The organism is Pseudomonas sp. 3-2 (assembly GCF_019710535.1).
GTDB classification, from domain to species: domain Bacteria; phylum Pseudomonadota; class Gammaproteobacteria; order Pseudomonadales; family Pseudomonadaceae; genus Aquipseudomonas; species Aquipseudomonas pharyngis.
On the sequence record NZ_CP081200.1, the window covers coordinates 3857187 to 3911728 of the forward strand.

64 protein-coding genes (2 of these 64 cut by a window edge) are annotated in these 54542 nt (G+C 59.5%); 34 read left to right on the forward strand and 30 right to left on the reverse strand.

Annotated features, from left to right (window positions below):
- On the reverse strand, positions 1–77 hold the start of the coding sequence (locus tag K3819_RS17220) for a hypothetical protein (protein WP_041475321.1). The gene continues 259 nt to the left of window position 1, outside the view; the window shows 77 of its 336 coding nt (coding positions 1–77); the start codon lies at positions 75–77; its stop codon lies off the left edge, out of view.
- Between the two features lie 176 nt (positions 78–253).
- Between K3819_RS17220 and K3819_RS17225 the strand changes: the two genes are divergently transcribed.
- Entirely contained in the window at positions 254–493 is a 240-nt protein-coding gene (locus K3819_RS17225; RefSeq protein ID WP_007950501.1) for a hypothetical protein, read from the forward strand.
- A 59-nt stretch (positions 494–552) separates the two neighbouring features.
- Here the strand turns inward: K3819_RS17225 and K3819_RS17230 are convergent, their stop codons facing one another.
- Entirely contained in the window at positions 553–741 is a 189-nt protein-coding gene (locus K3819_RS17230) for a DUF2188 domain-containing protein (protein WP_085602946.1), read from the reverse strand.
- A gap of 197 nt (positions 742–938) precedes the next feature.
- On the opposite strand from K3819_RS17230, the gene K3819_RS17235 reads away from it, so the two are divergent.
- Positions 939–1301, forward strand: a complete 363-nt coding sequence (locus K3819_RS17235; RefSeq protein WP_085602944.1) for an NUDIX hydrolase — start codon at positions 939–941, stop codon at positions 1299–1301.
- A gap of 3 nt (positions 1302–1304) precedes the next feature.
- Here K3819_RS17235 and K3819_RS17240 read toward each other — a convergent pair whose 3' ends face one another.
- From K3819_RS17240 to K3819_RS17250, 3 genes are all read right to left on the reverse strand, one after another.
- The gene (locus tag K3819_RS17240) at positions 1305–1547 is read right to left on the reverse strand and encodes a DUF1652 domain-containing protein (protein ID WP_011334667.1); all 243 of its coding nucleotides are present in this window, start codon (positions 1545–1547) and stop codon (positions 1305–1307) included.
- A gap of 123 nt (positions 1548–1670) precedes the next feature.
- A complete protein-coding gene (locus K3819_RS17245; RefSeq protein WP_085610590.1) occupies positions 1671–2570 on the reverse strand; it encodes a polysaccharide deacetylase family protein in 900 nt (299 codons plus the stop codon).
- A 134-nt stretch (positions 2571–2704) separates the two neighbouring features.
- Positions 2705–3652, reverse strand: a complete 948-nt coding sequence (locus K3819_RS17250; protein ID WP_011334669.1) for an ABC transporter substrate-binding protein — start codon at positions 3650–3652, stop codon at positions 2705–2707.
- A 292-nt stretch (positions 3653–3944) separates the two neighbouring features.
- Between K3819_RS17250 and K3819_RS17255 the strand changes: the two genes are divergently transcribed.
- The 4 genes from K3819_RS17255 (at position 3945) to K3819_RS17270 (ending at position 7103) form a co-directional block, all read left to right on the forward strand.
- Positions 3945–4928 (forward strand): aliphatic sulfonate ABC transporter substrate-binding protein, encoded by a 984-nt coding sequence (locus tag K3819_RS17255; protein WP_221397558.1) that lies wholly within the window; start codon positions 3945–3947, stop codon positions 4926–4928.
- Positions 4929–4989: 61 nt separating this feature from the next.
- Positions 4990–5829 carry an ABC transporter permease gene (locus K3819_RS17260; protein ID WP_221397559.1) on the forward strand — a complete coding sequence of 280 codons (840 nt, stop codon included), beginning with the start codon at positions 4990–4992 and terminating at the stop codon, positions 5827–5829.
- 53 nt (positions 5830–5882) lie between these two features.
- Positions 5883–6563 (forward strand): SOS response-associated peptidase, encoded by a 681-nt coding sequence (locus K3819_RS17265; RefSeq protein ID WP_221397560.1) that lies wholly within the window; start codon positions 5883–5885, stop codon positions 6561–6563.
- A gap of 267 nt (positions 6564–6830) precedes the next feature.
- The gene (locus K3819_RS17270; RefSeq protein ID WP_039767674.1) at positions 6831–7103 is read left to right on the forward strand and encodes a hypothetical protein; all 273 of its coding nucleotides are present in this window, start codon (positions 6831–6833) and stop codon (positions 7101–7103) included.
- 43 nt (positions 7104–7146) lie between these two features.
- Here K3819_RS17270 and K3819_RS17275 read toward each other — a convergent pair whose 3' ends face one another.
- Genes K3819_RS17275 through K3819_RS17285 form a run of 3 tightly spaced genes read right to left on the reverse strand, consistent with a single transcriptional unit; the run spans position 7147 to position 8343 of the window.
- Entirely contained in the window at positions 7147–7293 is a 147-nt protein-coding gene (locus K3819_RS17275) for a hypothetical protein (protein WP_007950514.1), read from the reverse strand.
- Positions 7294–7333: 40 nt separating this feature from the next.
- A complete protein-coding gene (locus K3819_RS17280; RefSeq protein ID WP_178076444.1) occupies positions 7334–7645 on the reverse strand; it encodes an AzlD domain-containing protein in 312 nt (103 codons plus the stop codon).
- Positions 7645–8343 carry an AzlC family ABC transporter permease gene (locus K3819_RS17285; protein WP_085610595.1) on the reverse strand — a complete coding sequence of 233 codons (699 nt, stop codon included), beginning with the start codon at positions 8341–8343 and terminating at the stop codon, positions 7645–7647. The genes K3819_RS17280 and K3819_RS17285 overlap by 1 nt, the downstream gene beginning before the upstream one ends.
- A 155-nt stretch (positions 8344–8498) precedes the next feature.
- Between K3819_RS17285 and K3819_RS17290 the strand changes: the two genes are divergently transcribed.
- Positions 8499–8885, forward strand: a complete 387-nt coding sequence (locus K3819_RS17290) for a DUF2784 domain-containing protein (RefSeq protein ID WP_085610596.1) — start codon at positions 8499–8501, stop codon at positions 8883–8885.
- Here K3819_RS17290 and K3819_RS17295 read toward each other — a convergent pair.
- Positions 8882–9403 carry a DUF3087 domain-containing protein gene (locus tag K3819_RS17295; protein ID WP_085610597.1) on the reverse strand — a complete coding sequence of 174 codons (522 nt, stop codon included), beginning with the start codon at positions 9401–9403 and terminating at the stop codon, positions 8882–8884. The two genes, K3819_RS17290 and K3819_RS17295, sit on opposite strands and share 4 nt — an antisense overlap.
- A gap of 211 nt (positions 9404–9614) precedes the next feature.
- On the opposite strand from K3819_RS17295, the gene ppnN reads away from it, so the two are divergent.
- The 5 genes from ppnN to K3819_RS17320 all read left to right on the forward strand — a co-directional run bounded on the left by ppnN (position 9615) and on the right by K3819_RS17320 (position 13667).
- Positions 9615–10988 (forward strand): nucleotide 5'-monophosphate nucleosidase PpnN, encoded by a 1374-nt coding sequence (gene ppnN, locus K3819_RS17300; RefSeq protein ID WP_085610598.1) that lies wholly within the window; start codon positions 9615–9617, stop codon positions 10986–10988.
- A gap of 157 nt (positions 10989–11145) precedes the next feature.
- Positions 11146–11883: a response regulator gene (locus K3819_RS17305; protein ID WP_039766999.1), complete on the forward strand. Its 738-nt coding sequence runs from the start codon at positions 11146–11148 to the stop codon at positions 11881–11883.
- 152 nt (positions 11884–12035) lie between these two features.
- Positions 12036–12413, forward strand: coding sequence for a hypothetical protein (locus K3819_RS17310; RefSeq protein ID WP_011334679.1), 378 nt, complete (start codon positions 12036–12038; stop codon positions 12411–12413).
- A gap of 162 nt (positions 12414–12575) precedes the next feature.
- Positions 12576–13310: an ABC transporter substrate-binding protein gene (locus tag K3819_RS17315; RefSeq protein WP_085610601.1), complete on the forward strand. Its 735-nt coding sequence runs from the start codon at positions 12576–12578 to the stop codon at positions 13308–13310.
- Positions 13311–13418: 108 nt separating this feature from the next.
- Entirely contained in the window at positions 13419–13667 is a 249-nt protein-coding gene (locus K3819_RS17320) for a hypothetical protein (RefSeq protein WP_085610602.1), read from the forward strand.
- 64 nt (positions 13668–13731) lie between these two features.
- Here the strand turns inward: K3819_RS17320 and K3819_RS17325 are convergent, their stop codons facing one another.
- From K3819_RS17325 to K3819_RS17340, 4 genes are all read right to left on the reverse strand, one after another.
- Complete coding sequence (locus tag K3819_RS17325; protein WP_221397561.1) at positions 13732–15147, reverse strand: FAD/NAD(P)-binding protein; 1416 nt, start codon at positions 15145–15147, stop codon at positions 13732–13734.
- Positions 15148–15206: 59 nt separating this feature from the next.
- Positions 15207–16610, reverse strand: a complete 1404-nt coding sequence (locus tag K3819_RS17330; RefSeq protein WP_221397562.1) for an LLM class flavin-dependent oxidoreductase — start codon at positions 16608–16610, stop codon at positions 15207–15209.
- 353 nt (positions 16611–16963) lie between these two features.
- On the reverse strand, positions 16964–17287 hold the full coding sequence (locus tag K3819_RS17335) for a hypothetical protein (protein ID WP_221397563.1): 324 nt from the start codon (positions 17285–17287) through the stop codon (positions 16964–16966).
- A 151-nt stretch (positions 17288–17438) separates the two neighbouring features.
- On the reverse strand, positions 17439–18002 hold the full coding sequence (locus K3819_RS17340; RefSeq protein ID WP_085610605.1) for a helix-turn-helix domain-containing protein: 564 nt from the start codon (positions 18000–18002) through the stop codon (positions 17439–17441).
- Positions 18003–18087: 85 nt separating this feature from the next.
- Here K3819_RS17340 and K3819_RS17345 point away from each other — a divergent pair, with 85 nt between their 5' ends.
- From K3819_RS17345 to K3819_RS17375, 7 genes are all read left to right on the forward strand, one after another.
- Entirely contained in the window at positions 18088–19026 is a 939-nt protein-coding gene (locus K3819_RS17345; RefSeq protein ID WP_085648382.1) for a DMT family transporter, read from the forward strand.
- 106 nt (positions 19027–19132) lie between these two features.
- Positions 19133–22033, forward strand: coding sequence for a monovalent cation/H+ antiporter subunit A (locus K3819_RS17350; RefSeq protein ID WP_221397564.1), 2901 nt, complete (start codon positions 19133–19135; stop codon positions 22031–22033).
- Positions 22033–22377 (forward strand): Na+/H+ antiporter subunit C, encoded by a 345-nt coding sequence (locus K3819_RS17355; protein WP_003192163.1) that lies wholly within the window; start codon positions 22033–22035, stop codon positions 22375–22377. The genes K3819_RS17350 and K3819_RS17355 overlap by 1 nt, the downstream gene beginning before the upstream one ends.
- On the forward strand, positions 22374–24053 hold the full coding sequence (locus K3819_RS17360; protein WP_085610608.1) for a monovalent cation/H+ antiporter subunit D: 1680 nt from the start codon (positions 22374–22376) through the stop codon (positions 24051–24053). Before K3819_RS17355 ends, K3819_RS17360 begins: the two co-directional genes overlap by 4 nt.
- Entirely contained in the window at positions 24050–24538 is a 489-nt protein-coding gene (locus K3819_RS17365) for a Na+/H+ antiporter subunit E (protein ID WP_007950533.1), read from the forward strand. Before K3819_RS17360 ends, K3819_RS17365 begins: the two co-directional genes overlap by 4 nt.
- Positions 24535–24813: a K+/H+ antiporter subunit F gene (locus tag K3819_RS17370; protein ID WP_011334688.1), complete on the forward strand. Its 279-nt coding sequence runs from the start codon at positions 24535–24537 to the stop codon at positions 24811–24813. Before K3819_RS17365 ends, K3819_RS17370 begins: the two co-directional genes overlap by 4 nt.
- Entirely contained in the window at positions 24810–25172 is a 363-nt protein-coding gene (locus tag K3819_RS17375) for a Na+/H+ antiporter subunit G (RefSeq protein WP_064379433.1), read from the forward strand. Before K3819_RS17370 ends, K3819_RS17375 begins: the two co-directional genes overlap by 4 nt.
- On the opposite strand, the gene K3819_RS17380 is transcribed toward K3819_RS17375, so the two are convergent.
- Positions 25169–25609: a DUF3995 domain-containing protein gene (locus tag K3819_RS17380; RefSeq protein ID WP_007950535.1), complete on the reverse strand. Its 441-nt coding sequence runs from the start codon at positions 25607–25609 to the stop codon at positions 25169–25171. The genes K3819_RS17375 and K3819_RS17380 overlap by 4 nt on opposite strands.
- A 94-nt stretch (positions 25610–25703) precedes the next feature.
- Between K3819_RS17380 and K3819_RS17385 the strand changes: the two genes are divergently transcribed.
- Positions 25704–26090, forward strand: a complete 387-nt coding sequence (locus K3819_RS17385; protein WP_221397565.1) for a DUF2946 domain-containing protein — start codon at positions 25704–25706, stop codon at positions 26088–26090.
- 94 nt (positions 26091–26184) lie between these two features.
- Positions 26185–28317 carry a TonB-dependent siderophore receptor gene (locus tag K3819_RS17390; protein ID WP_221397566.1) on the forward strand — a complete coding sequence of 711 codons (2133 nt, stop codon included), beginning with the start codon at positions 26185–26187 and terminating at the stop codon, positions 28315–28317.
- A gap of 114 nt (positions 28318–28431) precedes the next feature.
- On the opposite strand, the gene K3819_RS17395 is transcribed toward K3819_RS17390, so the two are convergent.
- From K3819_RS17395 to K3819_RS17405, 3 genes are all read right to left on the reverse strand, one after another.
- On the reverse strand, positions 28432–29448 hold the full coding sequence (locus K3819_RS17395) for an ABC transporter substrate-binding protein (protein ID WP_064597408.1): 1017 nt from the start codon (positions 29446–29448) through the stop codon (positions 28432–28434).
- A gap of 128 nt (positions 29449–29576) precedes the next feature.
- Positions 29577–29774: a hypothetical protein gene (locus K3819_RS17400; RefSeq protein ID WP_039767035.1), complete on the reverse strand. Its 198-nt coding sequence runs from the start codon at positions 29772–29774 to the stop codon at positions 29577–29579.
- Positions 29771–30241, reverse strand: coding sequence for a hypothetical protein (locus K3819_RS17405; protein ID WP_007950541.1), 471 nt, complete (start codon positions 30239–30241; stop codon positions 29771–29773). Before K3819_RS17405 ends, K3819_RS17400 begins: the two co-directional genes overlap by 4 nt.
- A 407-nt stretch (positions 30242–30648) precedes the next feature.
- Between K3819_RS17405 and K3819_RS29490 the strand changes: the two genes are divergently transcribed.
- Both K3819_RS29490 and K3819_RS17410 read left to right on the forward strand, forming a co-directional pair.
- Positions 30649–30912 (forward strand): hypothetical protein, encoded by a 264-nt coding sequence (locus K3819_RS29490; RefSeq protein ID WP_260328934.1) that lies wholly within the window; start codon positions 30649–30651, stop codon positions 30910–30912.
- 39 nt (positions 30913–30951) lie between these two features.
- A complete protein-coding gene (locus K3819_RS17410; protein WP_221397567.1) occupies positions 30952–31188 on the forward strand; it encodes a DUF2789 family protein in 237 nt (78 codons plus the stop codon).
- A gap of 6 nt (positions 31189–31194) precedes the next feature.
- On the opposite strand, the gene K3819_RS17415 is transcribed toward K3819_RS17410, so the two are convergent.
- The 4 genes from K3819_RS17415 to K3819_RS17430 form a co-directional block, all read right to left on the reverse strand.
- Positions 31195–31398 (reverse strand): hypothetical protein, encoded by a 204-nt coding sequence (locus K3819_RS17415; RefSeq protein WP_221397568.1) that lies wholly within the window; start codon positions 31396–31398, stop codon positions 31195–31197.
- Positions 31399–31511: 113 nt separating this feature from the next.
- On the reverse strand, positions 31512–33116 hold the full coding sequence (locus K3819_RS17420; protein ID WP_221397569.1) for a methyl-accepting chemotaxis protein: 1605 nt from the start codon (positions 33114–33116) through the stop codon (positions 31512–31514).
- A 228-nt stretch (positions 33117–33344) separates the two neighbouring features.
- Positions 33345–33749: a TraR/DksA C4-type zinc finger protein gene (locus K3819_RS17425; RefSeq protein ID WP_085610614.1), complete on the reverse strand. Its 405-nt coding sequence runs from the start codon at positions 33747–33749 to the stop codon at positions 33345–33347.
- Positions 33750–34204: 455 nt separating this feature from the next.
- Positions 34205–35473, reverse strand: coding sequence for a hypothetical protein (locus K3819_RS17430; protein WP_221397570.1), 1269 nt, complete (start codon positions 35471–35473; stop codon positions 34205–34207).
- Positions 35474–35823: 350 nt separating this feature from the next.
- Between K3819_RS17430 and K3819_RS17435 the strand changes: the two genes are divergently transcribed.
- The 3 genes from K3819_RS17435 (at position 35824) to K3819_RS17445 (ending at position 38787) form a co-directional block, all read left to right on the forward strand.
- Positions 35824–36429 (forward strand): glutathione S-transferase, encoded by a 606-nt coding sequence (locus K3819_RS17435; protein ID WP_221397571.1) that lies wholly within the window; start codon positions 35824–35826, stop codon positions 36427–36429.
- 2 nt (positions 36430–36431) lie between these two features.
- On the forward strand, positions 36432–37538 hold the full coding sequence (locus K3819_RS17440; RefSeq protein ID WP_221397572.1) for a DNA alkylation repair protein: 1107 nt from the start codon (positions 36432–36434) through the stop codon (positions 37536–37538).
- A 169-nt stretch (positions 37539–37707) separates the two neighbouring features.
- On the forward strand, positions 37708–38787 hold the full coding sequence (locus K3819_RS17445; RefSeq protein WP_221397573.1) for an SMEK domain-containing protein: 1080 nt from the start codon (positions 37708–37710) through the stop codon (positions 38785–38787).
- Positions 38788–39087: 300 nt separating this feature from the next.
- Here K3819_RS17445 and K3819_RS17450 read toward each other — a convergent pair whose 3' ends face one another.
- The 3 genes from K3819_RS17450 to K3819_RS17460 are packed head-to-tail and all read right to left on the reverse strand — an operon-like array spanning position 39088 to position 41952.
- Complete coding sequence (locus K3819_RS17450; RefSeq protein ID WP_221397574.1) at positions 39088–39744, reverse strand: DUF2931 family protein; 657 nt, start codon at positions 39742–39744, stop codon at positions 39088–39090.
- 10 nt (positions 39745–39754) lie between these two features.
- The gene (locus tag K3819_RS17455) at positions 39755–40411 is read right to left on the reverse strand and encodes a DUF2931 family protein (protein WP_221397575.1); all 657 of its coding nucleotides are present in this window, start codon (positions 40409–40411) and stop codon (positions 39755–39757) included.
- Positions 40411–41952, reverse strand: coding sequence for a phospholipase effector Tle1 domain-containing protein (locus K3819_RS17460; RefSeq protein ID WP_221397576.1), 1542 nt, complete (start codon positions 41950–41952; stop codon positions 40411–40413). The genes K3819_RS17455 and K3819_RS17460 overlap by 1 nt, the downstream gene beginning before the upstream one ends.
- 172 nt (positions 41953–42124) lie before the next feature.
- On the opposite strand from K3819_RS17460, the gene K3819_RS17465 reads away from it, so the two are divergent.
- Positions 42125–42481: a hypothetical protein gene (locus K3819_RS17465; RefSeq protein WP_221397577.1), complete on the forward strand. Its 357-nt coding sequence runs from the start codon at positions 42125–42127 to the stop codon at positions 42479–42481.
- Between the two features lie 69 nt (positions 42482–42550).
- Here the strand turns inward: K3819_RS17465 and K3819_RS17470 are convergent, their stop codons facing one another.
- From K3819_RS17470 to K3819_RS17495, 6 genes are all read right to left on the reverse strand, one after another.
- The gene (locus K3819_RS17470) at positions 42551–42880 is read right to left on the reverse strand and encodes an antibiotic biosynthesis monooxygenase (RefSeq protein WP_221397578.1); all 330 of its coding nucleotides are present in this window, start codon (positions 42878–42880) and stop codon (positions 42551–42553) included.
- Positions 42877–43872 (reverse strand): zinc-dependent alcohol dehydrogenase family protein, encoded by a 996-nt coding sequence (locus K3819_RS17475; RefSeq protein ID WP_221397579.1) that lies wholly within the window; start codon positions 43870–43872, stop codon positions 42877–42879. The genes K3819_RS17470 and K3819_RS17475 overlap by 4 nt, the downstream gene beginning before the upstream one ends.
- Positions 43873–43934: 62 nt before the next feature.
- Positions 43935–44237, reverse strand: coding sequence for a helix-turn-helix transcriptional regulator (locus K3819_RS17480; RefSeq protein ID WP_007950555.1), 303 nt, complete (start codon positions 44235–44237; stop codon positions 43935–43937).
- A gap of 114 nt (positions 44238–44351) precedes the next feature.
- Positions 44352–45590 (reverse strand): DUF2599 domain-containing protein, encoded by a 1239-nt coding sequence (locus K3819_RS17485; RefSeq protein WP_221397580.1) that lies wholly within the window; start codon positions 45588–45590, stop codon positions 44352–44354.
- A 75-nt stretch (positions 45591–45665) separates the two neighbouring features.
- On the reverse strand, positions 45666–47357 hold the full coding sequence (locus tag K3819_RS17490) for a DUF2599 domain-containing protein (protein ID WP_409348355.1): 1692 nt from the start codon (positions 47355–47357) through the stop codon (positions 45666–45668).
- A gap of 175 nt (positions 47358–47532) precedes the next feature.
- Complete coding sequence (locus tag K3819_RS17495; protein WP_221397582.1) at positions 47533–48081, reverse strand: cytochrome b; 549 nt, start codon at positions 48079–48081, stop codon at positions 47533–47535.
- Between the two features lie 205 nt (positions 48082–48286).
- Here K3819_RS17495 and K3819_RS17500 point away from each other — a divergent pair, with 205 nt between their 5' ends.
- The 7 genes in view from K3819_RS17500 to K3819_RS17530 are tightly spaced (at most 11 nt apart) and all read left to right on the forward strand, a layout consistent with a single transcriptional unit that may run on beyond the window.
- Positions 48287–48964 carry a thermostable hemolysin gene (locus K3819_RS17500; protein ID WP_085610627.1) on the forward strand — a complete coding sequence of 226 codons (678 nt, stop codon included), beginning with the start codon at positions 48287–48289 and terminating at the stop codon, positions 48962–48964.
- The gene (locus tag K3819_RS17505; protein WP_221397583.1) at positions 48954–50435 is read left to right on the forward strand and encodes an AMP-binding protein; all 1482 of its coding nucleotides are present in this window, start codon (positions 48954–48956) and stop codon (positions 50433–50435) included. The genes K3819_RS17500 and K3819_RS17505 overlap by 11 nt, the downstream gene beginning before the upstream one ends.
- The gene (locus K3819_RS17510) at positions 50432–51106 is read left to right on the forward strand and encodes a TenA family transcriptional regulator (RefSeq protein WP_085610629.1); all 675 of its coding nucleotides are present in this window, start codon (positions 50432–50434) and stop codon (positions 51104–51106) included. The genes K3819_RS17505 and K3819_RS17510 overlap by 4 nt, the downstream gene beginning before the upstream one ends.
- Positions 51093–51902, forward strand: coding sequence for an SDR family oxidoreductase (locus K3819_RS17515; protein WP_221397584.1), 810 nt, complete (start codon positions 51093–51095; stop codon positions 51900–51902). The genes K3819_RS17510 and K3819_RS17515 overlap by 14 nt, the downstream gene beginning before the upstream one ends.
- Positions 51899–52543, forward strand: a complete 645-nt coding sequence (locus tag K3819_RS17520; protein WP_221397585.1) for a tetratricopeptide repeat protein — start codon at positions 51899–51901, stop codon at positions 52541–52543. The genes K3819_RS17515 and K3819_RS17520 overlap by 4 nt, the downstream gene beginning before the upstream one ends.
- Positions 52544–52554: 11 nt before the next feature.
- Positions 52555–53217 (forward strand): response regulator, encoded by a 663-nt coding sequence (locus tag K3819_RS17525; RefSeq protein ID WP_064597443.1) that lies wholly within the window; start codon positions 52555–52557, stop codon positions 53215–53217.
- On the forward strand, positions 53214–54542 hold the 5' portion of the coding sequence (locus K3819_RS17530; RefSeq protein ID WP_221397586.1) for an ATP-binding protein. Its footprint extends 39 nt past the window's final position; only the first 1329 of its 1368 coding nucleotides appear in the window; it begins with the start codon at positions 53214–53216; its stop codon lies off the right edge, out of view. The genes K3819_RS17525 and K3819_RS17530 overlap by 4 nt, the downstream gene beginning before the upstream one ends.

Genomic DNA, 54542 nt, shown 5'->3' on the forward strand with positions numbered 1-54542 from the left:
TCGCCCGGCACCAGTGACGCAGGCAACGAACAACCGGCCAATGCCGCCATCAGCATCCCTCCGATCAACATCCGCATAGTGATTCCTTCATCTGAAAAAACGCAAATGTACCCTGTAACTGTTCGGACATCCATCGTAGCGCTCTGCCGGTACTCCCCGAAAACCGGGCCATTCAGCTCACCGACAGAAGACCATGCCCCACACCGGAAAAATGCGGCTACTCTGTTTTACCGAGAATGTTCCGGAGGTGATCATGCGGCTCAATGAATACGAACACGAACTTCAGCGTGACCTGCAAAGCGTGGCATCGGACCTGAGATGGTCGGCGGTGGACCTCAAGCGCATCGCCGAGCAACTGCGTCAGTCGGGCAACGAGGCGGACGCCCAGGCGGTACTGCGATCCTGCGAAGTGCTGCAAAGCGATGAAGAACGCCTGCAACTGTATGCCCGCGAAGTGAAAGCCCGCGCCATCAGCCGAACCAAAGTCCACTGAACCTCACTCAGCCCACAGCAAAAAGCCCCGGACAACCGGGGCTTTTTCTTCACAGACCTTCAGTCTGTCTTGCGGCCGCGTGCGCGGCTTTTGTACCCCGGCAGCGCAGCGGCATACGCCAGCGCTTCCTCGCGACTGGCAAACGATGCGAGCCGGTCACCCTGCGTGCAGACCCGCCACGGGCCGTTGTTCACGCTGAGTACGTCGTAGCCATTCATGTGCATTTTGTTCAGCATCGCCATGCTCATAGGCACCTCCTGTCTGCTGACGAACTTTTCCACCTTACACCCGCAACGCGCTGCCGTGCCGACCGGACGTCGCACCGTGGCCGCGTCAAGTCTCCGGCACTTTTGCCGCTTCCAGGCACTCAGAAGCTCTAAACCGGTAGCGGCCCAAATATTGCTAATTCATGACAGATTTATGACAACCGGCAATCGGGTAACACATGAAAGTACGAGCAACCGTCATCTGCGAGCAGGATCGACACATTCTCCTGGTGCGCAAACCCAGGTGCCGCTGGACGCTTCCGGGGGGCACCGTCGAACCGGGAGAAACCCGCGCGCAAGCCGCCGTCCGAGAACTCAAAGAGGAAACCGGGCTGGACAGCGATGACATGCTTTATCTGATGGAATTGCAGAACGGCAGCACCCGCCACCACGTCTACGAGGCATCGGTGCTGAACATCGATCAGGTTCGCCCGCTGAATGAAATCGTCGACTGTCTCTGGCACCCGCTCGATGCGGTGCAGAATCTGAACGTCAGTGACGCCACGCTGAGCATCGTCCGCGCCTTTCAGCGACGCCTTTGACCCTCAGCCGGCAAACGCCCGGCGTCCGGCGCTCATTTCCGTGCGCAATTCACCGATGAAATTGGAGATGTCACGAATAGTGACCAGATGTTCAGGAGAAACACCATTGAGCAGCAACTCGACACGCCCGCTGTCGGGTTCGTAAACCTTGATCTGCAAGAGGCCTTGCGCCGTTTCGGTGCAGTCGCAATACAACGGCGAAAAGCCGGATTCGACGATGCGGCAAATATCGGCAATGGCAATCATGGTGGGCACGCCTCACAGGCGTTGGCTCGGGCGACCCGATGAGCATAGATGAGCTTTCACTGCCCCGCCCCTGCCGCCCAGTGTAAAAATTGCCAACCGCTTCACAACTTCAAATCGCGGCTCTCAATGGGCGTCATGGTCCCAGATCCAGTTCCATATTCCCGGCAGATTCACCGGTTTCGACGACTCGCGCACCGTGCGCGCTAGCGCAGCCTTTTCCAGCGCCGCGCGATCGTCATAGAACGGTTTGCCTGCCAGTCGCACGCCGGTGGCGGCGGCACTGTCGAGCAGTATCTGCAAGTACTCGCGGGTGTGACGGGCGGTGTAGCGGTTGAGGTCATGGAAGGTCACCACCACCGGAATCACTCCGTCCACCGTTGGCAATTCGCCGAGGGCAATCCGTTCGCGGACCTCCGACAGTTGTCGCAGCATGTTCGCCCGCCGCCGGGGGCTGGCGTTGAAGCCCCAGATCTTGCCGTCGTTGGCGCTCAGGTCGGTCAGCAACACTTGCATATGGTGCTGTTGATAGGCGGCGAAGGTACGTTTGTCGTAGTTCCAGAACGGCGGACGCAATAACGTCGGCGGCGCGCCGGTGATCGCCGCGATGTCTGCCGAGCCGTTGGTCAGCGAAGTTTCGAGCTCATCCGGGTCGAGCAATCGATGATTGGTGTGCCAATGGGTGGCGGTGTGAAAGCCCAGAATGTGCCCTTCGTCATACTCGCGGCGCATGACTCGCCGACCGATCTCGCTGTTGCCCGCTCGGGGTGCGCGGGTCTGGACGAAAAACACCGCTTTGATCCCCGGTTGCAGCGGGTTGTCCTTGAGGCTGTCGAGCACGGTGTCGGTAGGATTGAAAAGACTGGAAGCGCTGGGGCCGTCATCGAAGGTCAACAGAAAGCGCACAGGCGCCTGCTCTTTGAGCCGGGCTTCGGTCTGCGCGGACATTTCGATGGGAGCGGCGATGCATCCGGCCAACCCGACGACCATCGCCATCGCGCAGAAAAGCTTGAACCACTGTGTCATGTTTTGCCTTGAGCCCGACCGTTGCGGTCATGTTGTCGATTGGCAAAACTCCTTCGCCGCTGCTGCCTCCCTGCGACCCATTGAGATGGGCCGAGGTTGGATAAAGATACACAGGGTTTGGTTTCAGCGCTCGCTCAGCGCGCCAGCGCCTGTTGAAACGAGCTGTCGATGATACCGGCCGTGGCCAGCGGAGCCGGTAGCGCCTTGACCTTGAACAGAAAATCGGCGGTGCTTTGCAGGTCAGCGGCGGCCTGCTGATCCACCGGGCCGACCGTCATGTGCGCCTGGCGCAACCAGTGCCGCGAAACCTGTTGATCGAGGTTGGCCTTCTTCGCCCACAGGTCGGCGTACTCGTCGGTGTGACTGTCAACCCAGGCCCGGGCCTGCTTCAGGCGCCCAAGGAAATCGGCGATCGCTTCACGCTTGCTGTCGATGGACGGCGCAGACGCGGCGATGGCGCTCAAGCCCGGCATCAGGTTTTTCGCGGTGAGAATCGGCCGGGCGCCGGAGAACACGATCTGCTGGGAAATATACGGCTCCCACACCGGGAACGCGTCGATGCTGCCTTGCGGTAGCGCGGCCGCCGCATCGATCGGCATCAGTTTGACGAAGTCGACGTAATTCTCCGGCAAACCACCCTGCTCCAGTGCGCGAAGAGTCAACTGCTGACTCCAGGCGCCCGGCCAGTAGGCGACTTTCTTGCCCTTCAGATCCTCGATGGTTTTCACCGGAGAATCCTTGGGCACCAACAGGGCGATGGTATCCGGATTCTGTCGCGACACACCGATCAGCTTCACCGGCGCTTGTTTAGCGGCCAGAAACAGAAAACCCGAATCCCCCAGGAAACCCAGATCCAGCGACCCGGTCTGCAACGCTTCGGCCAACGGCGCGGCAGCCTGGAAGTGTTTCCAGTCAACCGTGTAAGGCGCGTCCTTCAACACGCCGGACGCTTCTATCGAAGCGCGGATGTTGTAGTAATTCTGGTCGCCGACGTGCAGTACCAAGGGTTCGGCAGCGTAGGTCAATGGCGTGGCAAACAGTGCGCTGGTCAACGCGGCGCGTAGGAAACGTGAGAGCTTCATGGCGAGTCCTGCAGAGGGATTTTTATAGACCATAACGCTCTTACAAATCAGATTTGAAATTCGATTAACGCATAAGCTCAGCACCTTCCCTCCGCACTGTTGGCCGAGCAACAGTGGCTCGTCAGAGTGTTTTCCCTGCAACACTTCAAACCTGCAAAACCGGCGTTAAGCCCAATAAATGCGGGACAACGCGCACATGGCACAGAGCCTGCAATATTCCATTCATGCAGGAAGCATTCGATAAAAATATCTTTTTTGACATAAGAATCTGTTGCCTTGCCGGAGCGTGCCCATGAAACCCCTCTTACCGTTTTCCCGCATCAAAACGCTGCTCGCGGCCTGCGCAGTAGCCCTGAGTCTGCATCCTCTGGCCCACGCTGCCGAAGCGCCGCCGGCTGAAGTGCATCTGGATTACGCCTATTACTCGCCGGTCAGCCTGGCGCTGAAACATCTGGGCTACCTGGAAAAAGCCTTGCCCCAGAGCAAAGTCAGCTGGGTGCTGAGCCAGGGCAGTAACCGCTCGCTGGAATACCTCAACAGCGGCGGCGTGGATTTCGCCTCGTCGGCCAGCCTCGCCGCCGTGCTCAGCCGCGCCAATGGCAGTCCGATCAAATCGGTCTACGTCTATAGCCGCGCCGAATGGACCGCGCTGGTGGTGCGCAAAGACTCGCCGATCCAGTCTGTCGCCGACCTCAAGGGCAAGAAAATCGCCGCCACCAAAGGCACCGATCCGTACCTGTTTACCCTGCGCACCCTGCAACAGGCCGGGCTGAAAAAGGACGACGTGGAACTGGTACACCTGCAGCACCCGGACGGCCGCACCGCGCTGGAGAAAGGCGATGTCGACGCCTGGGCCGGCCTCGATCCGCACATGGCCGCCAGTCAGGTGCAGGCCGGTTCGCGCCTGCTGTACCGCAATCGCGACTTCAACAGCTACGGCGTGGTCAGCGTCACCGAGCAATACGCCAAGCAACACCCGCAAACCATCGACACCGTGATCAAGGCCTATGAGCAGGCCCGCGAGTGGTCGGTGAAGAACCCCGACGAATTGGCCAAATTGCTCGCCAGCGAATCCGGCCTGCCGCTGGACGTGGCCAAACTGCAATTGTCGCGCACCGACCTGAGCAGCCCGCAGCTGACCGCCAGGGACGTGCTGGCCTCGAAAGCCGCCGCGCCGATTCTGGTCTCCGAAGAACTGGTGCGCCGTGGGGTGAATGTCGATCAGGTCATCGATCAGTTGATCGACACCGGTTTCCAGCAAGTCGCCGCCCAGTAACCCACCAGGCTCACAACAAGTCCGCGCCCGTCGCGGATTTGTCGTGAGCGGAGAACCGTCCATGAGCAACGACTTGCCCGCCCGCCTCGCCGTGCCGGCACCACGCCGCAAAGGCCCACTGCTGAATCCGCTCTGGCGTCGACGCCTTAAAGGCCTGGCCCTGCCACTGCTGATCGTGATCGCCCTCGAATTCATCGTACGCATCGGCTGGCTGCCGTCCTACCAGATGCCCGCGCCAAGCGAGATCGCCCTGACCCTCACCGATTTGGCCGAAGGCGCCTTGTGGAAGCACATCGGCGCCAGCCTGATTCGCGTACTGCTGGGGTTCGCCATCGGCGCGAGTCTGGCGCTGGTGTTTGCCGCGTGGGTCGGCCTGAGCCGTGAAGCCGAGGCTTATCTGGAACCGACGTTCGCCGCACTGCGGTCGATTCCCAGCCTGGCCTGGGTGCCGCTGTTGCTGCTATGGCTGGGGATCGACGAGACCTCGAAAATCGTTCTGATCGCCATCGGCGCGTTCTTCCCGGTGTACGTCAACGTGGTCGCGGCGATCCGCAACATCGACCGCAAACTGGTGGAAGTCGGGCACATCTACGGCTTCAGCCCGCTGCAACTGGTGCAACGGATTCTGTTGCCCGCCGCCCTGCCCGGCCTGTTCACGGGATTGCGCAGCGGTATGAGCCTGTCGTGGATGTTTCTGGTGGCGGCCGAACTGATCGCCGCGACCAAAGGTCTGGGATACCTGCTCAGTGACGGTCGCGAAACGTCGCGGCCGGACATCGTGCTGGCTGCGATCATCGTCCTGGCGCTGCTGGGCAAACTCAGCGACGGTTTGCTGGCCGTGCTGGAACGTCGCTGGCTGGTCTGGCGCGACGCGTTCACCGGCCAGGGCAGCAAAGATTGAACCGTGCAACTAAGCTGAAACCTTCAGGCAGGTGTTCGCCGGAGGGTCGGCCGATGTGCGGAAGACTGTCGCAATACCGGGGTATCCACGATTTCGTCGCGGTGCTGAGTATTCCCGATGCGCTGATCAATCACGTCGGCGACGCCCCGCTGGCGCATTACAACGCCGCGCCCACCACGTCACTGGCGATCCTTCATCAGCACCAACAACGGCTATACGCCGACAATCTGCGCTGGGGCTGGCGCCCGCACTGGGCCAGGGATCGCGCCGCACCGATCAACGCGCGGCTGGAAAAAGTCGCCCACGGGCCGTTCTTTCGAGCGATCTGGCGTCATCGACTGATCGTGCCGGTCGACAACTGGTTCGAGTGGGTCGATGCACCCGACAAGATCCGACAACCGTGGCTGATTCGTCGGACCGATCACCAGCCGGTTTTCTGCGCCGCCATCGGCCAGTTTCCGATACCCGGCGAACCTTCACGGGAAGACGACGGCTTCGTCATCATTACCGCCAACAGCGAAGGCGGCTTGCTCGATGTGCATGACCGGCGCCCGATTGTGCTGCGCCCTGACCGGGTTCAGGAATGGCTCGATCCCGCCACGCCCACAGAGCGTGCCGAGCAGATGCTGTTGTTCGAAACCGAATCCAGCGAAGCGTTCCAATGGCACAAAGTCGGCAAAGCGGTGGGCAACTCCCGCAATCAGGGCGCGGAATTGATTGATGCCGTACCGTAAATAAATGTCGACGCGGTGCGTTATCAAAAGCAGGAACTCACGAATCGAACCCTGCCTGTTACACGCGGTGTTTCAAACGCGAAACATTCAACATAAACAGTCGTTTGATTGAACTAACCGCCTGTCTGACATTTCAGCCGTCATACATACATTTACAAACACTACGGATAGCATGCGCGCCGCATTTCCTTTTGGCATACCAGTTGACCAAAGAGTCAGCAAAACCAGGAATCCCCCACAAACTTACAAGCCTTGCAGAGAATTAAGTTGCGCGACGATTTTGCAATCAAACAGGTCACAGGCCTGGAGTGTATTCATCTGTCCCCGACAGAACGCTTTCAACTCGACTGTTTTATCGGCCATTACATAAAGACTCGAAACCTGCGTGACGTACCCGATATCGACCGCATCCTGCGCGCCACCCTCGAAAGCTATCCCTGCCACCCGCCGGTGATGGTCAACGAGTTGAATGCCTGGATCGACAAGACCTTGGGTTATCGGGCCTCCCACCCCGATTTCACGCACTTGGACGATCTTTGATGAACGAAAAGCCCCGCAATCGCGGGGCTTTTCGTTGTGGCGTTCAGGGTTTCAGCGGGCGTTCCTGATCACGGTCGGACAACTCGCGGCTGTCGTCATGCTTCCAGGTCTGCTCCTTGTGTTTCTCCCGTTCGATTTCTTCTTCGCTCGGTTCGTCATCTTCTTCAGGACGCTTCTGCTCGGTTGCCATGTTCACCTCGCTCTTGAAATTGATCCATTAAGCGTAGAACTTAAAGCCACCAGCGCAATACAAAGAAAAACGCCATGCTCAATAGCATGCTGAGCAACGTGTTGCGCGTGTAGATCACCAGTGCGATTGCCACTAACGAACTCAGCAGATAAGGGTTATCCCACTGCAGATTCAGTTGTTTGTCCGGCATGAACACAATCGGCCCGCAAATCGCGGTCAACATGCCCGGCACGGCAAAACCGAGAAATTGCCGTGCGTTACTGCTTAATCGCAACGGCAAGCGTGGTTCGAGAAACACGTAACGATTGAGGAACACCAGAATCCCCATGCCGAAAATCACAGCCCAGACCATCATGTGCGCTCCCGATACAACTTGTTGCAGATAAACCCGGCCGTCATGCCGGCCAGCCCCGACAGCACCAGCGCCGAACCCCATTGCCAATAACTGAACAACACCGAGCAGAACAGCGACACTGCCACGCAGACCACCGTCGGCACATTGCGCACCACCGGTGTGATCAGAGCGATGAAAGTGGCGGCAATCGAGAAGTCCAGCCCAAGGTGTTCAAGCCCCGGAATGCTGCTGCCGAGCACGATGCCGGCCAGGGTAAAGAGGTTCCAGGCGATGTAGAACGTCAGGCCGACGCCCAGGGCGTACCAGCGGTTGAACTGCTGACGATCGTGCTGACTGGTCAGGGCGAACAACTCGTCGGTGAGCAAAAAGCCCAGGCCGATGCGCCAACGTCCCGGCAACGGCGAAATCACCTGGCGCAAGCTCATGCCGTAAAGCAAGTGCTGCGAGGTCAGCAGCAGCGTGGTCAGCAGAATCGAGAAAATCCCGGCGCCGCCCTTGAGCATGCCGATCGCCACCAATTGCGCAGCGCCGGCAAACACGATGCTCGACAGGCCCTGCCCTTGCAGCGGCGTGAGGTTGGCTTCAATCGCCATTGAGCCGGCCAGCAGCCCCCAAGGGGCGGTCGCCAGGGATAACGGCATGATCGCCGCGGCGCCGCGAAGGAAGGCACTGCGCGGCATTAATGAGTCAGACATAACACGCTTCAACCGTGAGACAAGGCCCCGGACTCTGCCAGCAAACGCCCTTTCATGGCTTGAACAATCTTGCGCAGTTGGCGCAAATCCTTCCTTCCGTCAGTCGTTTACGGGCGTAACATGGCAACCATTCACACACGCGTCAGGGAGACGACATGCTGTATCGAATAGCCGCCGACGGGCTGGTGCTGTTTCATTTGCTGTTCATTCTGTTCGTGCTGTTCGGCGGACTGCTGGTGCTCAAGTGGCCGCGGCTGATGTGGCTGCATTTGCCGGCGGCGGCCTGGGGCGTGGCGGTCGAGGTGTTGCACCTGACCTGTCCGCTGACCTATTGGGAAAACCTGATGCGCCACGCCGCCGGGCAAACAGAGTATGCCGGCGGCTTCATCGAACATTACGTCTGGCCGATCATCTACCCGGCCGGGCTGACCACGCAGATTCAGCTGGTACTGGGCAGCGTGGTGCTGGCGGTCAACCTGCTGGTCTACGGGCGCCTGATTCGCCGCTGGAAACTCAGACGCGCCGCGCGCATTCCGTTTTAGCGCGCTTTCAAGGTTTCCAGCCAGGCCGGATCGAGGCGCGTCTGATCGGTGTCCAGACCGAGCGCCTCCATCCGCGCCTTGTGCGCTTCGACTTCCCGGTGCAATTGCGCGTGATCGCTGGCGTTGCCATCCAGTTCATGCATCTGAGTCAGGCCCAGGTGATAGAAACGCAGCACCTTCATCGCCACCGGATCACCCTTCTCCACCGCCGCCGTCACCTGATGCATCACATTGGTGACGCTCATCAGGCTGCGCTTGAGCCGCCAGCCGTACACTGCCGGAGCCATCCAGGTCTGGTTCCAGAAACGCCCGCGCAACAACGCCGCCGTCAGCAGAAATGCGCCAAACACCCCGCCAACATTGAACCGCAGATTATCCCCGCCCGGCTCGCCGAACAGCGCCACCGCCGCCGTCGAAAACGCCATCGCCAGCACCAGAAACAGCAACGCGATGATCAGCGTGCTGCGCCGGGTCTGCTGGCGATAACTGATGGCATCGATCGGTTGAATCTCGAACATCGCGACAGGCTTCCATGGCTTGAAATAAAAAGAGGCCGGCGCATTATCGCCTCTGAGGCGGATTTAGCTATGCTGGAGCGCCTTTTCATCTTTTCTACGTCCAACGGGGACATGGCGATACCACGCAGATCGTGCCATCTTCATTCATGGATACACACTATTCGGATGCCATTGGCCAGGCCGGCAATGACATCGTTTTAAGGATCACTGCATGACCCAACGACACGTAATCAATGCCTCGGTCAGCCCGAAAGGCAGCCTCGAAACCCTTTCCCAACGTGAAGTTCAGCAACTGAGCCAGGCCGGAACCGGCAGCACCTACACCCTCTTTCGCCAGTGCGCCCTGGCAATCCTCAATACCGGCGCCCATGTCGACAACGCAAAGACCATCCTTGAAGCCTACAAAGACTTCGAAATCCGCATCCACCAGCAGGATCGCGGCGTGCGCCTGGAATTGCTGAACGCTCCGGCCGACGCCTTCGTCGACGGCGAAATGATCGCCAGCACCCGGGAAATGCTGTTCAGCGCCCTGCGCGACATCGTCTACACCGAAAACGAACTCGACGCCCTGAGCATCGACCTCAGCACCTCCCAGGGCATCAGCGACTACGTCTTCCACCTGCTGCGCAACGCGCGCACCCTGCGCCCGGGCGTCGAGCCGAAAATCGTCGTGTGCTGGGGCGGCCACTCGATCAACACCGAAGAATACAAATACACCAAGAAAGTCGGCCACGAACTGGGCCTGCGCAGCCTCGACATCTGCACCGGCTGCGGTCCCGGCGTGATGAAGGGCCCGATGAAAGGCGCGACCATCGCCCACGCCAAACAGCGGATTCACGGTGGCCGTTACCTCGGTCTGACCGAGCCGGGCATCATCGCTGCCGAGGCGCCGAACCCGATCGTCAACGAACTGGTGATCCTGCCGGACATCGAAAAACGCCTGGAAGCCTTCGTCCGCGTCGGCCACGGCATCATCATCTTCCCGGGCGGCGCCGGCACTGCCGAAGAGTTCTTGTACCTGCTGGGCATCCTGATGCACCCGGACAACGCCGGGCTGCCGTTCCCGGTGATTTTGACCGGGCCGAAACACGCCGCGCCGTACCTGGAACAACTGGACGCCTTTGTCACCGCCACCCTCGGCGAGGCGGCGAAAAAGCACTACGAAATCATCATCGACGACCCGGCCGAAGTGGCGCGGCAGATGACCGCGGGCCTCAAAGCGGTGAAGCAGTTCCGCCGCGAACGCAACGATGCGTTCCACTTCAACTGGCTGCTGAAAATCGACGAAGGCTTCCAGCGCCCGTTCGACCCGACCCACGAAAACATGGCCAACCTCAAGCTGCACCGCGATCAGCCGCCTCATGAACTGGCGGCCAACCTGCGCCGCGCGTTCTCCGGGATTGTCGCCGGCAACGTCAAGGACAAGGGCATTCGTCTGATCGAGGAACACGGGCCGTATCAGATCCGTGGCGACGCCGCGATCATGCAGCCGCTCGATCTGCTGCTCAAAGCCTTCGTCGCCCAGCACCGGATGAAACTGCCGGGTGGCGCGGCGTATGTGCCGTGCTATCGCGTGGTGTCCTGACACCGCCTATGAATAAGCCTGAAGACCCATTCTTCAGGGCATCCCATAACACTGTGGGAGCCGGCTTGCCCGCGAAGGGGCCATCGAATTCAGCATCTTTGTTGACTGACGGACCGCCTTCGCGAGCAAGCTCGCTCCCACAAAAAGAGTGTGAACCATGGATCACATCAACCACATCCTGATCGTCGACGATGACCGCGAGATCCGCGAACTGGTCGGCAATTACCTGACAAAAAACGGCCTGCGCAGCACCGTGGTCGCCGATGGCCGGCAGATGCGCAGCTTTCTGGAAGCCAACACGGTCGACCTGATCGTGCTCGACATCATGCTCCCCGGCGATGACGGGCTGGTGCTGTGCCGCGAGTTGCGCGCCGGCAAGCACAAGGCGATCCCGATCCTGATGCTCACCGCCCGCGACGACCAGACAGACCGCATCCTCGGCCTGGAAATGGGCGCCGACGATTACCTGACCAAACCCTTCGCCGCCCGCGAGCTGCTGGCGCGGATCAACGCCGTGCTGCGCCGCACGCGAATGCTGCCGCCCAATCTGCTGATCACCGAAACCGGGCGGCTGCTCGCGTTCGGCCGCTGGCGCCTGGACACCACCGCCCGCCACCTGCTCGATGAAGACGACACCATGGTCGCCCTCAGCGGCGCCGAGTATCGTTTGCTGCGGGTGTTTCTCGATCATCCGCAACGGGTGCTCAGCCGCGACCAGTTGCTCAATCTGACTCAGGGCCGTGACGCCGACCTGTTCGACCGCTCCATCGATTTGCTGGTCAGCCGCCTGCGTCAGCGGCTGCTGGACGACTCCCGCGAGCCGACCTACATCAAGACCGTGCGCAACGAGGGTTATGTGTTCTCCTTCGCCGTGGAGATGCTCGCCGAATCCTGACGGATTTGTATCGCTCTGTATAAATTCGCCGCGCAGATACGTAACCGGTGTTTTTGGGCCGTAACACCACATATCAGCGATACACCCTCGCGTTTGAATGAACCCACCAGAAAGCACTGGTTCACTCATCATCAAACGCAAGGAGAAGCACCATGTTCAAGTCCTCGAAATCCCTGGTACTCGCACTCAGCCTGCTCGGCGGCCTGGCCATGGCCGACCTGGCGTCCGCCAGCTCCCAACCACTGGTTGCCGAGTACGGTTCGGAAAACCTGCAGAAGGATCGCGTTGCCGAAGGTGGCGCCGACCGTTTGCAGGAACTGCGTGAACGCGTTGCTGAAGGCGGTGCCGACCGTTTGCAGGAACTGCGCGAACGCGTGGCAGAAGGCGGCGCGGATCGCTTGCAAGAACTGCGTGAACGCGTCGCCGAGGGTGGTGCAGATCGCCTTCAGGAGCTGCGCGAACGTTCGGCCCGCAGCGTACTGGTCGCCGAGAACCGTCCCGAGTTCGGTTCCAAGTACCAGCGCTACTGATCGTCTGTACCCGCCGTTGTCGATTCCTGCCGGGGGCGCTCTGCCCCCGCAGCGATCACTACCGATAAGCCTTGTTCTCTGACACAAAAGCCCCGCTGTTTCCCCACGACAGTCATCACTGCTCGTACTAAGCTGCGCGATTGTTTTGTTCAGGGACGATCCATGAAACGATTTGCCGCCTGTCTGCTGTCAATGCTGGCCCTGACGGCCACTGCGGCGGACCTGCAACTGCTCACCGACAACCACCCGCCCCTGCATTTCATGCAAGGCAATCAGCTCGCAGGATTCGGTGTGGACGTGGTGCAGGCCCTGGCGACCCAGACCGGCGATCGTATCCATCTGCAACAAGTCCCGCTGCTGCGCGCCCTGCGCATGGCCAGCGATACCCCCGACACCGGCGTATTCACCGTGCTGCGTACCGACGAACGCGACGATCGCTATCAATGGGTCGGGCCGCTGATCGAAGTCGAAACCGCGCTGTACGCCCGCGACAATCTCCAGCCTCCCGTGCACAGCCTGCGTGAAGCCGATCACCTGGGCCGGATCACCGTGCCGCGCAAATGGCTGGTCTACAGCTACCTGCAAGGGCAAGACCTGAACAACCTCTACGGCGTGGAAACCCCGGAACAGATGATGCGACTGTTCAGCCTGGGACGTACCGATTTCGTGGTCTCCGATACCTGGTCCAAGGCCGCCCTCGCCCGCGAACAAGGCATGGAGCCGGGACGCCTGCAGTACCAGATCCCGTTGATGAAACAGAACACCTACATTGCCTTTTCGCCGCAGACCGATCCGAAACAGGTTGCACGCTGGCAGCAGGCGCTGGATACGTTGCGGACCGACGGTCGTCTGGAGCAACTGCGCCAGCGCTGGCTGAGCAATACCCTACCGCGCTGATCGCGCATCAACACCTTCGATAACAACTATGCGCAAGGGTGTTTTCACATCAAAACCCTCCAGCACTACAGTGGGCCCCATCTTCTCCCCACTCTCTGGAGCAACATCATGAAAGACATCATCGCCCTCGGCTTCATCGTTTCCCTGATCGGCGCCACCTCCGCCATCGCTGCCCCACACGCCAGCACCCCGGTTGTCGCGGCTACGACCATTGGCCAGTCCGGTACCCTGAACGTCGACACCGTCAGCAACGACGCCGAACACCAAGGCCTCAAACTGCAACAGAACGCCGAACAGACCAAACTGTACGTCGCGGAAAACCGCCCGGAATTCGGTTCCAAATATCAGCGCTACTGAGTGATCGGTTTGAGCTGCCAGAAACAGGAAACCCCGCCGAAGCGGGGTTTCTTGCATTCGGGCGTCAGCGCACCAGTCGCGCGGCCAGCGCCTTGGCCTGCAACGCCACGTCGGTGACAGCGGTGCTTTCCCACCACATGCCACGCAGCGGCGGGCCCATGGCGAACAGGCGGTTCGAGACCCGACCCTCTTCATCCATCACCGCACCGTCCACCGCCGCCGCGATGCCCAGCGCCAACGGCCCCGGGCGAACCAGACCGCGCGCCAGCAATTGCTGTGGCAAAGGTCGCGCGACCCGGCGCCAGTCGTATTCGATGCCGCTTGAGTTGATCAACGCCGCGCCCTGCACCACGCGGGTTTCAGCCTCACCGCGAGGGCGAATGCGGATACCCACGCCGTCGCCCGATACCGGCTCAAGCCCCTTGTAAGACGCCGCATGAATGCGCAATCGCCCTTCCCGATGCAGTCGCTCGACCAGTTCCGCGCTCAGCGGCGGTGAACGATGGTGATGACTTTCCCACCACGGTCGCACATGGCGCACGAACTGCCGGCGCTGCGCATCGCTGGCCTGGCTCCACAAATGACCGATGTGCGCCCGCACGGTGTCGAGCGGCGCCTGCCAGTCGATGCCTTGGGCGATGGCGTCGCGGCAATGCCGGCGCAATTCGCGCAGTAACTGGCGCGGCGTGCGGATGCTGTGATCTTCGGCGAGGAAGTCCACCCACGCAGGCGGCTGCCGACGCACATGGGGCAACAGCCCGTGCCGGGAAAACACCTCGATCGGCCCGCGATGCCCGGCCTGCTCCAGCGACACCACGGCATCGACCATGGTCAGGCCGGAGCCGATGATCAGCACCGTGGATTGTGGATCGAGCTGGCGCATGGCCGCGACATCCCACGGATCGAGCGCCGCCGCGTTGAGGCCGCTGGAGTCTTTTTGCGGTGTGCGGGCAGCCGGGAACATGCCGGTCGCCAGCACCGCATAAGCGCCCCGCAGTTGCTGGCCGTCACTCAAAGTGAGCTGTACGGAATCGTTGGAAGCCTGCACATCGACCACTTCGGCCCGTACATGCTCGACCGTCGACCCGTGTTGTGCGCCCACCTGCTGCGCTTCGGCCAGACGCTGCTGCACATACACGCCGAACAAACCCCGAGGTGGAAACAGTTCGCTGACCGGTACATGTTGCTGATCCGACTCCGGCCAGCCACCGCCAGCGATGTGATCGGTCAGCCATTGAGTCAGGTCATCGGCATTGTCCGGATCGACGCTCATCCGCGCCGCATTGCCGTTGAGCGTGTGGCCCAGTTCCACCGCGCTGTACGCTTCGCCCCGGCCCAGTTCGGCCCGGGGCTCGATCACCAGAATCGTTCTGCACCCCGGCAAACGCAGCAATTGCACAGCCAGCATCGTACCGCTGAGGCCGCCGCCGACAATCAGGATGTCGGCGTGACGGGTGGCGGTTGTATCGATTTGAGTCATGCCGTTCTCGCAGCTGAGGATATGCTCGGGCCAGTGTCATTCAGACGCCGCGAAGACGTCTAGACAGACGCGACCTTTTTCTCCTGCCGATGCAGCTCGCCGAGGTTTCGATAGCCGCTGCCCGGATGGATCTCCGGCAGTCTCGGCCCTTCGCCAAACAGCTTCTCGCGCAAGGTCCCCGGCGCGTACTCGGTCTTGTAGACACCGCGCTTCTGCAACTCCGGCACCAGCAATTCCACGGCGTCGATGAACGTTTCGTGGGTCAGCGCGTAGGCCAGGTTGAAGCCGTCGACGTCGGTTTCATCGACCCATTCCTGCAACAGGTCCGCCACCGTTTCCGGGCTGCCGACAAACAGCGGACCGAAGCCGCCGATGCCGACCCAATCGGCCAGTTCGCTGGGCGTCCAGACCTTGTTCGGATCCGCCGTGGAAAACGCTTCGACCGCCGATTGAATCGCGTTGGTGTGCACGTGTTTGAGCGGTTCGTCCGGTTTGAAGCGGCTGAAGTCGATGCCGGTCCAGCCGGAAATCAGCGCCATCGCGCCCTCGTAGCTGACCCAGGATTTGTATTCTTCGAACTTGGCTTTGGCCTTGACGTCGGTCTCGCCCAAGATCACCGTTTGCAGATTGAAGATCAGGATCTTCGACGGATCGCGCCCGGCCTCGGCGGCGCGGCGGCGGATGTCGGCCACCGTTTTCTTCAGCAGCATTTTCGACGGTGCCGCGACAAATACACACTCGGCATGCTCGGCAGCAAACTGCTTGCCACGACTGGACGCGCCGGCCTGGTAGAGAACCGGCGTGCGCTGCGGCGACGGTTCGCAAAGGTGAATGCCCGGCACCTGGAAGTGTTTGCCGTGGTGGCGGATCTCGTGGATCTTGCTCGGGTCACTGAAAATCCGCCGCTGGCGATCCCGCAGGATCGCTCCCTCTTCCCAACTGCCTTCCCACAGTTTGTAGCAGACCTCCAGGTATTCCTCGGCGAAGTCGTAGCGCGCATCGTGTTCGGTCTGGGCGTGCTGGCCAATGTTCTTCGCGCCGCTCTCCAGATAAGAGGTGACGATGTTCCAGCCGGCCCGGCCCTTGGTCAGGTGATCGAGGGTCGACAGGCGTCGGGCGAATGGATACGGATGTTCGAAGGACAGCGAAGCAGTCAGGCCGAAACCGAGGTGTTCGGTGACCAGCGCCATCGGCGGAATCAGTTGCAACGGATCGTTGACCGGCACCTGCGCCGCCTGCCGGATCGCCGCTTCGCCATTGCCGTTGTAGACGTCGTAGATGCCCAGCACGTCGGCGATGAACAAGCCGTCGAACTTGCCACGCTCAAGGACTTTCGCCAGATCGGTCCAGTACTCCAGATCCTTGTATTGCCAGGAGCGATCCCGAGGGTGAGCCCACAGGCCCGGCGACTGATGGCCGACGCAGTTCATGTCGAAGGCGTTGAGGCGGATTTCGCGGGGCATCAGATGGCACTCCGAAAAATTGGAGTAGCAATGCTGCTAATTCGAAAACTGCCACAAGAAACATCACTTCTGTGACGATTGAAATTGTACCTGCCCTGCACTCCATGAATAACAGGAGGGGAAGGTAAGCATTGGACAAAGACGGGCATGAAGCGACTCCAGCGAAAAATGTTTTCACAGGCGTCAATACAGAAGTCGTGCCAGTTTTATTAGTTGTTTTAAATCAAACAGTTAAGATCAAAATCTGATCCCGTACCTGGAAACCACTCAACAGAATGTGGTTTTACTGTTGATCAGCAAACACATGAGAATGCAGGCCACCAAAGATGCGTGACCTGCCATGGAGTTAACAATCAGTGGGTGATGTCGTATTGGACGGGTTTAGATGTTATCTCGTTAGTACCCCCCGCCCAGTAAATATAGTCGAATGTCCTTCCAGCACCAAGATTGTCAAGTAGCGCCGTTCGTGGAATCAGCAACTCATAATAACCACCAATATCAGGGCCCGGCGACTGAGCCGGGCCTACTGCCTTAGCGTTGATTCTCAATTCGACAAAATCGTCGGGATCGGCAAGAGGAGGAACTGGAATTAAGGCCGTCGCCCCCTTTGCGGGCACGTTCTTCAGGCTGAGTACCGTTCCAATTGCTTCTTTCATTTCGAGCGCTTCCAGTTCCATTTCTTTATTCCTTTTTAACGAGGATGAACTCTGCCCACAGAGGAGAGCTGAGCAACGACGTTGCCTGGAACCATTGAATGGCGACGTGATATGTACGTCTACTGTCAGAAATAACAGGTAAAAGGCTATATCCGACCGACGGTGACTGGCGTCAGATCACCACATTGCGCACGAAGCGCGCGGCCACTTCCCCATCATTGCGGTAGGTGTGCGGCTGATTGCTGGCGAACATGAAAAACTCGCCGGCCGCGATTTGCTGGGGTTGGTCGCCGAGCATCAGCGTCAGGCAACCTTCGAACACAAAGATCTGTTCGCTCCAGCCCTCGGCGTCCGGTTGCGACGGATAGACCTCACCCGGTTGCAGGCACCATTCCCACTGCTCCACCGCGCGGGTGGCATTGGCCTTGGATAGCAAAACGGCTTTGCTGCCGGGGATGCTGCCGGCCCAGGCAAGTTCGTTGATACGGCCGGGATCGCGATTGTCCGGGGCCTGGATCAGATCGCTGAAGGCCACTTCGAGGGCTTCGGCGACGCGGTCGAGGGTGGTCAGACTGACATTCTTCTCACCCGCCTCGATGGCCACCAGCATTCGGCGGCTGACCCCGGACTTTTCGGCGAGGGCCGTCTGGCTCATGTCGGCGGCGTGGCGCAGGCGCCGGACGTTCTGGCTGACGTGTTGCAGGACTGAAGCCCGCTGAACGGAATCTCTGTGCACTATATTGCTCACTGGCTGGGGTTGGGCAGTATACTGCGCACCATTTGGCGCATTGTGCGTCTCCTTCTTAAAAGTGCGCAAGGTCATGACGTCAGCCAACTCCCCTCAAACTCCCCTGCGGTTTTCCCGGTTCAGCAAAGCCGAGTGCGTGCTGGTGTTGATCACCATGCTTTGGGGCGGCACCTTCCTGCTGGTGCAACACGCCATGACCGTCAGCGGCCCGATGTTTTTCGTCGGCCTGCGCTTTGCCGCCGCCGCAGGCATTGTTGCGCTGTTCTCCTGGAAACACCTGCGGGAACTGACCCTGTTCGAATTCAAGGCTGGCGCCTTTATCGGCGTGGCGATCCTGCTCGGTTATGGCTTGCAGACCGTTGGGTTGCAGAGTATCCCAAGCAGCCAGTCGGCGTTCATCACGGCGTTGTACGTGCCGTTCGTGCCGCTGTTGCAATGGCTGGTGCTCGGCCGGCGCCCGGGTTTGATGCCGAGCATCGGCATCATGCTGGCGTTTACCGGACTGATGCTGCTTTCCGGGCCATCCGGGGCTTCGCTGAATTTCAGCCCCGGTGAAATCGCCACGCTGATCAGCGCCATCGCGATTGCGGCCGAAATCATCCTCATCAGTAACTACGCCGGGCAGGTGGATGTGCGCCGAGTGACGGTGGTGCAACTGGCGGTAACCTCGGCCCTGTCTTTCTTGATGGTGGTGCCGACCGGCGAGGCGATTCCGGATTTCTCGTGGCTGTTGCTGAGCACCGCCCTAGGCCTGGGCGCGATGAGTGCGGCGATTCAGGTGGCGATGAACTGGGCGCAGAAAAGTGTTTCGCCGACCCGCGCGACCTTGATCTACGCCGGTGAGCCGGTGTGGGCCGGAATCGTCGGGCGCATCGCGGGAGAGCGTCTGCCAGCGATTGCATTGGTGGGTGCAGGCTTGATCGTGGCGGCGGTGATCGTCAGTGAATTGAAGACCAAAGGCAAAGAGACACAAACAGTCACGGAAGAATTGGAACACGAGACCGAAGGCTAAACGGGGGTTTTACGGCTACTTTGTAGGATTCAGAGACATCCTCGCGTTTGGCGATCCGGGAGCTGGCACGTATGATGCTTCACAAACTTCCGCAGATTAGAAGCCTATGTCCCTGATAGTTCTACTGCTTCTGCCTTTTCTGGGCAGCTGTCTGGCAGCCGTGCTGCCGCACAACGCACGTAACGCCGAATCCCTGCTGGCAGGTCTGGTCGCACTGATCGGCACTGTCTCGGTCGCGATGCTGTATCCGCAGATCGCCCACGGCGGCGTGATCCGCGAAGAATTCACCTGGCTGCCCAGCCTGGGCCTGAACTTCGTCCTGCGCATGGACGGCTTCGCCTGGCTGTTCTCGATGCTGGTGCTGGGCATCGGCACCCTCGTTTCCTTATATGCCCGCTATTACATGTCGCCGGACGATCCGGTGCCGCGTTTCTTCGCGTTCTTTCTGGCGTTCATGGGCGCCATGCTCGGGCTGGTGATCTCCGGCAACCTGATACAGATCGTGTTCTTCTGGGAGCTGACCAGCCTTTTCTCGTTCCTGTTGATCGGCTATTGGCACCACCGCCACGACGCGCGCCGTGGTGCGTACATGGCGTTGATGGTCACCGGTGCGGGAGGATTATGCCTGCTGGCGGGGGTCATGATCCTCGGCCATGTGGTCGGCAGCTATGACCTGGACAAGGTCCTGGCCGCCGGCGATCTGATTCGCGCACATGCCCTCTACCCCATCCTGCTTCCCCTCATTCTTATCGGCGCCCTCAGCAAAAGCGCCCAGTTCCCCTTCCACTTCTGGCTGCCCCACGCGATGGCGGCACCCACACCGGTTTCGGCGTACCTGCACTCGGCAACCATGGTCAAGGCCGGGGTTTTCCTGCTGGCCCGCCTGTGGCCGTCGCTGTCCGGCAGCGAAGAATGGTTCTACATCGTCAGCGGCGCCGGTGCCGCCACGCTGTTGCTCGGCGCGTACTGCGCGATGTTTCAGAACGATCTCAAAGGGCTGCTGGCCTACTCGACCATCAGCCACCTCGGTCTGATCACGCTGCTACTGGGACTGAACAGTCCGCTCGCCGCTGTGGCGGCGGTGTTCCACATTCTCAACCACGCGACCTTCAAGGCCTCGCTGTTCATGGCCGCCGGGATCATCGACCACGAAAGTGGCACCCGCGACATCCGCAAGCTCAACGGCCTGTTCAAACTGATTCCATTCACCGCCACCCTGGCGATGGTCGCCAGTGCGTCCATGGCCGGCGTGCCGCTGCTCAACGGTTTCCTGTCCAAGGAGATGTTCTTCGCCGAAACCGTGTTCATCAACGCCACCGCCTGGGTTGAAACCAGCCTGCCGATCGTCGCTACTATTGCCGGGATGTTCAGCGTTGCCTACTCGCTGAGATTCACCGTCGACGTATTCTTCGGCCCGACCGCCACCGACCTGCCGCACACCCCGCACGAACCGCCGCGTTGGATGCGTGCACCGGTGGAACTGCTGGTGTTCACCTGCCTGCTGGTGGGGATTTTCCCGGCCCAGGTGGTCGGCCCGTTGCTCGCCGCTGCCGCCTTGCCGGTGGTGGGCGGCGTGCTGCCGCAATACAGCCTGGCGATCTGGCACGGCCTCAATGCACCGATGATCATGAGTTTGATCGCCATGTCCGGCGGCATCGTGCTGTATCTGCTGCTGCGCAACCAGCTCAAGCGCGGCCGCTTCAAGTATCCGCCGCTGGCGGGTCGCCTTAACGGCAAGCGAATGTTTGAACGCAGCCTGGTGGCGATGATGCGCCTGGCTAGACGCCTGGAGCGACGAATCGGCACCAAGCGCCTGCAAGCGCAATTGTTCCTGATGGTGCTGGCGGCGGTGCTGGCCGGGCTGATCCCGATGCTGCACAGCAACCTGAGCTGGGGCGACCGGCCGAAGATCCCGGGCTCGATCGTGTTCGTGACCCTGTGGCTGCTGGCAATCGCCTGCGCCCTGGGCGCTGCGTGGCAGGCCAAGTATCACCGTCTCGCCGCACTGACCATGGTCAGCGTCTGCGGCCTGATGACCTGCGTAACCTTCGTCTGGTTCTCGGCGCCGGATCTGGCCCTGACGCAACTGGTGGTCGAAGTGGTGACCACCGTGCTGATCCTGCTCGGCCTGCGCTGGCTGCCACGGCGGATCGAAGAGGTTTCGCCGCTGCCAAGCAGCCTGCGCAAGGCGCGGGTTCGACGTCTGCGCGACTTGCTGCTGTCGATTGCCGTCGGTGGCGGCATGGCGCTGCTGTCCTACGCGATGCTGACCAGGCAGACGCCGAACGACATTTCCTCATTCTATCTGAGTCGCGCCCTGCCCGAGGGCGGCGGCAGCAACGTGGTCAACGTGATGCTGGTGGATTTCCGTGGTTTCGACACCCTTGGTGAGATCACAGTGCTCGCCGCCGTGGCACTGACCGTATTTGCCCTGCTGCGTCGCTTCCGCCCGCCGAAAGAAAGCCTGCAACTGCCGGCCCAGCAGCGCCTGCTCGCCCCCGACGTGGTGACCGATCTGGTCAACCCGCGCTCGGCCAGCGACACCGCGCTCGGTTTCATGATGGTGCCGGCGGTACTGGTGCGCCTGCTGCTGCCGATTGCGCTGGTGGTGTCGTTCTACCTGTTCATGCGCGGGCACAACCAGCCGGGTGGCGGCTTCGTCGCCGGTCTGGTGATGTCGGTGGCGTTCATCCTGCAATACATGGTCGCCGGCACTCAGTGGGTTGAGGCGCAAATGAGCCTGCGCCCACTGCGCTGGATGGGCACCGGCCTGCTGTTCGCCACCGTCACCGGCCTCGGGGCGATGGCGGTCGGTTATCCGTTCCTGACCACCCACACCTGGCATTTCAGCCTGCCGCTGCTGGGTGATATCCATATCGCCAGCGCGCTGTTCTTCGATATCGGCGTCTACGCCGTGGTGGTCGGCTCGACCTTGCTGATCCTCACCGCCCTCGCCCACCAATCGGTCCGGGGCCACAAAACCGCTGCCGCCAAAGGAGCCGTCTGATGGAAGAAGTCATCGCAATCGCCATCGGTGTGCTCGCCGCGTCTGGGGTCTGGCTGATCCTGCGACCACGGACGTTCCAGGTGGTGATGGGCCTGTGCCTGCTGTCCTACGGCGTCAATCTGTTCATCTTCAGCATGGGCAGCCTGTTCATCGGCAAGGAGCCGATCATCAAGGACGGCGTGCCGCAGGACCTGCTCAATTACACCGATCCGCTGCCCCAGGCGCTGGTGCTGACGGCCATCGTCATCAGCTTCGCCATGACCGCATTGTTCCTGGTGGTGTTGCTGGCCTCACGGGGCCTGACCGGCACCGACCACGTTGACGGAAGGGAGCCCAAGGAATGACGGCGATGACTCACCTTATCGCCGCACCGATTCTGCTGCCGCTGCTGACCGCCGGCATCATGCTGATGCTCGGCGAAAAGCACCGTCCGCTGAAGGCGAAAATCAACCTGTTCTCCAGCCTCCTCGGCCTCGGCATCTCGGTGATACTGCTGCAATGGACCCAGACCACCGGCGTGCCCGGTTCGATTGGGGTTTATCTGCCGGGCAACTGGCAGGTGCCGTTCGGCATCGTGCTGGTGGTCGATCGTCTGTCGGCATTGATGCTGGTGCTGACCGGAATCATTGGCGTCAGCGCCCTGCTGTTCGCCATGGCTCGTTGGGACGGCGCCGGGTCGAGCTTCCACGCCTTGTTCCAGATTCAGTTGATGGGCCTTTACGGCGCATTCCTGACGGCGGACCTATTCAACCTGTTCGTATTCTTCGAGGTGCTGCTCGCCGCATCCTACGGCCTGCTGCTCCACGGCTCGGGCCGGGCGCGGGTGTCGTCGGGGCTGCATTACATCTCGATCAACCTGCTGGCGTCGTCGCTGTTCCTGATCGGCGCGGCGCTGATCTACGGTGTGACCGGCACGCTGAACATGGCGGATCTGGCCCTGAAGATCCCGCTGGTGCCGGAGGCCGACCGTGGCCTGCTGCACGCCGGCGCGGGAATTCTGGCCGTGGCGTTCCTGGCCAAGGCCGGCATGTGGCCGCTGAACTTCTGGCTGGTGCCGGCCTACTCGTCGGCCAGCGCGCCAGTCGCGGCGATGTTCGCGATCATGACCAAGGTCGGTGTCTACACCTTGCTGCGCCTGTGGACGCTGCTGTTCTCGGGCCAGGCCGGCGCTTCGGCGTACTTTGGCGGCGACTGGCTGATCTACGGAGGCATGGCCACCATGGCCGGCGCGGGTGTGGCGATCATCGCCGCGCAACGCCTGGAACGCATGGCCAGCCTGAGCATTCTGGTATCCGCGGGAATCCTGCTGTCGGCCGTGGGTTTCGCCCAGCCGAACCTGATCGGCGCCGCGCTGTTCTATCTGGTCAGCTCAACCCTGGCATTGAGCGCGCTGTTCCTGCTGGCCGAATTGATCGAACGTTCGCGCACCGCCATCGAAGTACCGCTGGAAGACGAAAATGAACTGCTGCCGCGTCCGCAGGAATGGCAACGACCGGTCAAGGGCATCAACCTCGACGACGATCAGAAAGCCGTGGTCGGTCAGGTGATCCCGTGGACCATGGCGTTCCTCGGTCTGAGCTTCATTGCCTGCGCTCTGCTGATCATCGGCATGCCGCCGCTGTCCGGCTTCATCGGCAAACTGAACCTGATCGGCGCCCTGCTCAACCCGCTGGGCCTCGGCGCCGGCGAACCGATCTCGAATGCCGCCTGGGCGTTGCTGGCCCTGCTGATTCTCACCGGGCTCGGCTCGCTGATGGCGTTCTCGCGCCTGGGGATCCAGCGCTTCTGGTCGCCTGAAGAGCGACCGTCGCCGCTGCTGCGCAAACTGGAATGCACGCCGATTTTCCTGCTGCTCGGCCTGAGCATCGCGCTGACCTTCAAGGCTGAACCGCTGCTGCGTTACACCCAGGCAGCGGCCGATGCCCTGAACAATCCGCAGCAATACGTGATGGCGGTGCTTGGCACTCGCGCCGTGCCGAGCCCGGAAGCCAAGGCTGCGCTGCTGGAGGTGCAACCATGAAGCGTCTGTTTCCGGCTCCGTGGTTGTCGCTTGCGCTGTGGTTGCTGTGGCTGGTACTGAACCTGTCGGTCAGCCCGGGCAACCTGCTGCTGGGTGCCGTACTCGGTTTCTGCGCCCCGCTGATGATGCGCAAATTGCGCCCGCAGCGGATTCACATCCGCCGCCCGGGCACGATCCTGCGATTGTTTCTGCTGGTCGGGCGTGACGTGATCGTCTCGAACCTGCAGGTGGCCTGGGGCGTACTCAACGCCGGTCGTCGGCCGCTTCGTTCACGCTTCATCAAGGTGCCGCTGGACCTGCGCGATGCCAACGGTCTGGCGGCGCTGTCGATGATCTGTACGGTGGTGCCCGGCACGGTGTGGTCGGAACTGGCACTGGATCGCAGCATTCTGTTGCTGCACGTCTGGGATCTGGATGACGAGGCGCAATTCATCCAGCACTTCAAGGTCACTTACGAGCGGCCGTTGATGGAGATTTTCGAATGAGCCCGCTGCTGTCGAATGCGATTCTGCTGACGCTGTTCCTGTTCTCCCTGGCCATGGTCCTCACGCTGGTGCGCCTGTTCAAAGGCCCGTCGGCGCAGGACCGGGTACTGGCGCTGGATTACCTGTACATCGTCGCCATGCTGATGATGCTGACCCTGGGGATTCGTTATGCCAGTGATACCTACTTCGAAGCGGCGCTGCTGATCGCGCTGTTCGGCTTCGTCGGCTCGTTTGCCCTGGCGAAATTCCTCCTGCGTGGCGAGGTGATCGAATGAACGCTGAACTGTCTTTGTGGGTGGAAATCCCGGTGGCGATTCTGCTGGTGCTCAGCGGTATTTTCGCCCTGATCGGTGCGACCGGCCTGCTGCGGATGAAGGATTACTTCCAGCGCATGCACCCCCCGGCGCTGGCCTCGACGCTGGGCGCGTGGTGCGTGGCGCTGGCCTCGATCATCTGTTTTTCCGCACTCAAGTCCGGGCCGGTGCTGCACGCATGGCTGATCCCGATTCTGCTGTCGATCACCGTGCCGGTGACCACCCTGCTGCTGGCGCGGGCGGCGTTGTTCCGCAAGCGTATGGCCGGGGATGACGTGCCGGCCGAGGTCAGCAGCCGGCGTACTGAAACCGGCAGCTAGATCCAGGCGACAGCCAACAGCCCGGCTCCCAATATCAGACACAGCGGCGAGTAAACCCAAGTGTCGAGCCGGGCAAACCGCGACCCCTTCACTTCCTTGAAAAAACCCACCAGCTCCGAATCGCCGATCGCCCGCGCAAACATCAGCAGCGCAATCGCGCTGATCACCCACTGCAGTGCCCAGTGATGCACGGCGGGCAGCCACCACCCCACTCGCATGCACACCAGTGCGGCAATCAGTAGCAGAGCTGCCGCCACCACCAGCGTGATCCAGCCTGACGGCTTGAACGCAGGCCTGAGGGTCAGCCCGCCGTTATCCACCGGAACCTGCGGCACCACCGCAACGGCCGCCCACTGCCCACCCATCGCCCAATACACATGCATCAGGCTGATCACCGCGAATATCGTCACCAGCCATTGAGCCAACACAAAGGTCATGGTCGAGAATCCTTGAAAGGGATTTGAACAAAACATCCTAGTCGGCATTTTTCCATGTGCACGACCGATCGGCGGTGCGGTAAAGTGCCGCCCCATGAAATTCACCCGTACCGATCGCTCGCTGCTGGCCTGGATGCTCTATTGCTGCGTCCTGTTCAACGTGTTCGCCTGCAGCATCGGTCACGGACAAATGGTCGGCATGCAGCTCAACGGTATCGGCGGCCAGTTCTGTGCCGTCGACCCGAGCACCCAGGCGCCGCTCGCCTCGAGTCCCACCGAAGAAAAACTGCCGACCCTGGCCAAGGCGTTCGGCTGTCCACTGTGCTCCACCGGCGGCATGGGCCCGGCGTTCAACTCCAGCCTGACCCTGGCGATCCTGCCGGAACAACACAGCCCGCCGCTGCCGGCCATCGTCAGCGCCGACCGTCCTGCCCGCTTCATCTGGCCTTCGGCCAATCCCCGCGCCCCGCCGCTCGCCTGAGTGCCCTTGCCTTTTTGATCTGTCAGCCCACTGCGCCAACGCGCGGCGTTCGCCTGTGCGCTGACTCCGAGAACAAGCATTCAGGATTCAATCAATGAAACAACTTACCTTGCTGGCGAGCCTGTGCGGCTGCCTGTCCGTCAACGTCTGGGCGCAATCCACCGTGGATCTGGCGCCGATCACTATTGACGGCGAGTCCGGCGCCGAACCCGCCCTGAGCCTCGACCAGTCCAGCGGCATGGCCTCGCGCCTCGGCCTCAGCGTGCGCGACACCCCGGCCTCGGTGGCCATTGCCAACCGCAGTGACATCGAACGTCGCGGTTCGCAAAACTTTCAGGACGCGGCCAACACCTTGCCGGGCGTGAACGCCAGTGCGCCGCCGGGCTTTGGCGGGTTCGTCTCCTATCGCGGTTTCACCAGCAGCCAGATCACTCAGATGTTCAACGGCGTCAACGTTTCCGGGGGACTGGCGCGGCCAGTGGATTCATGGATTTATGACCGGGTGGAACTGATCGGCGGCCCGTCATCGTTGATCAACGGCGCGGGCTCGGTCGGTGGCTCGCTGAACTACGTGACCAAACTGGCCACCCGCGACGAGCAAGCCATCGAAGGCCGGGTCAGCTATGGCACCTACGACACCACCGAAACCGCGTTCGGCCTCAATCACGCGCTGACCGACCCCGGCGCCGACGTGCAGCACTACGCGCGACTCGACGTCAGCCACAACACCAGCAACGGCTACATTGACCGCCAGGAACGCGATGCCTGGAGCGTGGCGTTCTCGTTGCTCAGCGACCTGACGCCAAACCTTTCGCACACCCTGGCCCTGGAATATCAGGACGAACATGAGGACAGCCCGTACTGGGGCACGCCGGTGCTCAACCCCAAGGCCGGCGAGTTGAAGATCGACAAGCACAACCGCTTCAACAACTACAACGTCGAGGACGGCCGCTACGAGCAGCGGACGATCTGGGTGCGCTCGATCATCGATTACCGGATCAACGACAGCACCACCCTGCGCAACACCCTCTATCACCTCGACAGTCAGCGTGATTACCGCAACCTGGAAACCTATCAATACAACGCCGACAACAGCGCGGTGAACCGCTCCACTGCGTATCAGGTGCGACACCAGGGCGAGCAGAACGGCAACCAATTCGAACTGCGCCACGACAACACCCTGTTCGGCCTCGACACCACCTGGTCCGGCGGATTCGAGTACAAGGTCAACCAGACCACCAACTCGCCGCTGAACGTCAAAGGCGCCAGCGCGGTGGACCCGAACAACTACCGACCGGGGCATTTCTATGACATCCCCGGAACGATGCCGGGTTTCGTCAGCGACAAGACCAACGAAGTCACGACCAAAGCGCTGTTTGCCGAAAACCGCCTGGCACTGACCGACAAGCTCTCGCTGCTGACCGGTCTGCGCTATGACGACATCGACCTCGACGTGACCAACCATCGCACGGTGACCGCGAGCAACCCGCGTCATTTGAAGCGCAGTTGGGAACCGGTCACAGGGCGTGTCGGCATGACATACCAGTTCATACCGTCAGCCAATGTGTACGTGCAATACAGCACCGCCGCCGAGCAACCCAATGGCACGCAGGACTTCGATGTCTCGACCGGCAAGCAATGGGAAATCGGCAGCAAGTTCGACTACCTGAACGGGCGCGGCTCGGCGACAGTGGCCGCCTACACCATCGAGCGCAAGGACTTCGCAGTGACGGATCCACTGGACCCGACCAGCAGCATTCCGGTCGGCCAGCAGACTTCGAAGGGCATCGAGATTGCCAGCTCGCTGCGGATCACCGACAAGCTGCTGGCCGAAGGCAACTTCGCCTGGGTCGATGCGCAATACGATGAGTTCAACGAGAAGAACGCCGCCGGCGTAGTGGTTTCGCGCAAGGGCATTACACCGACCAACGTGCCGGACCGGGTGGGCAATCTGTGGCTGACCTATGATTTCTCGCCGCAGTGGCAAGGCGGGGTCGATGCGCGGTACGTGGCGTCGGTGTTCGCCGACACGGCCAACACCATGACCGTGCCGTCGTACACGTTGTTTGGCAGCTTTCTCAGCTACAAGCTGGACTCGCACACCACCGTGACCGGGCGGGTGCGCAACCTGACGAATGAGGTGTATGCCGAGTTCGCCCATGTATCGCCGGCGTATTACCTCGGCACACCGCGCACCTTTGAGCTGGCTGTGCAAACCCGCTTCTAAAAGCTTCGCGGGCAAGCCCGTTCCCACAGGAATCGATGTGTTTTCAAAGCTCAGAGCACACCGAAAAACCTGTGGGAGCGGGCTTGCCCGCGATGAGGTCCGTTGATTCAACCTCTATTTCAAATCAGCTGAAACCTTATCTGCCACATCCTTCGGCAGCCACGCCTGCCACACATCCGGATGCGCCTTCATGAACGCTGTCGCCGCATCCCGAGGTGGTGTGTGTTTTTCACTCATCTCGGCCAGCGCCTTGTTCAGATCATCAATCGGAAAGTCGACCTTGCTGAAGAACTCGGCGATCTGCGGATACTGCTTCTGGAACGGCGTGGACACCCCGATCGACAGCTTCGAGGCCAGTGACCGGGTCGGTTTCGGATTGGGGTTGTCGGCGTCGGTCAGGGTCTTCCAGGCCTCGGCATCGAACGGCGGCTCTTCGAGTTGGATCAGCTTGAACTTGCCGAGCAACGGCGTCGGCGACCAGTAATAGAACAGCACCGGCTTGCCCCGGCGGATCGATGAACTGATCTCGGCATCCAACGCAGCACCGGAACCACTGCGGAAATTGGTGAAGTCATTCTGCAAGCCATACGCCGTGAGCTTCTGCTTGTTCACTACCTCCGATGTCCAGCCGATCGGGCTGTTGAGGAATCGGCCCTTGCTCGGGGTTTCCGGATCCTTGAACACGTCCTTGTACTTCTTCAGATCGCTGACGCTTCGCAGGTCCGGCGCCAGTGGCTTGATGCCCTTGGCCGGATCGCCTTTGATCACGTATTCCGGCACCCACCAGCCTTCGGTAGCGCCTTTGACCGTGTCGCCCAGGCTGACGACCTTGCCCTCGGCCTCCGCCTTGACCCATACCGGACTGCGCCCGGCCCACTCTTCGCCGATGACCTGAATGTCATTGTTGGCCAGCGCAGTCTCAAGGGTGATGGTGGTGCCCGGCAAGGTGTCGGTCGGCAGGCCATAGCCCTTCTCGACAATGATCCGCAGGACGTCGGTGATCAGGCTGCCGCTTTCCCAGTTCAGATCGGCAAAGTGAATCGGCGCCTGTGCCGCGCTCACCGAAGGCACCACCGTCATCAGGCCGAATGTGGTCAACCCAGCAGCCAGCAACCGTCGAAATCCGTTCATGCTTTTGCACCTCGTGCCGTTCACAGCAATAGCAGGATGGCCTGACAGAAGACCGCAAGCCTCTGAATACTCAGTCAACTGACTGTAGACGAGGTTCCTGCTTTTTCAGGGGCATGACACGCACGAGGCTACTTTTCAGACATTTCCTGCAGGCTCTTCAGCTCGCGTCTGACCATGCTGGCGTATTCCGCAGGCTGCAAGGCGTAGATTTGCGAGGCGACCCAACCCAGCCAGGCGCCCTTCAACTCGGCCTTCGCAGTGAACAGTCGACGTGCTTCTTCACGGGCGCTGTCGAGGTTCTGCAAATGGAAATCGGCGCGGCTCACTCGCTTGCCTTGAACGTCACCAGTTCGCCCTTGCGCCACTTGGCGGCTTTGGCGGTGACGGCTTTCAGGGTTTTGGTCAGGCCTTCCTGCAGTTGTTCATTGGCGGCAAACACGGTAACCGCGCTGTGGCCTTCCTTGAACACGATGGCGTGGCCATCGGCCGTGGTGACGAACGCGTAGTCGCCCAAACCGTACACAGTCATTTTGATTTCGCGAAAGCGGATGTCCATCTTGCCGCCTTCACGGCTGGGCAGTACCGACGCGCTGAAATGATCGCCGACCTTGAGCTTGAGGCCAGGTTTGTCATCGACCACCAATGCGCTTTCGGTGTCGATCTCGGCAACGTAAATGCCTTCGGCGTTTTGCTCGGTGATGTAAACAAAACGTGATTGAAACTGCTTGACCAGCTTTGCCCGCAAATCACCCAGCACGAACAAAGCATGCATATCGAGGTTACTGACTGCCAAAGAAACATCCCCACACTTGAAAAGAGTGCCATACGCGAAAGCGCGCACAGCAGAAAAAGTCGGCCGGGCCGAAGGTGTTGCGCGATGACTCGAATATACGCCTGAGCGAGCGAAGTGCTCATTCAACGCGAGTTGCACAAGACTACTGGAATGCCACTCGCGAAACCTGCAAAGACGTTCTCCAAATGTTGAAGGAAAACGCAGCACGGCCGGCCAGGAAAAACTGACTACGAACTTTAGGGAAAAAACTCACCAACAAAAGCACTTTTCCGACATATCGCACGCAAAAAATTGCTTTAGATAGGGCCATGCCGTCAACAGGTGTTGGCGATTCTAGAGCAGCGATGCTGTTCGCGACTACCCGCAACACCCTGTAAATGCGGGTCAATCCATGAAAAGGACTTCATATGTGCACTATGACGCATTTTGCCGTGACTCACGAACCCGCCTTTACCTTGAACACTCCAGCCTTCGAGACTGTTCCTGCAATCGAGTCTTGCGGTCAGGCACCGTTGTTTCAGGTAATCCCGGCGGGCAACGGCTTTTTCCATATCAGGGAAAAGTCGACGGGGCTTGTCAGAGGTTTCCGTGAGAATCACAACGCCGCTTGCGCCCTCGCCCGTTCACTGGAATCCCGGATCGAACTCCTGGCCAGCGAGCACCTCAGATAAAGAGAGCGATCGCCCCCACCATCCTTCAAGGAGTAAACCATGGAACTGCCTGCGTACAATCTGACAACCCTGTTCGACCAATTAGGACTGCCTTCGGAGGAAACGGCGATCGACGACTTCATCGAAGCCCATCCGCTGGATGCCGATACCAAGCTGATCGACGCCAAATTCTGGAGCCCGCAGCAGGCGCAATTGCTCAAGGAATGGCTGCGTGCCGATGGCGAAGAAGCGGTGATGGTCGATGAACTGAACGTGCGCCTGCACCGGGGCAAATGATCTCAATCAGTGCAGGCTGCCTCCGGCACTGGCGCTCAATTGCGCGAGCCACGCCGCCCTGCACTCCTCGGCTTCGTCGCGACTGGCAAAAGCGGTGCCGCGCTGCTCGCCATTGAGCAGCACCACCCAGCAGACACTTTGCCCCATCGCGCGCAGACCGGCGGGTACACCGCTGCCGATCATCACCGCGACATCGACTCTGCATTGCATGTTGACCTCCCAACTTCATTAGCAACCTAACTATGTGGGCATGTTAATGATTTGGAACAAGAGGAAACAGCAACGCCGCTGCACAGCTTAATTGCAGTTCCGGCAACAATGCCTCAGCGCGGCTTCTCCGGTTTATAGCCCAGACGCAACCCGCCCCAATGCCGGCCCTTGACCATGATCGGCACCGACAAGTCATGCATCAGCTCGCCGGTATCGCGGGTGTAGGTCTGCAACAGTACGGGTTGCTGATGGCTGCCGCAGCGGATGCCGGTGCGGTCGGCGAATTTGCGTTTGGTGCGATTATTGACGGTATCGACCTGCACATCCCCGGTCAGTGGCTGGCTGAACGCCTGATTGTGGGTCGGAACATAACCCTGCTGCGTGCAGGCGATGGCAAACACCAGACCTTCGTGGCGCGGCAGCAACGGCTCCTGAATGGCCGGCAGCACCTGATCGGTGTAGCGATCGAAACGAGTCTGGAACTTGGCCGGCTGGGTGTCGGGAATCGGTTGATACTGGCGGTCGAACAGGTCTTCAAGACTGATGCGTCCCTGCTCGACATCGGCCTCGAACCGCGCGGCAATCTGGCTGGCCCCTTCGCGGGCGAGGTCGTAGATGCGTTGGTGATAGTCATCCAGCCCGACTTCGGCCAGACGTTCGCTGATGGTTTCCGCCTGCCCTTCCATCTGCACGGCGGCCTCGGCCAGACGCCGGGTCTGTTGGTCGCTGATCGCCAGATCGCTGCGCATCTGCTCGATGGCGGTGAACAGACTGTCGAGCTGTTCACGATTGGTTTCCGCGCCTCGGGCGATTTCGCCAACCTGGGTTTCCACCCCGGCTGCCAGTCGCGCGATGTTTTCCAGGTGCTGACCGGTGTGTTCGACCTGCTCGACGCCCGTGTGCAAATCGTCGGAGAGCTGGCGAATCTGCTCCACCACCTGCGCCGTGCGTTGCTGGATGTCGGCGACCATCTCGCCCACTTCGCCAGTGGCCGTCGCGGTACGCGCTGCCAAGCCGCGTACCTCGTCCGCGACCACTGCAAATCCACGACCGTGCTCGCCGGCCCGGGCCGCTTCGATGGCGGCGTTCAATGCAAGAAGGTTGGTCTGACTGGCGATGGACTGAATCACCAGTGTCACGCGCTGAATGTCGTCACTGCGCTGGCTCAAGGCTTCGATCAGTTCGCGGCTGGCATTGGCACGCTGGCTGAGCTGATGCATGCGCGAGATCGAATCCACCAGTTCGGTGCGCCCCGCCGCGCTGCAGTGATGGGCTTCGCTGGCAGCGCCCAAGGCTTCACGGCTGAGCTGCGAAGTGGCTTGCTCAGTGGCGATCATCACTTCAGCGTTGTTGACGATCTGCGCGGCGGCGTCGAGTTGCGATTGAAGCTTGCCGGCCAGCTCCTTGACGGAAAACGCCACGCCAGCAGCTGATAGCGCGTTATGACTGGTGGTGTAGGAAAGGTCGCGAGTCAGCTCGGACATCGCGTTGCTGCTGTCGACCGTTTGCGCATCGGGAACCGCCCGGGAACGCAGGCGCGGCAGCCAGACGATCAGCACCGCCAGCGGCATGCCGATGTACAAGGGCCATTCGCCCAGGCTCATCCCGGCCAGCAACAGCATCAGGGCGATGCTTTGCAGGGTCGGCGTCAGCCAGCGATTCTTCGGCAAAACAACTGGTGCAGGCAGAGCCGCAACCAGAGATCCATCTCTCGTCATTTTGTTACCCCACGCTTGTTCTCATTGTTGTGACTGCATTAAACGCCACTACAACGCCATTATCCATGGTCCGTTAGTCGTGGGTCTGTGGCAGGTCAATGGAATAGCGGGGAGACTTTCCGGCAGACGAGAAAAAGCAAAGATCGCAGCCTTTTGCAGTTCCCGGAGAAACTGCAAAAGGCTGCGATCTTTTCGCGACGCCCCGCATTGAAGGGGTCGCCTCAGGAATCAGGCCTGACGCTGGTGCTTGTCGATCTGCTCGTGACGCTCTTGAGCTTCGATGCAGTACTTGGTGGTCGGGCTGATCAGCAGGCGTTTCAGGCCGATCGGCTCGCCGCTGTCGTCGCACCAGCCAAAGCTGTCTTCCTTGATACGCTCAAGGGCCTGCTCGAGTTGCGGCAGCATGCGCTGGTCACGATCGATCGCGTTTACCAGCCAGGTGCGCTCTTCTTCCACCGATGCGGCGTCCGCCGGGTCAGCCGGGGTGTCCAGGCTCTCGATGGCAATACGGTTCTGCTCAATGCGCTCATGGGTTTCGACTTTCATGTTCTGCAACAGCTCTCGAAAGAAAGCATGTTGCTCGGCATTCATGTAGTCATCTGCCGGCATGGCCAGCAACTTGTCCTTTGTCATTGATATCTCTATAAAAAACGTGCATTAAGGCGAATTAGGGAGCGTTCCGGCGAACCGCCTGCGGTCATCGGAAAGGCATCGTTTATTGCAAACGCCACCCGGCACTCAATTTACGAAGGGGCGGCAGTCTAAGGCCCGTTTGAGGCCTCAGCAACTGTAAATACCGGGAATTTGTCCGACAAGGCCCGGAAACTGCTCTGACACAGGCTTCACAGCGCTCATCGGAGTGCGTTTATAGCAAGAAATTCAGTCGAGCGGCTGTATATAGAAGACAAACGTCAGACGAGCGGCGCTTTGTCGCATTTTTCCCGTCTTGCAACCTTACCGTTCCGCATTCAGCGACATTGGCACTGATCTCGAGTCAGGCTAACGATGAGATAAGCCGGAGCAAATCCGGACCCAGGATTGAGAAGGTCTCGCCGACCTGGCACAGCAGATCGGCAATGACCCATCACTCATTCAAACTCGACGTTGATCGTTTTTTTCAATGGATAGGTTGTGATGCTCGGTTTTTCGACGACGTTTCCCGACTTCTTAAGCACTTCAATGTCGATGTTGATGCCCGAATAGCCTATGGCCACTGGATACTCGAATACTTGACGCAATGTCAGACTGGACGCGGTGGATTTCACGACCGACCCAGTGACACCAGGCATTGCGGGGGTAATAGCCTCCACACGTTTACGGATATCGGCATTGATCTGCGCCAGCTCTGCCTGTTTCTGGTTAATCGCTGCTTGATTGGCCGCAGGCGCGTCTGCTTTCTTGGCCCCCACATCACCGGCCTTTGGAACAACCGCTGCCTTGGCGGCTGCTGCAGGCTTCGCCGCTGCCGTGCCATCGCCGCCGCCATCTGCGTCAGCTGCCGCACCACTGTCTTTTGACGGTGGAGACTTCAGGCCGCGTAACTGAGCTTCCACCGCAGTTTTTCGCTCATCCAGATCAGTCAGCGCTCGCGTGACGGCTGACAGTTGTGCACCACTGCTGTCGGTCGAGGAAATAACCACATCCATTGATCGGGCCAGATAAACCTGAGTCACCAGAACAAGCACAGCGGTTGTGTCTTTGTCGTCACCCTTGACCTCGTTTTTCAAGGAAATGACCGCGCTCTCCAATTGTTTGTAATTGTCGGCCTTGTATTTGTTCATGTGCGTATTGGCTACCAGCAGCGCATCTCGATATCCCACGCCATAGGTTTCCGCCAATGGCACAGAGTACGCTACCGAATAGGACGATTTTTTTGCACCACTGAACAGTGCACCAATAGCACTGTTCGAAACCCCCAGCCCCAATTCATATTCCCCCAGAGAAGCAAACGTAAAGGCCGGGAACGCAACGAGTGAATTTATTCGGGTTCGCGTTTTCGGCACGAGTAGTGCCGGAACGCCCGTCGGGACCACCAGCCCGGACTTGTCCTCCGGTGTCCTGGCAGGCGAAATATGAGGAGCAAACTTAATCAGTTCGTTGTCGAGGTTCATTCGATCAAACCAAACCGAACTCATGTAGTAGTTCGCGGTTTTCATCTTGCTGCCCGCGTTGGCAGCCCGAACAACATAAATGTCACCGACTTCAAAGTTTCCACGGGGTGGAAAAATCGGTCGCAAATTCAACTGCTCCGTATTGGTCACCCACTCCTGAACCACAATCCCTTTCTCCGGCCGGTTGCTGCAAGCCACTAGACCGATGCACAAAACGCCCACCGTCACTCGCTGATAGTTGTTCATCCCATTTTCCCCTGCCTGGTTTCTCTCCTCCCGTCACGCCTTTATCCAGCGCACAGGTCACCGCCTTAACGATCGAGGGGTCATGGACTACAAGGGAGTAATACAAACGAGTACTGAGTCAGAGGGCCTGAACTCGCTTAACTTTTCCATCCCTGGTCGGTGCTGGCACTTTGACTATAGATCCGGCAAAGACCTCCGCAAGGGCCGTCCCGGCCTTTATTTTCGGGTGTTTCATCGGTGATACGCTCAGCAACGACCGTCGGCCCGTTGTCACGAGGTAGTCAGCCCACAGACTTTGCCGCTACATTCGTCACCCACATCACCAGATCGTCGCCTCCAGGGAAGTGCACATGAAACTGATCGGAATGCTCGACTCACCGTATGTCCGCCGCGTGGCGATCTCCGCCAAGTGCCTGGGTATTGAACTGGAACACGACCCGGTATCGGTGTTTCGCCATTTCGAGCGCTTCCAGCAGATCAACCCGGTGGTCAAGGCCCCGACTTTGGTGCTCAATGACGGCAAAGTACTGATCGACTCGACCCTGATCCTCGACTACCTCGAATCCCTGTCCGGCAAAACCCTGTTGCCCACTGACCTGCCGCAACGGGTCAAAGCCCTGCGCCTGATCGGCCTCGGCCTTGCCGCCTGCGAAAAAGCCGTGCAGCTCTACTACGAACGCAACCTGCGCCCGGCCGACATTCAATACCAGCCGTGGGTCGAACGCGTCGAAGGTCAACTCGCCGCCGCCTTCACCGCCCTTGAACATGAACTCGAAAATCACCCATTGCCCACCGACGGCCCTCTCCAGCAGGACGGTATCACCCTAGCCGTCGCCTGGAGCTTCACCGGCCTCGTCGTCCCCGACCAGATCGACGCTCAACGTTTCCCGCGCATCGCTCAGTACACCGCGTACGCCGAAAGCACCCAGGCGTTCATCGACACCCCGATGACCTGACCATGAGCGCCACCGAAATCGCCGCCCCGGCCCTCAAAGAAATCTTCAACGCCGAACGCCTGCAACACATCGCTACAGAAATGAGCGCCGTGTACCCGGCATTCAAAGCCAAGGCATTTCTCAAGCATGCCAACGACGGCCTCGCCGACCTCTCCGTCATGCAACGCATGGCCCGTGTCAGCGAAAGCCTGCACGCGGTGCTGCCGCTGGATTACGCAGATTCCCTCGCTGTGCTGCGCGAACTTGCCCCGCGACTGAACAGCGGCTTCGTCAGCATGTGCCTGCCGCACTACGTCGCGTGCTACGGCGCGCACGCGTTCGACACTTCGATGGAAGCCCTGAAATACTTCACCACCTTCGGCTCCTCCGAATTCGCCATCCGCCACTTCCTGCGCAGCGACCTGGAACGCTCGCTGGAACTGATGCACGACTGGACCCGAGACGAAAACCACCACGTCCGAAGACTCGCCAGCGAAGGCAGCCGCCCTCGCCTGCCGTGGTCGTTTCGGCTGGAAACGGTGCAGGCGGATCCGCTGTTGGCTGCCGGGATTATTGATCGGTTGAAGGCCGATGAAAGTTTGTACGTGCGCAAGTCCGTGGCGAATCATTTGAATGACGTGACCAAAGAGCATCCGGAGTGGGTGCTGGATACAGTTGAGGGGTGGTCGCTGGAGAACAAACACACCGCGTGGATTGCCAAACATGCGCTACGGAGTTTGATCAAACAGGGGAATTCTCGGGCGCTCACGGTTATCGGTGCGGGGGCGAAGGCCGAGGTTGAGTTGCTGGATGTGAAGGTGGAGCCGGCAGTTGTGCGGCTTGGGGAGACGATCACCTTGTCGTTTACGGTGAAGTCGTTGGTACCAGTTGAACAGCGGTTGGTGATTGATTATGCGATTGACTATGTGAAGGCGAATGGCGGGACGTCGGCCAAGGTTTTCAAGTTGAAGACGTTGGAGCTGGCGGGGTTTGGGAGTGAGGTTGTGGCGCGGCGGCAGGTGATCAAGGATTTCACTACGAGGAAGCATTATGCGGGGGTGCATGGGATGCATGTGGTGGTTAACGGGGAGCGGTTGGTCAGCTCTTTTCTAAACATCATCATTTCATAAGGAACAAAAATGATCGCACAGCAAACGCAGACATATAAATACTGGACAAAAGCAAATCACTCTATATCCAGACTTGCGTAAAAATCGAGACCTTTATCTACGTTGACCGCAGGCGAAGAATACTACCTGAGTCAACAGCCAATACTTAAAAAACCAACAGGTCAAAAAAATGGCTATAGCTGCCGCAGAAGACATGGTCAATTATTTAAGAAAAAGGCTGGAGCGCTATGCAAGCGCTGTAGTTGATGAATGCCAGCTCGGGCTCACAGATGAAGCCCGGAAGGCAGAAGACCTTTTCATGCACCTTTTTAACGAAGCCGGAAAGCCGATCGGATTTGAGTTTTACAATTTAAACGGAACACTAACAGAATTCCCCACCATCAATGCCCCTCAAGAATTTTTTGGACTTAATTTTCCCGCCGTGGACCTGGCGGACGACAAAAATGGCGTATGCATTCAGATCACTTTTCAATCAGGAAACTTTCAACAAAAAACTGATAGCACGATCAATGGTTTTTACAAGCACGAACTAGACAAAACGCACACTAGAATCTGGATTGTATTCGCCAGCCAGATGCGGGCACCAAAGGTGAAAATAAATGGTCACGATTCAAATTTAACTTCAATATTCGGGATGCAAGACATTGTAGATTGGGTTAAATATCAAAATAACAGCTTTAATGACAACAGCCCCCTGGAACGGGCTCACGACTGCGTGAAATATTGGCTGGATCTAAAAATACCAAGTTCCTTGGGTGTAATCGATACGGACTTGCATCACGAGAAAGCCGTTTCCTACCAGAAAGAATTAAATAAAATATCTTCAAATTTATTTTACGGATTAGAGCGCTACGATCATTGTCGCGAAATTGACCTGCAATCGTATAGAACCTTAAAAACCTTTGTAACAGACCGTCAAAGCGCGGCCAGAGGTGTTGGCAGTACATTTAAAAAGTGGTCACAGCTTCCTATGTTCAGAGCATTAGAGGAAAAAATCGACGCGCTCGCCGAACAGATCTACAGAAGCGTTGAAAATTTCGACCCAAATTTCAAATTCCCCTACGGCTGGAGCGATAGCATTGACTTCCGTGGATTCGCTACAGGAAATCGCTCTTTTCAGTATGGACAGGCATTAAGTGAAGACGAGCTCAGCTACTGCAAATCGCTCCGTAAAAAACTACTTAATCTTCACGACCTCATCGAACGTCACCAATTGGAGCTGAGAACCTTTGGTCAAAAACCATATTAGAAGCGGAACATTCCATTATTAAAAAACGCGTATTTTATACGCCACTTTATAATCCATTAAGCTTGTCGGGAGATGTAGCGACCAGACGGCCGCCATCGCGAGCAAGCTCGCTCCCACAGGGATTGTGGTGAACCTGGTTTCTGCTGCGCCTCATGTGGATCAGAGTCGCCCGCCCCTACATGGGGCGACGCGCTCCTCGATGTCGAGGGGTATGAACCCGAGCGTCAACAAAGAGGACAAAAGGAGACGAATGCACTTCTCAGAAGTCCGCCCTATTTTTTCCTCGTCATTCCTCCCTAACTACCAACTACCGTACGGAATGCCGAATTTCTCGATGTAGCGTTGCAACCGTTCACTGATCGGATAAGCATAGCGTCCTTCGCTCCTACCCTGGCTAGGCCCTAACGGTTCGATCTCTGCTTGCGCCCGAGCGACCTTGATCGCCTTATGACACGAGTCTTTAACCCAAGCCTGCACCACCCCGCCGGGCACCAGCCCCAAGTAAACCGACGCCATAAACCGCGCCTCTCGTTCAGGTGTTTGCGGGCAACGTTTGCTGGTGGATTCCACCATCAATTGTCTGGCGTGTTCTGGAATATCCACCCAGGCTTGCCAGGTTTTCTTTTCAACGATTGACTGCCATCGAACATATATCCGCACGGGAAGATCGGCACCCACCACTCGTTTTCCGCTACCGTCCACGATGGACCAGCCGCGAGCCGACTCGGTGCCGTCCTCAGGCTCGCCACCGGCTGCGGAACCGCCATTGGCATTGAAGTAGACCTTGCCGGTAACGTCCTGCACAGAACTGTCCTCCACCCAAACCTGCATGTAATCAGGCTCGATGAATGCCAATTCCCACCATTCGGATTTGGGGTCTTTTTTACCTGATAGCGGGTCGGTCGAATGACAGCCAGTAACCAACAATGCACAAAACAGGGTGATGAATCGCTTCATTCGCTGATAGCTACCAGCTTCCATAAGGAATGCCGTACTTCTCGATGTAGCGCTTGGACTTTTCACTGACTGGATACGCGTAACGTCCTTCGTTCCTCCCCTGCTCCGGGCCCAGTGGTTCGATTTCACCCTGCATTCGAGCCACTTTGATTGGGCGTCGACATGAATCTCGGACCCACACCTGTACCACTCCGCCTGGCGCCAGCCCCAAATAAACCGAGGCCATGAACCGCGCAGTTTTCTCCGGTGTTTCAGGACAGCGCTGATTTGTGGACTTCACCATTATTTGTCTGGCCTCTTCCGGTATATCCACCCATGCCTGCCAGGTTTTCTGTTCCACAATGGATTGCCAGCGAACGTAGATACGAACTGGTAAGTCGGCACCTACAACGCGTTTTCCGCTACCGCCCACGCCTGTCCAACCACGGGCAGACTCGGTTCCATCGTCAGGCTCTCCGCCTGCTGCTGTTCCTCCACCTGTTCTGAAGAAGACTTTGCCCGTAATGTCTTGCACAGAGCTGTCTTCCACCCAAACCTTCATGTAATTCGGTTCAGTGAAAGCTAATTCCCACCATTCAGACTTGGGGTCATTTTTTGCTGACAGTGGGTCAGCAGACTGACAACCGGTCATGAACAACGCGCAGAGCAGGGTGACAAGGAATTTCATTACCAGAGTGTCCAGTCAGGTACGTGAGGATGTTGCACGCGAATCGAGTCTGCCGTTGGAGCGTTAATGTAGACGGCTCTGATACCACTTCCATCTCTTCGCCCAAGGGGATGATTCCAGTTTACGGACGTGTGAATGTACTTCAGTTTCAGTAATTGTTCTTCTTGCGGGGTGGTGCTGTAGTCACCGCTCAGAAACCGATCGCACAGCGCTTGCAGCTCTGAGGGAACAGCCAAGGCAGCGGTCCCGGGAACATCGTTGAAGCGAACACCTTTTTCTTTTGCCAAGTGATGCATCACTCGCAGGTAAACCCTGGACAGCATGCCGCTGACAGGTCGCTTGAGCTGGACGGCCGCATAAATACGTTTCGCACGTGGACTGAGTCTATCTTGCAGGTTACTCGGTATAGGCGCCGCATCAGGCGTGACGATTTCGAGCATTTCTGCTGGCCATCCTTTGCCAATCCACTGTTCTCTGGCCGCCACCGCATCACGGTAAATAGAGGTCGTGGTGACATCAGTATTCTGGGACACATCGAGAGTTTGCATAGGACTTACGAGCACATTTTCCTGTGCTTCTTCGAGATAACCACCGCCAAGATCGGAATGAACACCCGGCAGAATGATTTCCGTATGGTCTGGCTTGACGCGGCTGAGGGCGAAATTGGCGCGGCACTCGTCGCGAGCGGTTAGCTGGACGACATCACTGAAGAAACGACGATCAAGGTACAACTTGATACCCGTTGCGACGGGGCTTTTGATATTGCCAAGATTGGACCATCCGGCGATTGACGGCACTGTGTCAAACAGGCCAATGAAGCCCATGTTGATACTGCTTTTGTACTGAGCATTGAAAGTTGAACTGAGGTCGTTGGCATTGCTGCGCAAAACTTCACCGAGAGGCCCTTGTGCGCCACGCACGACTTCATTTGCAAAATGTCGAGCAGCAGCGGCGCCACGACTAAAACCGAATGCATCGAACGTCAGAGAGGTGATTTCGCAATTCGGATGTTCATCCAGCACATCTTCAATGCGCGATTTAATCTCCGCGAACGAAAGCTGAACACGACCTGCAACCCCCGTCTCACCTCGACCAGTGCCAGCCCCAAGCGTGCTGTCCTCCATGCCTGAGCGCGTCCCGATCCCCTCGACATACACCATGCGGAAGGCTTGCTTCTGCGAACCCTCCCCTTCGGCTTTCTGAGGTGCGTAGTACAAGTCACTCAATTTCTGCACATTACTGGTGTCGTTACCGTAGCTGCTGTCCGGATCTTTCATGAACGGCTTGCAACTGGCATCAATATCTTGAGCAGCAATGGGATGATGGGCACCGCAAAGTAAACCCGCAGCAGCATTATTGGCATTATTCCCCGTCCCATCGAAGAACACTCCGATCCGCAGGGCTATGCCAATTTTTTCACGTGCCGATGCCGGTTCCTTCCCGTGTTGCTCATATTCAGCCCAACGCTGGGCATGAATGTCGACGGGGTCGGTTCCTTTGTTGCGATAGTTTTTAGGCGGGTTGGGAATGTAGCCACTCAATCCTTGATTCCTTCTTCTGATCCTTGAAGAACGGGCCGAAGGGTGACAGCCGAAACCGGGGGGCGCAAGGCGTGGCCGCGTGCCAGCACCTGGCGCTCTTTCTCCCTGCCTGCAATGGTGGCGCCGAGCCACGAATGATAAGGTTCAGCCTCAAAACCAGGGACGACACCTCGTGCACAAACAATGTCTTGCAGCAGCGATAACCTTCACCATCAGCCTTTCCGCTCTTGCCTCCCCTGTGCCACAGGAAGAGCTCGAAGAGTGCCAACGAATAGAAAATTCAGCCAAACAGGTCATGAAGAGCAGGCAGCAAGGCGTGCCCATGGCTTCGCTGTCGGAACTGGCCGAAGCGGCAGGCAAGCAGAGCGAGTATGTGGGTGAGTTGTTCAAGACGTTGATCCGCGAGGCGTACGCGATTCCTCAGTACTCAAACGAGAGCTTGCAGCAGAAAGCGATCAGCGATTTCCATTCCAATTTCTACAAGGCTTGCATCGTGACGGCGGAAAAGAGAGCAAACGCCAACGGTTGAGCTTAACGAACAAAAAAGGGAGCAGATTCAGGTAGTGAATCTGCTCCCTTTTTCTGAAGGGCTCCTGTTTCAGTTTTCGGGCCAAAGAGCCCCATCACCTTCGCCAGCAGTAAAAGCCGCCCCCTCAATGTGATAAACCTGCGGCTCCTCCGAAAAATACCCCTCCAGCGCCAGCATAAAAACCCTGTGATCCTCCCCCGCCTCAAAATCCGTATGAGCCTCAAGCGATTCCCACCGCACGATCAAATTGAACCGCTCCGGCGTTTCAATCCCCTTCGCAAGCATGTGCCCGCCATACCCATTTGCGCGGCGGAGCAAAGGCACAACCTCGGCAAATCCACGTCGGAACTCATCAACACGTTCGGCGTGAACAGGAAGCAAAGCGATCTCATAAATCATGACGCATCCTCCACAGAACCCGAACGAAGTGACGGCTCGACCGCAATCGCAATTTTTCCTTGAAGACCATTATTGGGACTTTCCAGCCGCGCATGGGCCAGCGGAATCTCTGCAAGTGAATACACCGCGCCAACGTGGGGCCGCAGTTGACCGCGCTCCACCAGGGCACTCAATTCATCGAGCTTGCCGCGGTTCTGACGGGTGAACACGAAGTGATAACTCGCGTTCTTGCCCCAGGCTTGGACGAGGTTTTGTGGCTGGGCGATGTCGACGATCGAGACCACGCGGCCAAGTTGTGCGAGGGCGTCGGGGCTGCGCGCGAGGGTGTCGCCGCCGATAGTGTCGAATACCACGTCTACTCCGAGGCCATTGGTTTCTCGCAGGATGGCGTCGACGTAGTCTTCCTTTTCGTAGTCGATGATCACATCGGCGCCCATGCGGCGGACGAACTCGGCGTTTGCTTCGCGTGCGGTCGTGAACACTTTGGCGCCCATCGCTTTGGCGAGCTGGATGGCGACGTGGCCGACGCCGCCTGCGCCGCCATGGATCAAGATGCTCTCCCCCACTCTGAGCGCTGCCCGCACGATCAAGGCTTCCCATGCTGTCCCGCCCACCAGGCTCAGGCTGGCCGCTTCGAGATGGCTCAGCGAGCGCGGCTTTTTGCCGATGATGCTGGCGGCCGCTACGTGGTATTCGGCATAACTGCCGGGGCCGTCGAAGATTTGCGGCGTGTACCAGACTTCGTCTCCGGGGGCGAAAGCCGTCACGCCGGGGCCGACCGCTTCGACTACGCCGGAGACGTCATGTCCGGTGATGGCCGGCAGTTGCACCAGATCCTGATAGTCGCCGCGTCGGACTTGATAATCCAATGGGTTGATCGAGGTCGCGTGTACCCGGACCAGCACTTGTCCCGCTTCCGGCACGGGTTTGGGCACGTCGCAGAGCGTGAACGATTCCGGGTTGCCAAATGATTCAAGCAGCATCGCTTTCATGGTGAATCCTCGTATCGACAATAAGGGATATCGAGATATCTCGATATCGTGCGGTAAATTTTTTACAGCTCTTTCCCTATGACCTCGGCCAAGGCGCTGATGTTGGCTTCATTGCGCTTGTAGTAGGTCCACTGACCGATGCGCCTGACTTCAACCAGGCCCACACGCTGCAGCGTTGCAAGATAACCGGACACCGTTGACTGCGAGAGTCCGATGCCCTCTTGAATACTGCTCACACACACGCCCACCGTGTGAACGTCGCCCTCGTCCTGCGGGGGGAAGTTCTTTACGGGGTCTTTCAAGCCTTTCAGGATTTCAAGCCGTACCGGGTTTGAGAGTGCTTTGAATACTTCGATCAGGTCCATGCCGCGAGAATATCGAGATTATTCGATATGTCAATACGCTGATTGACCAGCGGAAAACAGAACGGTCTGCCGACACCCACGGCATCGGCAGACCGGATTTCACAGCGAACAACCTCAGTACGGATTACACCGCTGCGCCACCGCCGTCGCCTGATCCACATACGGCCGTGCCGGTTCAAGGTTCCACTCCGGCTTGTTCCTCACAGGCTTGCCATCAAACGTCGCTGCCAGATGACAGACCAGTTGCCGGCGCAATGACCCGCCGTTGACGCTGTACTGGCGCCATTGCTCGTCGTTTTTGTGTTTGTTGTACAGCTCGGCAAACATGCGGTCGGTCTGATCGTCCTTGATCGCGCGACCGCAGGCGGTCGGCACGACTTCCAGTGACCAGGTTTTCGGCCCGAGTTTCGGATCGTCCCGTTGAGCCCAGGTGCTGGACTCGATGTACTTGTCGCAGAACTGTTGCGCCGGTGGCGCTGCCGTCTGCATGCATGAGAACGTGGCCTTGGCGGTCGGGGTTCTCGGGAAGTCGATCTTGACGATGTTGCGGTCCTTGCCGGTCTTGTTCTTGTAATCGCGCTGGTTGGCCAGCGCATCGTTCAAGCCCCGCGAGTCGCTGTAGAAGAACGCCAGGATCGGCAATTCATCGGTTTTCGGATTGCCCAGGCGCAGCTCGGTCTGGGTCTGGAACTCGCGGGTGTTGATGACGCGCCGGGCGCCCATGAAGTTCTGGAACGCATTGACCCGATCCTGGCTGCTCATCGGGTTGCGCATGTTGAAGCCGCATTGCAGCTGATCCTGCTGGCGGTTGTTGTTGAACTTGGTGAAGTGCGCGACCCACGCGTTAATGTTGGTGATCGGCGGCGCCATGGCTTGGCAGACCGCTTCGGTCGGGCTGGTGTTCTTGTTGTTGCCGCAGCCGCGATCGTCGCGAAAATCGGTCCAGGCATCGTTGGGAAATGCGCAGTAAACATGCACCGGATTTTCCGGGTCACGCACCATATCGACCGGGGTGATGATGTACTCGTTTTGCGTGCTCATGCCGGGGTCTTCGTAGCTGATACCATCAGCCCGCATGTAGGACGCGGCAAACGTTCCGAGTTCGACCGCTTTGGGGCTTGGGTTCCACACATCCCACTTCTGTCCTTTTGCCGGATCGGCCCGGTGTGTGCCTCGGATCAACAGCCCAGAGCAGTCCGACGCCGGGTCTTTGCCGCAACTGGCGACGGTGTTGTTGTACAAGCCTTCAACGCGTTTGAGGGTTTCTTCGCAGGACTCGGCACTGGCCGAAGTCGCGTGCAGAAACAATGGAACCGCGAGTAACGGAACAATCCTGTTCCAGCGCTTTTTCATGACGTGTTTCTCCCTGATGGTGCTTCTGACCTTCCCTGCTCAACCCTATGCGACGTCCTGCTGCATCGGACGGGCTTAACGCGGAACCGGGTTGCAACCTGCCGAACGTGTCTCGCTGTCCGAGAGCGCAGGCCGGAACGGTTCAAGATTCCAAGGCGTCTTGGCGCGGTAATTCACCAGTACGCAGTTCAATTGCTGGCGCATGCTGCCGACGGATTTTTCGTTGTCGCGCCAGTTGCCATCGGCACCTCTGAGGGCGAACAACTGCTGGTACAAGGCGTCGATCTGATCGTTAGGCAAGGCACGCCCGGCGGCGGTCGGCACGACGCTCAAGGTCCATTCATCCTGACGGGTGCCCGGGTCGTAACGTTTGACCCAGTCGGCAGATGCAATGTATTGCGGCACCTTAACCGGCAGCGGATTGCAACCGGCCTTGGCCGCTTCCTGAGGGGTGACAACGGGACGGAATGGTTCCAGATTCCACTCGGTCTTTCCGGGGTAGTTCTGCACCAGGCAGCTCAGTTGCTGACGCATGCTGCCGGCGGATTTTTCGTTGTCGCGCCACTGGCTGTCGGCACCGCGCAGCGCGAACAATTCCTTGTACACCGCGTCCTGATCGCTGGCCTGAATCGCCTTGCCCTGAGCGGTGGGCGTGACATTGAGGGTCCACTCGTTCTTGCCCGTGCCGGGGTCGTGGCGTTCGACCCAGTTGGCCGAGGCAATGTAGCGAGGCACCGGAGCCGGCGTGGCTTGCCCGCTGCCAGCGGATGTCAGATCAATCGCCTGATCCGCTGCGACGTAGCTGAAACGCTGCTCCGGCGGCTTGGTGAAGTCCAGCCGCAGGACCGGCACGCTGTACCCCTGAGCCTGGAGTTTCTTCTGGAAGTTGCGCGCGCTGTTCAAGCCGTTTTCCGGTTTCGGCGGTGCCTGATCGCCACGAGTGGCGAAGTTCTGCGTGCTGTTGACGTTGTAGATGAAGGCCTCGATGTACTTCATGTTTTCGCTGCCGTCGTTGGTCGACGAAGCGTTCTTCAACATGAATTCGTTGACCTGGGCGCTGAAGGCGAACGGGTCTTTATTGGTGGTGTTCACCCGTGATTCGTGGACGCGGATCATCGCATTCCAGTCGCTGGGCTTCTCCGCGTTCCAGGAGCACTGGCCGTACTGGATCGGCCCTTTCATCAACCCGGTGTACTTGTTGGTCCACTGCTCGGCGGTGGTCACCCCGGCTTCGGCGCAGGTGCCATAGGCCAGCGCGGCATTTTTGTTGTTCATCGTTCCCTGAGCTGCGCGCGGCGGTTCACGACTGTCGAAAAAGCCGCAGCCATACCACTTGCGCTCCGGTCCGGTGCCGCCATCGAAGGCGTAGATGCAGGTGAAGCCTTGCTCCTTGACCGGCAATTGCAGCGCCGCCGCATCAGTGGGATTGCGCAAGATGAAGCCGGCTGGATGAATGAGGATGCGGGTGCTCAGATCCTTGCGGATCCACGAATAGGACGTCGCGCCGATCTTGATCGCGTAAGGGCTGTAGTCCCACGGGTTGAACGGCCCGTCGTTGACCATGCGCAACGTCACCCCGCTGCAGTAATAGAGCCCGCGAGCGGCACCGGTGTCGGGCTCCTGGCAGGCATCCTTGAGGGTGTTGTAGTTGCGATTGATGCGGCTCAGGGTTTCCAGCGGATCGAGGGGTGGCTGGGCAGCCATGGCGCTGAATGCGAGGGGCAGGAACAGGCTCAGAATAAAAGGCGAACGAACGGCTGCGCGAATAACCGACACTCCTTGTCGTGCGGATGACACTTCCATGAGGGCAGCGTAGTTAGCTCAATCCATACGGTCAAACCGCTGACCGGAATGTTGTGAAAGTGCCCTCAGTTCTTGCCGTTTGCCAGATGATGCGCCAGCACCTGCCCGGCAGACTGCCTTTGGCTTTTTGATAACGAACTCAACGCTGACGCAACGGCAGCATGCGCAGCAGCGTGTTGTCCCGCACCCAATAGTGATGAAACAGTCCCGCCGCCGCGTGCAGGCCGATCAGCCAATAGCCCGTACTGCCCAGCAGTTCATGCCAGTACTTGATCTGCTTGGCCAGGTCCGGATCGACCGCCACCGGCGCCGGCACATGAAAGCCGATATACGGAAAAGGTTTGTCGCCGGCCGCGAGCATCAGCCAGGCCAGCACTGGCGTGACAATCATCAGCCCATACAGGGCCAGGTGCATCAGGTGCGCGATTGCCGTCTGCCAGGCAGGAGGTTTGGGGATAATCGGCGGACGAGGCGTCAGGCGGCCAAACAGGCGCACCCAAACCAGAACAAAAATGCTCGCGCCGAACATTCCGTGCAGGCCCATTAACAGGCCTCGCGCTTCGCTGCCTCGGGGCATGAAGCCTTTTATTTCAACGCAGGCATACACGCCCACGAACAGCGCCAGCATCAGCCAGTGCAAGGTGATCGACAGTTTTCCATAACGGGGTGCGGCCAGGTCGCGGGTCATAGTTGCCTCGTGATTGTTGTAAGCGAAGGCCGATTCGTTCGGCTGTCTCGATCCGGTTGCCGGGCGAACCGACGGCGTCACACTGCCGTGACAGTCTTAAGACAATCTGAAGATCCGACGTTCGTTAACCTTTTTTCACCTTCAGACTTCGTTAAGAAATGGTCCGGATACTCCACTCAAACCTATTGAGGGAGGCGTTCAGCCCATGCCCGATTCTGACTGGAACATCCCCCTGCCCCTGCGTTTCGGCCAAGGCGAAACACCGCGGATGCAACTGTCGAGCGCCCCACCCGGCGACGCTCAACGAGCGGCGTTCGAAGCGTTTATTCAACAACGTTTTCGCAAGGCCCACGGCGCCGATATCCGCCATTTCATGCCCGAACTGTTTGGTGTGCACAACGACTCCGGCGACCTTTGCGCGGTTGCCGGAGTACGTCGTGCGCACCTTGAACCACTTTTTCTCGAACGTTACCTGGATGAACCGATCGAGCCGTTGATCAGCGCGGCGGCAGACCATCCGGTGGAGCGCAGCGCGATTGTCGAAGTCGGCAATCTTGCCGCCAACGACACCGGCAGCGCGCGCCTGAGCATCATTGCCATCACTTACCTGCTGGCCATGGGCGGTCTGGAGTGGGTGACGTTTACCGGCAATATCGGGCTGGTCAACAGCTTCCATCGCCTGGGTCTGAAACCCGTGACGCTGTGCGCCGCCGACCCGGAACGCCTGGGCGATGACCGTCACCACTGGGGCAGTTACTACGAAAGCAAACCCTGGGTGCATGTCGGCAACATCCGCGCCGGTTTCATCCATCTGCGCAACATCGGTCTGTTCAGCCGGCTGGGATTGCCGACGTCTATCGAAGGAGCCTGCCATGTCGCTTGAACGTCAACGATTCCAGGAAACCCTGCGCAGCCATGCAGGGCGCAATGACAACGCTTTGGCATTGTGGGGCGACACGCTGAAAATCAGTTACACGACGCTGTACGCCGAGGTGATGTACCGCCAGCAGCGCCTGCGCGATGAGCAGGTGACAGTCATCGCCCTGGCGCTGGACAACGGCGTCGAAGCCATACTCTGGGATCTGGCGGCGTTGTTTGAAGGCTTGACGTGCGTGACCCTGCCGCCGTTCTTCAGTCCGGCACAACGTGCCCATTGTCTGGAACAAAGCCAGGCCGAACGAGTGATCGCCGAACCGGAGCTGGAGCCAGAATTGCTCGCTGCCGGTTATGAACAACGCGGTGAATTCTGGTGCCGCGCCTTTGAAGGCCCGAACCGCCTGCCCGCCGGTACCGCCAAACTGACGTTTACCTCCGGCACAACCGGCACACCGAAAGGCGTGTGCCTGAGCGCCTACAGTCTGCTGCGGGTCGCTCGGGAGCTGGAAGAGGCCAGCAAACCCACAGCCCCTCAACATCACGTGGCGTTGCTGCCGCTGGCAATCCTGCTGGAAAACCTTGGCTGTTACGCGGCCCTGTACGCCGGCGCAACGCTGAGCGTGCCGAGCCAGAAAACCCTGGGCATCCAGGGCGCCAGCGGCGTCGACCTGCCGCGCTTGCTGGGCTGCCTGGCCCACCGGGCGCCCGAGAGTCTGATCCTGGTGCCGCAATTGCTTTTGCTGTTGGTCAGCGCTGCCGAACAGAAAGCCTTCGATCCGCAATCGCTGCGTTTTGCCGCCGTTGGTGGCGCACGGGTTTCCGAGGATCTGCTGCACCGCGCGCAACGAATCGGCCTGCCGGTCTACGAAGGTTACGGCCTGTCAGAGTGCGCCTCGGTGGTCTGCCTCAACCGACCCGGCGCACGTCGTCCGGGCAGTGTCGGGCGGCCCCTGCCCCATGTCGACGTGCGCCTTGCCGAAGACGGAGAGGTGTTGATCAAAGGCTCGACCTTGCTCGGTTACCTTGGCGAGCCGACGTACAGCGATGAATGGTGGCCCAGCGGCGATCTGGGCGAGTTCGACCCGGAAGGTTTTCTCTACCTCAAGGGCCGCAAGAAGCATCAGTTCGTTACCAGTTTCGGACGCAACGTCAACCCGGAATGGGTCGAGTCCGAACTGACTCAGCGCCAGCACATCGCCCAGGCCTTTGTGTATGGCGAGGCCTTGCCGCACAACCACGCCCTGCTCTGGCCACATCGCCCTGATTGCACCGATGCACAACTGGAAGCCGCCGTCGCCGCTGCCAACGAGGCCTTGCCCGATTACGCCCAGGTGCATCACTGGACACGCCTCGAACAACCTTTCACGGCCACCAACGGCCTGCTCACCGCCAACGGTCGCCCCCGCCGCGAGGCAATCGTCGCGCAGTACCGCGCCGTGCTTACCGAATCCGCCTTTTCCGAGGAATCCGCACCATGAGCTTTTTTGACACCTTGCAAGAAGCCACGCACCAGGAACGCCACGAGCTGTTCAATTTGCCGATCATCCTCGATGCGTTGCAAGGCAAGGTCAGCCTTGAAAGCTATCGCGCGTTTCTCGCCCAGGCCTACTACCACGTGCGCCACACCGTACCGCTGATGATGGCTTGTGGTGCGCGCCTGCCGACGCATCTGGAATGGCTGCGCAAAGCTGTGTGCGAATACATCGAGGACGAATACGGCCACGAGCAATGGGTGCTCAACGACATCGAGGCCTGTGGCGGTGACCGTAACGCTGTGCGTGATGGCCAGCCGTCGCTGCCGATCGAGCTGATGGTCAGCTTTCTTTACGATCTGATCGCCCGAGGCAATCCGGTGGGTCTGTTTGGCATGGTCAACGTGCTGGAGGGCACCAGCATCGCCCTGGCCACCCATGCGGCGGGCAGCATCCGCGAACGTCTGGCCCTGCCGGAAACGGCGTTCAGCTACCTCAGCTCCCACGGCTCGCTGGACATCGAGCACATGCAAACCTATCGCCGGCTGATGAATCAGCTGGAAGATCCGGCCGACCAGGCGGCGGTGATCCATGCCTCGAAAGTCGTCTATCGGCTCTACACCGACATGTTCCGCGGCCTGCCCCGTGACACGGAGGCTCAACATGCAGCTGCATGAAGCCCGTGTGGTGCTGACCGGTGCCAGCGGCGGCATCGGGATAGCGATCACGCGTGCCCTGTGCGCTGCCGGTGCGCAGGTCCTGGCGGTCGCGCGGCATCAGGAATCGCTGCGCCCGTTGCTCGATCTTTACCCACAGAACCTGTGCTGGGTCGCTGCCGACCTGACATTCCTCAGCGACCGGCGCAAGGTGCTGGCCGCCGCCGAGGCCATCGGCGGCATCAACCTGCTGATCAACGCCGCCGGGGTCAATCATTTCGCAATGCTGGAACAGCTCGACGACAGCGACATCAACGCCATGCTGGCGGTGAACATCGGTGCGCCGATCTGCCTGACCAAACTGTTGCTGCCGCTGCTCAAGCAGGCCGACAGTGCCATGGTGGTCAACGTCGGCTCGACCTATGGTTCGATCGGTTATCCCGGTTATGCCAGTTACTGCGCGACCAAGTTTGCCTTGCGCGGATTTTCCGAGGCCTTGCGCCGAGAGTTGGCGGATACCCGGGTCGGTGTGTTGTACGTGGCGCCCCGCGCCACACGCACCAGCATGAACAGCCCCGCCGCCCAGGCATTGAACGATGCACTCAAAGCCAGCGTCGACGATCCGCAAGCCGTCGCCGCTGCGGTGATTCATGCGATTGCCGGTGATCGCCGCGACCTCTATCTGGGCTGGCCGGAGCGCTTCTTCGTACGCCTCAACAGCCTGCTGCCCAATCTGGTGGATCGCGGTCTGCGCAAGCAATTGCCACTGATCCGTCGCCTGAGTGAAAAACCCGAGAACGAGACGCCGAAACCATGAAAAAACTTCTCGCCTGTGTGCTGCTGGGCGCCCTCAGTCAAAGTGTCTGGGCGCTGGACGCTGCCGATCAACAACGCCTCAACAGCATCCAGCAGAGCTGGGCGCACATCCAATACGAGACCCCGGAAAAACAGCGGGCCGCTGCATTTGAACAGTTGGCCGTCCAGGCAACGCACTTCGCCACCGAACGGCCGGCCGTCGCCGAGGCCTGGATCTGGAAAGGCATCGTCACCAGCAGTTGGGCCGGTGCCGAGGGCGGACTCGGGGCGCTGGGCAAAGCCAAGGACGCCGAAGCCGATCTGGAAAAATCACTGACTCTCGATCCCAAGGCATTGCAAGGTTCGGCCTACACCAGCCTCGCCGCGCTGTACGACCGGGTACCGGGCTGGCCGATCGGTTTTGGTGACAGCGACAAGGCTGAACAACTGCTCAAACAAGCCCTGCAACTCAACCCCGACGGCATCGACAGTCTGTACTTCTGGGGCGATCATCTTTACCGTCAAAAACGCTACGCTGAAGCCAGGGCAGCGCTGCAAAAAGCCCTGCAAGCCGCTCCGCGCCCGGGCCGGGAAAGTGCCGATGCCGGGCGCCGCAAAGAAATCGCCGCGTTACTGGTGGACGTAAACAAGAAACTCGACTGACAGGAGTCCGTGTGCGTTTACTACTGATCGAGGATGACGTGGCCCTCGGCGAGGGCATTCATCAGGCGCTGGGGCGCGAGGGCTACACCGTCGACTGGCTCAAGGACGGCAGCAGCGCCCTGCACGCCCTGCTCAGCGAAACCTTTGATCTGGCGGTGCTCGATCTCGGCCTGCCACGCATGGACGGCCTGGAAGTACTACGCCGTCTGCGTAGCACTGGTTCTAACCTGCCGGTGCTGATCCTCACCGCCCGCGATGCCACCGAAGACCGCATTGCGGGGCTGGACGCCGGCGCCGACGATTACCTGATCAAGCCCTTTGACCTGGCCGAGCTCAAGGCCCGCCTGCGCGCCCTGCTGCGACGCAGTGCCGGACGCGCGCAGATGCTGATCGAGCACGCCGGCATCAGCCTCAACCCCGGCACCCAGCAAGTCAGCTATCTGGGGCAGCCGGTGGTGCTCACGCCCAAAGAATATCAGTTGCTGCACGAACTGCTCTCGCCGCCGGGTCGGGTCATGACCCGCGACCACCTCACACAACTGCTTTACGGCTGGAACGAAGAAGCCGAAAGCAACACCCTGGAAGTGCACATTCATCACCTGCGCAAGAAATTCTCCACCGACCTGATCCGCACCATTCGCGGCGTGGGTTATCTGGTGGAGGAGCGCCGATGACCTCGATCCGGCGCCGCACCCTGACCCTGATCATCGGCCTGATGCTCGCTGGTCTGACTGTGCTCAGCCTGTTCAACCTGCACGACAGCAACCACGAAATCGCCGAGGTCTACGACGCGCAACTGGCGCAGAACGCGCGTCTGCTGCAAGGCGTGATGCGCATGCCGTTGCCGGGGCAGGAACACGCGGATCTCTATCGGGCGTTCAACTCGGCACTGGCCGAAGCCGTGCCCAAAGGGGACGGCCATCCCTACGAAAGAAAACTCGCCTTTCAGGTCTGGAATGCCAAGGGCGAAATCCTGGTGCATACCGCCAGCGCGCCCTCCTTCAGCACGCCGCCGATCCAGCCAGGCTTCAGCGACGTGGAGGATCTGAACAAGCGCCACTGGCGGGCGTTTGTCCTGGAAGACAAACAGAACGGTTTGCGCATCTGGGTGGGTGAACGTGGCGACGTGCGAGCGGATCTGGTTGACCGGATCGTCCGCCATACCCTGTGGCCGAACGTAATCGGCAGTCTGATCCTGGCGGCGATGATCTGGCTGGCCATCGGCTGGGGGCTCAAGCCGCTGGCCAATATGGCGGCGACCCTGCGCGCCCGCCACAGTGGCGCTCTCGAACCGCTGCAACTGACGCCGCTGCCCAGCGAACTGGAACCGATGCAAGCCGCACTCAACCGCATGCTTGCGCAGATCCAGGAAGTGCTCGGTCGGGAACGCCGGTTCATCGCCGACGCCGCCCACGAAATGCGCACGCCGCTGGCGGTACTGCGGGTACATGCGCAAAACCTGCTGGAGGCTGGCACCGAGCAGGAACGTCGCGAGTCACTCGAATTTCTGATCGCCGGGGTGGATCGAACCAGCCGACTGGTCAATCAGCTACTGACCATGGCCCGCCTCGAACCCAAGGCCAGTGCGCCTGCCAACCAACGCATCGACCTTGGCGACACCGTGCGCAACAGTCTGGTGCAACTCACGCCATGGTTGCTGAGCAAACATCTGGAACTGGCCTTTGACGTCAGCGACCAACCTTTTCCAGCGTTCGCCGATGCTGCCACCATCGACATTGCCTTGAACAACCTCATCACCAACGCCGCCAACTTCTCCCCGGAGCACGGCGTGATCAGCGTGCAATTGACCCGCGTCGACGGTTTTTACCATTTGGACGTTGAAGATCAGGGCCCGGGTATCGATGAAACGGACCGGGCGCGATTGTTCGAGCGGTTCTACAGCCGGGGCAACCCCGGGGGCGCGGGCCTGGGGCTGACCATCGTCAATACCATCGCCACCCGTCTGGGTGGGCGGATCACACTGCAAAACCGGGTCGAG

Excerpts from the sequence above, each read along its gene's own strand:
- K3819_RS17225 (WP_007950501.1), top strand. The coding sequence starts at position 254 with ATGCGGCTCAATGAATACGAACACGAACTTCAGCGTGACCTGCAAAGC.
- K3819_RS17230 (WP_085602946.1), bottom strand. The coding sequence starts at position 741 with ATGAGCATGGCGATGCTGAACAAAATGCACATGAATGGCTACGACGTA.
- K3819_RS17235 (WP_085602944.1), top strand. The coding sequence starts at position 939 with ATGAAAGTACGAGCAACCGTCATCTGCGAGCAGGATCGACACATTCTC.
- K3819_RS17240 (WP_011334667.1), bottom strand. The coding sequence starts at position 1,547 with ATGATTGCCATTGCCGATATTTGCCGCATCGTCGAATCCGGCTTTTCG.
- K3819_RS17245 (WP_085610590.1), bottom strand. The coding sequence starts at position 2,570 with ATGACACAGTGGTTCAAGCTTTTCTGCGCGATGGCGATGGTCGTCGGG.
- K3819_RS17250 (WP_011334669.1), bottom strand. The coding sequence starts at position 3,652 with ATGAAGCTCTCACGTTTCCTACGCGCCGCGTTGACCAGCGCACTGTTT.
- K3819_RS17255 (WP_221397558.1), top strand. The coding sequence starts at position 3,945 with ATGAAACCCCTCTTACCGTTTTCCCGCATCAAAACGCTGCTCGCGGCC.
- K3819_RS17260 (WP_221397559.1), top strand. The coding sequence starts at position 4,990 with ATGAGCAACGACTTGCCCGCCCGCCTCGCCGTGCCGGCACCACGCCGC.
- K3819_RS17265 (WP_221397560.1), top strand. The coding sequence starts at position 5,883 with ATGTGCGGAAGACTGTCGCAATACCGGGGTATCCACGATTTCGTCGCG.
- K3819_RS17275 (WP_007950514.1), bottom strand. The coding sequence starts at position 7,293 with ATGGCAACCGAGCAGAAGCGTCCTGAAGAAGATGACGAACCGAGCGAA.
- K3819_RS17280 (WP_178076444.1), bottom strand. The coding sequence starts at position 7,645 with ATGGTCTGGGCTGTGATTTTCGGCATGGGGATTCTGGTGTTCCTCAAT.
- K3819_RS17285 (WP_085610595.1), bottom strand. The coding sequence starts at position 8,343 with ATGTCTGACTCATTAATGCCGCGCAGTGCCTTCCTTCGCGGCGCCGCG.
- K3819_RS17290 (WP_085610596.1), top strand. The coding sequence starts at position 8,499 with ATGCTGTATCGAATAGCCGCCGACGGGCTGGTGCTGTTTCATTTGCTG.
- K3819_RS17295 (WP_085610597.1), bottom strand. The coding sequence starts at position 9,403 with ATGTTCGAGATTCAACCGATCGATGCCATCAGTTATCGCCAGCAGACC.
- ppnN (WP_085610598.1), top strand. The coding sequence starts at position 9,615 with ATGACCCAACGACACGTAATCAATGCCTCGGTCAGCCCGAAAGGCAGC.
- K3819_RS17305 (WP_039766999.1), top strand. The coding sequence starts at position 11,146 with ATGGATCACATCAACCACATCCTGATCGTCGACGATGACCGCGAGATC.
- K3819_RS17310 (WP_011334679.1), top strand. The coding sequence starts at position 12,036 with ATGTTCAAGTCCTCGAAATCCCTGGTACTCGCACTCAGCCTGCTCGGC.
- K3819_RS17315 (WP_085610601.1), top strand. The coding sequence starts at position 12,576 with ATGAAACGATTTGCCGCCTGTCTGCTGTCAATGCTGGCCCTGACGGCC.
- K3819_RS17320 (WP_085610602.1), top strand. The coding sequence starts at position 13,419 with ATGAAAGACATCATCGCCCTCGGCTTCATCGTTTCCCTGATCGGCGCC.
- K3819_RS17325 (WP_221397561.1), bottom strand. The coding sequence starts at position 15,147 with ATGACTCAAATCGATACAACCGCCACCCGTCACGCCGACATCCTGATT.
- K3819_RS17330 (WP_221397562.1), bottom strand. The coding sequence starts at position 16,610 with ATGCCCCGCGAAATCCGCCTCAACGCCTTCGACATGAACTGCGTCGGC.
- K3819_RS17335 (WP_221397563.1), bottom strand. The coding sequence starts at position 17,287 with ATGGAACTGGAAGCGCTCGAAATGAAAGAAGCAATTGGAACGGTACTC.
- K3819_RS17345 (WP_085648382.1), top strand. The coding sequence starts at position 18,088 with ATGACGTCAGCCAACTCCCCTCAAACTCCCCTGCGGTTTTCCCGGTTC.
- K3819_RS17350 (WP_221397564.1), top strand. The coding sequence starts at position 19,133 with ATGTCCCTGATAGTTCTACTGCTTCTGCCTTTTCTGGGCAGCTGTCTG.
- K3819_RS17355 (WP_003192163.1), top strand. The coding sequence starts at position 22,033 with ATGGAAGAAGTCATCGCAATCGCCATCGGTGTGCTCGCCGCGTCTGGG.
- K3819_RS17360 (WP_085610608.1), top strand. The coding sequence starts at position 22,374 with ATGACGGCGATGACTCACCTTATCGCCGCACCGATTCTGCTGCCGCTG.
- K3819_RS17365 (WP_007950533.1), top strand. The coding sequence starts at position 24,050 with ATGAAGCGTCTGTTTCCGGCTCCGTGGTTGTCGCTTGCGCTGTGGTTG.
- K3819_RS17370 (WP_011334688.1), top strand. The coding sequence starts at position 24,535 with ATGAGCCCGCTGCTGTCGAATGCGATTCTGCTGACGCTGTTCCTGTTC.
- K3819_RS17375 (WP_064379433.1), top strand. The coding sequence starts at position 24,810 with ATGAACGCTGAACTGTCTTTGTGGGTGGAAATCCCGGTGGCGATTCTG.
- K3819_RS17380 (WP_007950535.1), bottom strand. The coding sequence starts at position 25,609 with ATGACCTTTGTGTTGGCTCAATGGCTGGTGACGATATTCGCGGTGATC.
- K3819_RS17385 (WP_221397565.1), top strand. The coding sequence starts at position 25,704 with ATGAAATTCACCCGTACCGATCGCTCGCTGCTGGCCTGGATGCTCTAT.
- K3819_RS17390 (WP_221397566.1), top strand. The coding sequence starts at position 26,185 with ATGAAACAACTTACCTTGCTGGCGAGCCTGTGCGGCTGCCTGTCCGTC.
- K3819_RS17395 (WP_064597408.1), bottom strand. The coding sequence starts at position 29,448 with ATGAACGGATTTCGACGGTTGCTGGCTGCTGGGTTGACCACATTCGGC.
- K3819_RS29490 (WP_260328934.1), top strand. The coding sequence starts at position 30,649 with ATGTGCACTATGACGCATTTTGCCGTGACTCACGAACCCGCCTTTACC.
- K3819_RS17410 (WP_221397567.1), top strand. The coding sequence starts at position 30,952 with ATGGAACTGCCTGCGTACAATCTGACAACCCTGTTCGACCAATTAGGA.
- K3819_RS17415 (WP_221397568.1), bottom strand. The coding sequence starts at position 31,398 with ATGCAATGCAGAGTCGATGTCGCGGTGATGATCGGCAGCGGTGTACCC.
- K3819_RS17420 (WP_221397569.1), bottom strand. The coding sequence starts at position 33,116 with ATGACGAGAGATGGATCTCTGGTTGCGGCTCTGCCTGCACCAGTTGTT.
- K3819_RS17425 (WP_085610614.1), bottom strand. The coding sequence starts at position 33,749 with ATGACAAAGGACAAGTTGCTGGCCATGCCGGCAGATGACTACATGAAT.
- K3819_RS17430 (WP_221397570.1), bottom strand. The coding sequence starts at position 35,473 with ATGAACAACTATCAGCGAGTGACGGTGGGCGTTTTGTGCATCGGTCTA.
- K3819_RS17435 (WP_221397571.1), top strand. The coding sequence starts at position 35,824 with ATGAAACTGATCGGAATGCTCGACTCACCGTATGTCCGCCGCGTGGCG.
- K3819_RS17440 (WP_221397572.1), top strand. The coding sequence starts at position 36,432 with ATGAGCGCCACCGAAATCGCCGCCCCGGCCCTCAAAGAAATCTTCAAC.
- K3819_RS17445 (WP_221397573.1), top strand. The coding sequence starts at position 37,708 with ATGGCTATAGCTGCCGCAGAAGACATGGTCAATTATTTAAGAAAAAGG.
- K3819_RS17450 (WP_221397574.1), bottom strand. The coding sequence starts at position 39,744 with ATGAAGCGATTCATCACCCTGTTTTGTGCATTGTTGGTTACTGGCTGT.
- K3819_RS17455 (WP_221397575.1), bottom strand. The coding sequence starts at position 40,411 with ATGAAATTCCTTGTCACCCTGCTCTGCGCGTTGTTCATGACCGGTTGT.
- K3819_RS17470 (WP_221397578.1), bottom strand. The coding sequence starts at position 42,880 with ATGATTTATGAGATCGCTTTGCTTCCTGTTCACGCCGAACGTGTTGAT.
- K3819_RS17475 (WP_221397579.1), bottom strand. The coding sequence starts at position 43,872 with ATGAAAGCGATGCTGCTTGAATCATTTGGCAACCCGGAATCGTTCACG.
- K3819_RS17480 (WP_007950555.1), bottom strand. The coding sequence starts at position 44,237 with ATGGACCTGATCGAAGTATTCAAAGCACTCTCAAACCCGGTACGGCTT.
- K3819_RS17485 (WP_221397580.1), bottom strand. The coding sequence starts at position 45,590 with ATGAAAAAGCGCTGGAACAGGATTGTTCCGTTACTCGCGGTTCCATTG.
- K3819_RS17495 (WP_221397582.1), bottom strand. The coding sequence starts at position 48,081 with ATGACCCGCGACCTGGCCGCACCCCGTTATGGAAAACTGTCGATCACC.
- K3819_RS17500 (WP_085610627.1), top strand. The coding sequence starts at position 48,287 with ATGCCCGATTCTGACTGGAACATCCCCCTGCCCCTGCGTTTCGGCCAA.
- K3819_RS17505 (WP_221397583.1), top strand. The coding sequence starts at position 48,954 with ATGTCGCTTGAACGTCAACGATTCCAGGAAACCCTGCGCAGCCATGCA.
- K3819_RS17510 (WP_085610629.1), top strand. The coding sequence starts at position 50,432 with ATGAGCTTTTTTGACACCTTGCAAGAAGCCACGCACCAGGAACGCCAC.
- K3819_RS17515 (WP_221397584.1), top strand. The coding sequence starts at position 51,093 with ATGCAGCTGCATGAAGCCCGTGTGGTGCTGACCGGTGCCAGCGGCGGC.
- K3819_RS17520 (WP_221397585.1), top strand. The coding sequence starts at position 51,899 with ATGAAAAAACTTCTCGCCTGTGTGCTGCTGGGCGCCCTCAGTCAAAGT.